The sequence below is a fragment of the Acetomicrobium sp. UBA5826 genome, from assembly GCF_002433005.1.
Classification (GTDB): domain Bacteria; phylum Synergistota; class Synergistia; order Synergistales; family Acetomicrobiaceae; genus Acetomicrobium.
Window position 1 is genome coordinate 1 of record NZ_DJHF01000016.1, and the last position, 54,674, is coordinate 54,674.

A 54,674-nucleotide genomic window follows, 5' to 3' on the forward strand; every position below is an offset into this window, starting at 1 on the left:
TGAAAGGGGGGATATGAATGGCTCAAAATATCAGGATTAAGTTGAAGGCCTTTGATCATAGGGTCCTGGATGCATCAGCGCTACAGATTGCCGAAACGGCGAAAAGGACGGGGGCTAAGGTTTCAGGCCCCATACCATTGCCCACGGCGATCAATAAGTACACGGTTTTGAAGTCGCCTCACAAGGATAAAGATGCACGAGAGCAGTTCGAGGTGCGCACTCATAAGAGGCTTATAGACATAGTCGATCCTACGCAGAAGACCATGGAAGCGCTGATGCAGCTGAACCTCCCTTCAGGAGTAGATATACAGATACAACTGTAGGGGAGCTCTGAGCTGAAAGGAGAGAAATTTGATGAGTCTAGGGATTTTAGGTGTTAAGGTTGGAATGACCCAGATTTTCGACGAAGAGGGTCAGGCTGTGCCCGTTACTGTCGTAGAGGCAGGTCCATGTAAGGTGGTTGCTTTAAGAAGGCCTGAAGTAGAGATGTATTCGGCCATAGTCTTGGGCTTTGGGAAGGTGAAAGCCCATAGATTGAACAAGCCCATGCTAGGCGTATACAAGAAAGCGGGGATCGAACCCAAACGATGGTTGCGGGAGTTCCGCCTCGATGACGTTACGGGTTATGAAGTTGGACAGACCATCGACGTAACTATCTTTGAAGTAGGCGAAGTCGTCGATGTTACGGGCACCAGCAAAGGCAAAGGTTTTGCCGGTGTCATGAAGAGACACGGTTTTGGAGGCGGCCCAGCAAGTCACGGTGCCTCTCTCTTTCACAGGCGAGCCGGTTCGTCGGGAGCCAGCAGCTTTCCGAGCCATGTCTTTAAGGGCAAGACGATGCCCGGTCGGATGGGTAACGAACGAGTGACCGTGAAAAACCTCAAAGTCGTTGCTGTCGATAAAGAAAATAATTTGCTATTGATTAAAGGAGCCATCCCAGGGCCGCGTAACGGCCTTGTTATGGTGCATAAAAAGGAGGGCTAGTTTATGCCTACTGTCGATGTTATTGGAATCGATGGACAAAAGGTGGGCGAAGTTGCCCTTGCCGATGATGTTTTTGCGGCGAGAATTCACGTTCCCGCTATGCATCAGGTCGTCGTAGCCTATTTGGCAGCACAAAGGCAAGGAACGCATTCGACGAAGACCAGAGGAGAGGTGCGCGGCGGCGGAAGGAAGCCCTGGAGACAAAAACACACCGGAAGGGCAAGGCATGGAAGCATACGCTCTCCTCTGTGGATAAAGGGTGGAGTTGTCCATGGTCCCAAACCGCGCTCGTACGATCAAAAGGTCAATAAAAAGGTGAAACAGTTGGCGATTAAGAGCGCTCTGAGCCTTAAGGTTAAGGAAAATAAGCTTATTTTGGTCGAGGGAATCGAAACAATGTCGCCCAAGACGAAGGATATGTGTGCCTTTTTGGCAAACGCTCAAGCCCAAGCCAAACCGTTGATCGTCATACACGAATCGTTGCCTTCAATCTATATGGCGGCGAGAAACATACCCGGAACGAGAGTGTTACATGTTGACAGCATTAACGTATACGAAATTTTAAATCATGAACACCTCATATTGACTAAGGGCGCGGCACAAAGGCTGGAGGAGGTGTACTCAGCGTGAAATTGACTTCCTATGATATAATTTTGCGGCCGGTAATAACCGAGAAGAGCAGCCGTCATATGATATACAACAAGTACACCTTTGAAGTGCATCCGAGCGCCAATAAGGTGGAAATTAAAAAGGCAATAGAGGAGATCTTCGACGTGAAGGTCGAAAAGGTCCATACGGTAAACGTCAAGCCAAAGCCGAAGCGCCTCGGGCGTTTTTTAGGACGCTCGAGAAGGTGGAAAAAAGCGATAGTAACATTAGCGCCAGGCGAACGCATTGAGTTCTTTGAAGGCGTACGGACGACTTAAAGGAGGAAGTCCAATGGGAATTAGAAAATACAAACCGACGACTCCCGGTAGACGCCAGATGGCCACATCGGACTTTTCGGAAATTACCAGAGATGAATTTGAAAAGAGCCTGGTAGTTTCGTTAAAAAAGAAGACGGCCGGAAGGAACAATAAGGGAAGGGTCACTGCGAACCATCGCGGCGGGGGCCACAAGAGGCTCTATAGAATCGTAGATTTCAAGAGAGATAAATTCGACGTTCCCGGAAAAGTAGCCGCGTTAGAGTACGATCCCAACAGATCGGCGAGGATAGCGCTCGTACATTATGCCGACGGTGAGAAGCGCTATATTCTGGCCCCTATGGGCTTGAGCGTGGGAGACGTGGTTATGTCCGGAGAAAAGGCTGACATTAAACCTGGCAACGCATTAAAGCTACGGGATATTCCCGTCGGCACCTTCGTCCATAACATTGAGCTGCAGCCGGGGCGAGGCGGTGTGATGGCCAGATCTGCCGGCGCACAGGTGCAGATAATGGCAAAGGAAGGAAAATACGTTTTGCTGCGCATGCCGAGCGGTGAAATAAGGTATGTTCTGCAGGAGTGTATGGCTACGGTTGGCCAGGTCGGTAACGTGGAACACGAAAACGAGGTGCATGGCAAGGCCGGCAGGAAGAGGTGGCTTGGCAGGAAGCCAAGGGTGCGTCCTATGGCCATGAACCCCGTCGATCACCCCCTAGGTGGCGGCGAGGGTAAAACGAAGTCGAATAAGCACCCCGTTTCGGCAACGGGCGTTCCGGCTAAGGGGTATAAAACCCGTAAGCCTAAAAAGGCATCGACCAAATACATCGTTCGTCGCAGGAACGTTCAGTAAGGGAGGGAACTGACTTATGCCCCGTTCGGTAAAAAAAGGTCCCTACGTGGATCAAAAATTGTTGAAACGAATAGAGGAAATGAACGCGTCCGGAAATAAGAGAGTGATCAAGACATGGTCAAGGAGATCTACAATAGTGCCAAGCATGATTGGCCATACTATCGCGGTTCACAACGGACGCACCCACATACCGATTTACATAAGCGAAAATATGGTAGGCCATAAGCTCGGAGAGTTTGCCCCGACTAGAAAATTTGGCGGGCATGCCGGGCAGGAACGCACCACCAGGGTAAGGTAGGGTGAGAGATGATGGAAGCGAAAGCTATATCCAAACAAATAAGGATTTCACCCTTTAAGGTGCGACAGGTGTTGTCCTTGATCAGAGGCAAGAAAGCCGGCGAAGCTCTTTTGATATTGCGCTATTGTCCCAAAAAGGCCGCGCGATATATTGAGAAGACTTTGACCAGCGCCATTGCAAACGCAGATCACAACCTGGGCATGAGCGTCGACGAACTTTATGTAGTTAAGGCCATCGCGGATGAAGGTCCTACTTTGAAGAGATGGAAACCTGTATCCATGGGAAGGGCCCATCCTTTCAATCATCGTACCTGTCATATCACTATAGTAGTCGGCGAAAGGCAAGGAGGTATTGACTAAGATGGGACAGAAAGTACATCCCGTTGGCTATCGTCTGGGAGTTATCCGTGATTGGGAGTCGAGATGGTATGCCGACAAGAAAAATTTTGCCAAGCAATTGCATGAAGACATCAAACTGCGTAAATGGATAAAGGACAGATGGGGACATGCCGGCATTGCTACGGTCGAAATAGAGCGGATCGGAAACGTAATCCGGTTCACGATTTGGACCGCCCGCCCCGGTGTCGTAATAGGAAAAGGCGGCAGCGAAATACAGGAAGTCAGGGATGAGCTTCAGAAGATGACGGGATCCAAGGTAATGATCAATGTCCAGGAGATAAAAAATCCCGACAAAAACGCCCAAATAGTCGCCGAGGGCATAGCATCGGCCTTGGAACGGAGGGTGTCCTTCCGAAGAGCGATGAAACAGGCCATATTCCGTGCCATGAAGGCAGGAGCTTTGGGCATCAAGACTCAGTGTTCCGGCAGGTTGGGCGGCGCCGAAATTGCCAGAAGAGAGTGGTATCTCGAAGGTCGCTTGCCTCTGTCCACGCTAAGGGCGGATATCGATTACGGTTTTGCCGAGGCCAAGACGATGTACGGCGTTATCGGAGTAAAGGTATGGATATACAACGGCGATGTATTACCCTCGCTCAAAGAGAAGCCTCACAACGAGGTTTCGAGCGAGAGGAGGTGAATGGATTATGTTGATGCCAAAAAGGGTGAAGTATAGAAAACCTTTTCGCAAGCCTCTGCGAGGCAGGACGAAGGGTGGCGCAACTGTAGCCTTTGGAGATTACGGGTTGCAGGCTCTTGAAAACGTGTGGCTCACTGCAAGGCAGATAGAGGCTGCCCGTATAGCCATCACGCGAAAAATGAAAAAGGGCGGAAAACTTTGGATAAGAGTCTTCCCCGACGTCGCATATACCAAAAAGCCTTTGGAGACCAGGATGGGCAAAGGTAAGGGCGCTCCTGAGTATTGGGTTGCTCCTGTTAAACGTGGCCGGGTTATCTTCGAAGTGGCCGGTGTTTCCAGAGAAGTGGTAGAAGAGGCCTTTCGCTCTGCCGCACATAAATTGCCCATCAAGGTTCGTGTTATCGAAAGGGAAGAAATGGGTGGTGAAGCATAATGAATCCTAAGGAGTTGCGCGACCTGACTGTCGAAGAACTGAAGGAAAAACACAGGGAATATAAAAAGGAACTATACAATCTTCGCTTCCAGCATGCCATTGGTCAGCTTTCCAATACGGCAAGGATAGCGGAAGTGAAGAGGACGATCGCCAGGATACTCACTATCATGCGCGAGAAAGAGACCGGGCGAGATCGCTCCTCGGTGTTGAATTAAAGGAGGGAGTTCTATGGAGGAGCGCAAGGCTCAAAAAAAGGTCAGAAGAGGCATTGTCGTAAGCAATAAAATGGACAAGACGGTAGTGGTCAGAGTAGACAGGATGGCGAAGCACGCGTTATACGACAAACCCGTTCTCAAGAGCAAGAAATTCATGGCTCACGACGAGGAAAATTCTTGCTCCATAGGAGACAAGGTTTTAATAGAGGAAACTCGACCTCTTTCGCGAAAGAAAAGATGGAAAGTCGTAAAGATCCTGGAGCGTGCTCCTCTCTTTGAATACACTGGACCAGTCGAGGAGGAATAAAGGCCATGATACAGTTACATACTATGCTTAATGTGGCCGATAATTCGGGAGCGAAAAAAATAAGGTGCATTCAGGTGACCGGGGGAAGTTACAGGCGATATGGGACAGTTGGCGACGTAATAGTGGCTTCCGTTAAGGAAGCCATACCGAACAGCAATATCAAAAAAGGCGATGTAGTCAAAGCCGTAATTGTGCGCGTTCGCAAAGAGGTAAGGCGTCGCGACGGTTCCTACGTTCGCTTCGACGACAACGCCGCCGTTATAATCGATAACCAGGGAAACCCTCGCGGTACGCGCATATTCGGCCCTGTAGCCAGGGAATTGAGGGACAAGGGTTATACGCGCATAGTATCGCTTGCTCCTGAGGTCGTATGAGGAGGCGTGTTTATATGTCCAAGATGCGAATAAAAAAGGGAGATATGGTCCGCGTTATTTCCGGTAGAGATAAAGGAAAGGAAGGAAAGGTCCTCCGGCGCATACCCACAAGGAACATGTTGCTGATAGAGGGAGTGAACGTCGTAACCAAGCATTCGCGTCCCTCTCAGAAAAATCCCCAGGGCGGGATCCTGCGCCAAGAGGCCCCTATCCATGCGGACAAGGTCATGCTGGTCTGTCCTGCCTGTGGTGAGGCGACGAGGGTATCTCGGGCCTTTTTGGAGGACGGACGCAAGGTTCGCCTATGTAAGAAATGCGGCGAAATAGTGGATAAGCTTTAGGTTGAGGAGGAACAGGCAAATGGTTCCGCGATTACTTGAAAAATACAGAAGCGAAGTAGTTCCGCGAATGATGAAGGCCTTTAATTACAAAAACGTCATGGAGGTTCCACGAATAGAAAAGGTCGTAGTAAATATCGGCGTAAGCGAAGCGAAACAGGATATAAAATATTTGGACGCTGCTATTAACGAGCTGGCCCTCATCACAGGGCAACGGCCGGTTTTGAAAAGAGCGAAGAAGTCCGTTGCAGGTTTCAAGGTGAGAAAGGGCATGCCCGTGGCGTGCACCGTTACGCTCAGAGGAGCTAAGATGTGGGAGTTTTTGGACAGGTTGATCTCTCTAGCTTTGCCCCGCATAAAGGACTTTCAGGGCGTTTCGAGGAAGGGCCTCGACGGACGCGGAAACTATAACTTGGGGTTGAGGGAACAGCTGATATTCCCTGAAATCGAATACGATGACATTATGCGTATCAGGGGTATGAACGTAAGCATTACGACTACGGCGAAAACCGATGAGGAAGCTTACGGACTGCTAAAAGAGCTGGGTATGCCCTTAAGGCAGTAGCGATGAGGAGGTTAAAATCCGATGTCTAGGAAAGCTCTTGAGATAAAGGCTCAAAGAGAACCGAAGTATAAGGTGAGAAAATATAACAGATGTCCGCTTTGCGGTCGCCCGAGGGCATTTATGAGGAAGTTTAACATGTGTAGGTGCTGCTTTAGAGATTTGGCGCGACAGGGCAAGATCCCTGGAGTCGTCAAGTCCAGCTGGTAGCCCTATGAAACAAAAGGAGGATCGGCGATGTATGTTACAGATCCGATTGCTGATATGTTGACGCGAATCCGCAATGCGAACATAGCTTACCACGAAGTGGTGGACATCCCCATGAGCAACATGAAGCATCGTATTGCGCGAGTACTGAAGGACGAAGGTTATATAAAAAACTATAAAGTGATAAACGACCCCGGCAAGCCCTATCAAATGCTGAGGATATATTTGCACTACGGGCCAAACAAGGAAAGGGTCATACAGGGTCTTCGTCGGGTCAGCAAGCCCGGCAGGCGAATATATGTTAATAGCAGAGACTTGCCGAAGGTCATGGGGGGCTTGGGGGTAGCGATAATATCGACTTCAAGCGGACTGATGACTGACGCGGAGGCCAGAAAAAAGGGCCTTGGCGGCGAAGTCCTTTGCTACGTGTGGTAAGGGGGGAAAGACGTTGTCGAGGATTGGTCGGAAACCGATTTCCATCCCTAAAGGGGTAAATGTGACGTTGAGCGGTCGCACCGTTAGGGTAAAAGGTCCAAAGGGAGAAATGAGTTTTGATTTGTTGCCCAACATAAACGTTGAGTTGGCCGATGAGCAGATAATGGTCACGAGGAATAGGGAAGACAAAAAAACGAAGGCCTTTCACGGCCTTGTAAGGGCTATGTTGAGCAATATCGTCACGGGCGTTACACAGGGGTTTGAAAAGGAGCTCGAGATAGTGGGAGTGGGGTACAGAGCTCAGATGCAAGGGCAGAAACTGGTCCTGAACCTCGGGTATTCAAATCCCGTTGAATACGTTCCGCCTAAAGGGATAACGATTACTACAGATAGCCCGACCAAGATAAAGGTCTCGGGCATAGATAAGCAAGAGGTCGGACAGGTCGCCGCTATAATAAGATCCTTCAGGGCCCCTGAACCTTACAAGGGCAAAGGGATCAGATATGTTGGCGAAGTTGTCAAGCGAAAGACCGGTAAAGCTAGTGCGAAATAGTGGAGGTGGACCATTTTGATTAAGCGTAAATCGCGTAACGATATGCGCCTTCTTCGGCATCGCAGGATCAGAAGAAGGCTATTGGGAACACAGGAAAAACCTAGGTTGAGCGTCTTTAGGAGCCTGAAACACATTTATGTCCAAGTCATTGATGATGAGCGTGGGCATACCCTGGTTTCCGCGTCCACCTTAGACAAGGAGCTCAGGCCTCTTCAGGTGAGCTCCGGCTCCATTGAGGCGGCCAAGGCAGTGGGGCAGCTTGTGGCGAGACGAGCACTAGAGCTTGGCATTGCTGAAGTCGTTTTTGACCGTGGCGGACACGCCTATCACGGAAAGGTCAAGGCGCTTGCCGATGCCGCTCGCGAAGCCGGCTTGAAGTTATAAAGGGGGAGTCTTTGCATGGTCAGGATAACGATACCGAAAGGCGTGGAGCTAACCGAGAGGGTTATCGCCATAAACAGGGTCAGCAAAGTCGTCAAAGGCGGCAAGAGATTTAAATTCAGCGTTCTGGTGGTAGTTGGAGACGGTGAACGATACATAGGAGTAGGCCTGGGTAAGGCGAGGGAAATACCTGAAGCGGTCCGTAAGGGCATTGAAAGGGCAAAGAAGAACCTTGTAGAGGTAAAAAAAGTAGGAAATACCATTCCCCACCCGGTAGTTGCGAACTTCGGTGCGGCCCAAGTGCTGCTCAGGCCTGCCGCTCCTGGAACGGGAGTTATTGCGGGGGCAGTTGTGCGCGCCATTATGGAGCTGGGCGGCGTAAAGGACGTGTTGACGAAGGTCATAGGCAGAACGTCCAATCCTATCAACGTTGCTTACGCTACTGTTGAGGCGGTCAAGGCTCTGAGAAGCCCCGACGAGATCATGAAATTACGCGGGAAAGACCAACAACAGGCTTAGCGGGGAGGAATGAGGTTATGTCCAAAATTAGAGTTACTTGGAAAAAAAGCATCATAGGACGCCCGGAAAGACAGAGAAAATCTATCCGAGCATTGGGCCTGAAGAGGCTGAACCATAGCGTAACCCATGACGATACGCCTCAAATCCGCGGAATGATAAGAGCCGTCGAGCATCTCATAGATTGGGAAATCGTCGAATAGCTGGGAGGGAATAGTATGCGAATTCATGACTTACGCGCCCCTATGGGGGCCAAAAAAAAGCCCAAAAGAGTTGGTCGGGGCAAGGGAAGCGGCCACGGCGGTACGGCTACGCGCGGGCATAAGGGTCAAAAAGCCCGTGCCGGTGGAAACATATCGCCTAGGTTCGAAGGCGGGCAGATGCCTCTGCTGAGGAGAATTCCGAAGAGAGGGTTTAATAATGCGAGATTCGCAAGAAAATATCAGTATGTCAATATTGTGACCCTCGACGATAAGTTCGGAGAAAATGCAACAGTCACGCCTGAGCAGATGTACGAGGCTGGCATCATAGAAGATCTCCAAACGCCTGTTAAGATATTAGCGAAAGGGGACATCGCGAAACCGCTTACGGTAAAGGCGCACAAATTCAGTGCCAACGCGAAAAGCAAGATCGAATCGGCTGGCGGCAAGGCAGAGGTGATTTAAGTGTTTAGCGCCTTGCGTGACATGTTTCGCCTTCCCGACCTTAAAAGCAGGATCTTGTTCGTCCTCGGGGTCCTGCTGGTGTTTCGCTTGGGGGCGCACATCCCAACTCCCGGAGTGGATGCGAAGGCAATGGCAAGCCTCTTTGAACAGGGCGGGGTATTGAGTCTCTTCGATCTCTTTGCGGGAGGTGCTTTGCGACGATTCAGCATATTTGCCCTTGGCGTAACGCCCTACATAAATGCTAGTATCGTCATGCAACTTCTGGCCGTTGTCGTGCCCGCCATAGAAAAGATGCAAAAAGAGGGCGAAGAGGGAAGGCGCAAGATCGTTCAGTACACAAGGGTGTCTACGATCCTTTTCGCAGGCATCCAGGCGGTAGGAATGGTTTTGTGGCTCAGGAGCATGGGCATCATTTATGTAGGCGGCATCTCTATAGTGGTGGCCATAGTAACTCTTATTGCAGGGTCGATAGCCGTTATGTGGATGGGTGAAATGATATCTGACCACGGCATAGGCAATGGAATATCGCTGCTCATATTCGCCGGAATAGTTGCTCGTATACCGGAGGCCATAATGCGAACCTTTACATTGCTTCGTACCGGCGAGATGAACTTCTTAACTCTGATAATTGCCATTGCAATAATGATCGTCGTAATTGCCGGATGCATACTCCTTCAGGAGGGCCAAAGGCGATTACCGGTTCAGTATGCGAAAAGAGTTGTCGGAACCAGGGTGTACGGAGGACAGTCGACCTTCATTCCCTTGAGGGTTAACAGCGCAGGGGTAATACCTATAATTTTTGCATCCTCTGTATTACTCTTTCCCACTACCGTGGCCAGGTTTTTTTCGGCTGGATTTGCCCAGACGATTGCAAGGATCTTTTCGCCGAGCAGTCCAATATATATGATCCTTTACGTATTGCTGATCATATTTTTCACCTACTTTTACACGGCTGTCGTCTTTAATCCCGTCGATGTGGCCAACAATTTAAAGAAATACGGGGGCTTTATACCCGGAATACGGCCGGGACGTCCTACGGCAGACTACATCGAAAGGGTGTTGTCACGAGTTACGTTGGGAGGAGCGGTTTTTTTGGCGGGCATAGCTCTGCTTCCCTCGCTTTTGACGCAAATGCTGGGCATAACTACTTTCTACTTTGGAGGCACTGCAGTTTTGATCGTCGTCGGCGTTGCCCTTGAGACGGTACAGCAGATTGAAGCCCAGCTCTTGATGCGCCATTATGAAGGGATTATGAAAAGAAGAAACAAAGCTGGCGGAATACTAAGACTATAGAACAGCTCTGGGACTAGTTAGGAGGAAGATAAGTTGCGCATGATATTTCTTGGGCCACCGGGAGCAGGAAAGGGAACGCAGGCGGTAAAATTGGCATCCAAATACGGAATAGCCCATATCTCAACGGGTGATATGTTGCGTTATCATGTTAAAAACGGCACCGATCTTGGCGAGAAGGCGAAGGCCTATATGGACTCGGGCCGGTTGGTGCCCGATGATTTGATTATAGAGATGGTCAAGGAGAGATTGGAAGAAGAGGACGCGAAGAGGGGCTTTATACTGGACGGGTTTCCCAGGACCGTGAATCAGGCGAAAGCTCTAGAAGAACTTCTAGAGTCCAAGGAAATTGCCCTCGATGCCGTTGTGTTGTTCGACGTTGACGAAGAGACCTTGGTGCGACGCCTCTCCGGAAGGCGCATCTGCTCAAACTGTAATGCGATTTACAACGTTCATAACAGCGATTATCCTGAGGACGGTCGTTGTAAAAAGTGCGGTAATGAACTTATACAGCGCGATGACGACCAACCTGAAGTGGTAAGGCGGCGCCTCAAGGTTTACGAGGAAGAGACCGCCCCCTTGTTTGATTATTACAGAAATAAGGGCAGCCTGATATCTGTCGATGCCTCTTCCGAAAGCGACGCCGTATTGCACACCATAGAGAGTTTGTGCGGAGGCAAAGATGATTCGAATTAAGAAAGATTGGGAAATAGAAAAGATGAGAAGGGCGGGACTCGTGGTCGCAGACGTCTTAAAGCTTATGAGGGATATGGCCAAACCAGGGGTGGACACCAAAAGCCTCGATGCAGAGGCCGAAAATATGATATTAAAGAGCGGAGGGATTCCGGCGTTCAAGGGATATTCCTTTCCCGGAGCACCCTTTCCCTTTCCCGGTAGTATATGCGTCTCCGTCAACGATGAGATAGTTCACGGCATTCCCGATGATAAGAGGGTTTTGGTCGAAGGTGATATTGTGAGCATCGACGTGGGAGTCTGCATCGACGGATATTATGGCGATGCTGCTTGTACCTTTCCCGTCGGACTCATAAGCGATAGCAGATCGAGGTTGCTTGAAGTTACGAAAAGGGCCCTCTATTTGGCAGTCGATGCAGCTAAAAGCGGCAATACCGTCGGAGACATAGGACATACCGTGGAACAGTATGTCATCTCGCAGGGTTACGGTCTGGTCCGCGACTATGCGGGCCACGGGATAGGGAAGCGCCTCCATGAGGCTCCCCAGGTTCCCAACTTCGGAAGACGGGGGGACGGCATAACCCTTAAAAAGGGGTTTACCCTCGCCATCGAACCAATGGTCATCGCCGGTAAAAACGAAGATGTGGCGGTATTGGAAAACGGATGGACGGTTGTAACGGCAGATCACTCGGATGCAGCTCACTTTGAACATACGGTGCTCATTTCCGACGAAAGAGGAATCATACTCACGCCTTGGGAGTGACGATATTGGACTTAGATGACTTTCAAACGGGAAGGGTCGTCATATCCCACAAGGGGAAGGATAAGGGCACTTTTTATGCGGTGATTGGCATGGATCGGTTGAAAAACAGGGTATACGTGGCAGACGGGAGGCGGCACTCGGTCTCTCGTCCCAAGCCCAAAAACCCGAAGCATCTTCAGATGACAAATTGGTCTTTGCCAAGATTGAAGGAACGTTTGAGGGACAGCTCGAAAAATAACGATGAGTGGCTACGTCAGCAACTGCTAAACCTGATTCGAGACGAAGGGGCTCAAATTAAGAGGGGGTAGGCCAGCGCGCATGGCGAGGGAAGATGTAATAGAGTTACGAGGTACGGTGCTTGAACCGTTGCCCAACGCGATGTTCAAAGTGCAGCTTGAAAACGGTCATATTTTGTTAGCCCATGTCTCGGGGAAGATGCGCATGCATTTCATTCGCATATTGCCCGGGGATAAGGTCTTGGTTCAAGTCTCACCTTACGACTTGACAAGAGGACGAATTGTATATAGATATAAATAGCTTTAAAGGGGGAAGTAAAACGATGAAAGTCAGACCTTCCGTTAAACCTATTTGCGAACATTGCCAGGTCATTCGGCGTCACGGCAAGGTATGGATAATTTGCAAAAGAGATCCTAAGCATAAACAAAGACAGGGAGCAAGGAGGTAGTCGAGCATGGCTCGAATCGCAGGTATTGATCTGCCCAGGGACAAAAGAGTCGAGATAGCGTTGACTTATATCTACGGCATAGGTCTTCCTTCGGCGAAGAAGATATTGGCATCTACGGGGATCAGCCCCGATACGCGGGTTAAGGACCTCACCGAAGACGAGATCAACAAGCTCCAAAGAGAGATTGAAAACAACTATAAGGTGGAAGGCGATTTGAGGCGCGAGGTCAACGCGAACATCAAGCGCCTGATAGACATAGGCTGTTATCGGGGCTTAAGACACAGGCTCGGCCTTCCCGTAAGGGGACAGAGGACGCGCACCAACGCAAGGACGCGCAAGGGTCCGAAGAGGACGATAGCTGGCAAGAAGAAAGCCACAATGAAAAAGTAAAGGGAGCCTATAAATTAAGGAGGGAAATTTAGTGGCCAAGAGCACCAAAAGACGGACAAAAAGGAAGGAAAAAAAGAATATAAATTATGCCGTTGCCCACATCCACTCTACATTTAATAATACGATCATAAGCATAACAGACAAGCAGGGCGGCGTTGTAGGTTGGGCATCGGGGGGGACAGTAGGTTTCAAGGGCACCCGTAAATCGACGCCCTATGCTGCTCAGATGGCAGCACAGACTGTGGCCAAACAGGCACAGGATCACGGCGTCACTGAAATAGACGTTGTCGTCAAGGGTCCCGGGCCGGGGAGGGAGTCGGCTATTAGAAGTTTGCAGGCCGCAGGACTGCAGATCAATATGATTAAGGACGCCACGCCGATTCCTCATAACGGATGCCGTCCTCCAAAAAGACGACGTGTATAAGCCCAACAGGGGAACATTGAAGGAGGGAAAGATCGCGATATGAGCAGATATACCGGACCTTCCTGCAGGCTGTGTCGCAGGGCAGGAGCAAAGTTATTTTTAAAGGGAGACAGATGCTACTCTGAGAAGTGCGCCATAGCAAGGAGGAACTCCTTGCCTGGCCAGCACTCGCAGAGGCGAGCGAAATTCAGCGAATATGGCTTGCGGTTGCACGAGAAGCAGAAGCTCAGAAGGTTTTACGGAATGACGGAACGGCAGTTTGAGAGGTTCTTCGAAAAGGCCAGCAGAATGGCCGGACAGAAAGGGCACAATTTTCTGCAGTTGTTGGAGAGGCGCGTTGACAGCGTGGTCTATCGCTTGGGCATTGCCTCGAGCAGAGCTCAAGCTAGACAGCTCGTGACCCACGGCCACATAACCGTCAACGGCAAAAAACTTGACATACCAAGCGCTTTGGTGAAAGTCGGCGATGTCATAGCCGTTGCTCCCAACAGCAGGGACATTCCTACTATAAGGGAAAACTTGGAAGTCGCTTCGGCCCGGGCCATACCGGAGTGGCTTGAACTCAATGCCGAGCGGATGGAGGGTAGAGTAGTATCTCTTCCGACGAGGGAGCAAATCGACGTTCCCGTCAACGAACAGCTCATCGTCGAATACTACGCTCGATAATTATTAAGGAGAGGATCAGTTTGGAACGTGTTGTGCCGGATATCCATATAGAAGAAAGCAGTTCGGGATATGGACGGATTAGAATAGAACCCCTGGACAGGGGGTACGGCGTAACGCTTGGGAATGCCATTAGGCGAGTCCTGCTGTCGTCCATCCCGGGAGCTGCCGTCTCCGCCATCAGGATCGATGGCGTATTGCATGAGTTCAGTACAGTGCCCGGCGTAATGGAGGACGTATTGGAGATAATATTGAACATAAAGAAGCTGGCCGTCGTGTCCCACAGCGATGACGTTCGCATGTTGAGGCTGGAGGCAGAGGGGCCCAAGGTCGTGACGGTCGCCGATATAATCCCCGACAGCGAGGTGGAGTTTTCCAACCCCGAGGCTTACATATGCACTTTGGAAGAAGGTCATAAATTGGGAATGGACCTTTACGTCGAGCGGGGCGTAGGCTATCTGACAATGGACAGGCCAAGACCTAACTATTTGCCCATAGACGTTTTACTAGTCGATGCCGTATTTTCTCCCGTCTTGCGCGTGAACTACAACGTCGGGGCTGCAAGGGTTGGCCAGCGAACCGACTACGAGAGCCTGCTCATCGAATTGTGGACAAACGAGACGGTCGAGCCCGCTAAAGCCTTTCTTGAGGCTGTCAAGATATTGAACCAATATTTCGGCCATATAGCTTCCCTGTTGCTGAAAGAGCCCGTCTCTTCCGTAGAGGCGGAGGTTACTGAAGCTGTTGTTGAGGCTGTAGCGGAGGAAGACCCCTTTCTCTCCAGGCCCATTCGGGATCTGGAACTTTCCATACGAAGCGAAAACTGCCTGCTTCGCGCAGGAGTGCGCAGCATAGGGGATTTGGTCCAATACACTAGGGACGATCTTTTGAAGATACGTAATCTTGGAAAGATTTCCCTGAAAGAGATAGAGGAAAAGTTGGATAACTTCGGCCTGTCTTTGAGCGCTCCCAAAGCAGGGTCGAAGATCGGAACAGATTCCCAGGAAAATGACGCCGAAGGTAACTTGGACGATGAAAACGAAGGCAAGGAGGAATAGAGGATGAGGCATAGGATGCGCTCTAGGACGCTTGGGCGATACGGAGCACATAGAAGTGCGATGCTCATAAACATGGCTGCAAGCCTTATAATTCACGAGAGCATAGAGACCACGGTTCCGCGGGCGAAAGAGCTTCGCAGGTATGTTGAAAAGCTCGTTACTCGCGCTAANNGGGGGGACTTTGCACGACAGAAGGATAGTTATATCGAGATTGCGCAACAAGGAAGCGACGATAAAGCTCTTCAACGAGCTTGCGCCCCGTTATGCCAATCGCCCGGGAGGCTATACTCGAATAGTGAAACTTGGATACCGCAAGGGAGACGCTGCCCCAACGGCCATAATTGAATTTGTTCAGTAATCCGATATGACTGCAAGGACAATTTTTTCTTTAAGGGATGTGACTTTTTGTTATCCCGGCTCGGACAAACCCGCCATATCGGGCATAACGATGGACGTAGAGGAAGGTCGGTGGGTTTCGGTCGTAGGAGACAACGGATCGGGCAAGTCTACCCTGGCAAAGCAATTGAACGCCCTGCTGGTGCCAACGCGGGGCGTTTGTTTTGTCATGGGCAAGGACACCAAAGACCCCTCCCTGCAATGGGAAATCAGAAAAGACGTCAGCATGGTCTTTCAAAACCCAGAAAATCAGATAGTCGCCTCTGTGGTCGAAGAAGAAGTCGCCTTCGGACCCGAAAATTTGGGACTAACGAGCGTGGAAATTGAGGAGCGGGTGAGGTGGGCCTTGAAGGTTACAGGCCTTTTTGAGTTTGCACATAGGCCAACCTATGCCCTTTCCGGCGGGCAAAAGCAGCGGCTTGCTCTTGCAGGAGCGCTTGCCATGAAGCCTAGATGTATTGTCCTCGATGAGGCGACCAGCATGTTGGACCCAGAAGGAAGAAAGGATTTGGTCGAAGTTTTAACCAGATTGCACCACGAAGGGATGACGGTGGTCATGATTACCCACAGATTGGAGGAGATACTGTTTTCCGATCTCACGGCCGTGCTTTCTCGGGGTAAATTGGCCTTCTACGGAGAGACGAAAGACCTTTTGGATAGCACGACCTTTGCCCGATTGGGTATCAAAGAGCCCTCCTTGTTTAAGTTGTGGCGCAACTTGAAGTCCAGGGGGTTGCTCGAAGAATCTACCTATCCCACTGTTCGGAATATGGTCGAAGACCTGGTGGAAAGGCTATGTCTATAAGGGTATGCAACGTAAGTTATGTATATCATAGGGATACTCCCCTGGAGACGGTTTCGCTTCGGGATGTCTCGTTCGATGTCGATCCTGGAGAATGGATAGCCGTTGTGGGGCATACGGGGAGCGGAAAGACCACTCTGGCCCAAATGCTCAATGGGTTGCTTTTCCCCACGTCGGGAGAAGTCGTCGTCGACGGGTTAAAGCTCTATCCCAAGGCTCCTCATCTAAAGTCCCTTCGAAGAAAGGTAGGTCTCGTATTTCAATACCCTGAGCATCAACTGTTTGCCGAAACCGTATTGGACGAGATGATGTATGCTCCCAAAAATTTCGGCATCCCCGAAGATGAAGCGAGGAGAAATATCGAAAAGGCTCTAGAGCTTTTCGATCTCGACGAAAATGTGCTTTCAAAAAATCCATTTGAGCTGTCAGGAGGACAGAGAAGAAAGGTCGCTCTTGCTTCGATAATGGTGGTAGAGCCTGACTATCTCGTTTTGGACGAACCGACGGCAGGGTTGGATTGGAAGGGGAGGGAAGCGCTGTTTTCAATACTTGAGGACTTCAGAAGTAAAGGGACCGCGATCGTGCAGATAACCCACGACATCGAGATGGTTTTGGATCACTGTGACAAGCTGTTGGTGCTCGAGAATGGGAGAAAAAAGTTGTGGGGAACGCCCGCAGAAGCGATAGAGGAGCTGGCCGAAAAGCCGGTAAAGGGCCTTGTCCTTCCCGATGTCTTGGAGTTTGCCCATTCACTGAGAAATGCTGGACTGAACGTTCCCTTGACGTGGGATGAGAAGTCCTTGCTTGAAGCCATAGAGAGGGAGGTTTCTTCGTGCATTTCCTAGAGCATCTTTCCTTGGGACAGTACGTCCCCGCTAAATCTTTCATCCACTCGTTGGACCCCAGGAGCAAAGTTCTGGCCGTCATGTTTTTGATCACCTCTGTTTTTCTGGCGAACACTACTCTGTGGCCTTACGTCATATGGTTTGTCTTGATCGTTATTATCAGCGCCTTGAGTAATATATCTTTTAAGACAGTCGTGACGTCGACGAGGCCCGTGCTAATATTGATCGTATTTACCCTGGCGATAAACCTGTTTTTCGCCGACGGCAGAGAGTTGTTCAGGATAGCCTTTATTTCAATTACCGAGGAAGGCCTCTTGACGGGAATTAAAATGGGCCTAAGGCTTTTTTACCTAGTATTGTTTGCCAATATAACGATGATGACTACAAGCCCGATAGAGCTTTCCGACGGCATTGAGTCTTTGCTCTCGCCTTTCAAGCGTTACGGGCTTCCCGCCCATGAATTTGCCATGATGATGACTATAGCCCTGCGGTTCATACCGACCCTCTTGGACGAAACGGACAGGATAATGAAGGCCCAGCTTGCCCGTGGAGCCGATCTGGACAGCGGCGGAATTATAAAGAGGTTTAAGGCTTTGATCCCTGTGCTGGTGCCTCTTTTTGTGATCGTATTCCAAAGGGCCGAAGAACTTGCCGTAGCAATGGAGGCCAGATGTTACAGGGGCGACTATGGCAGAAGCAGGATGAGGCCGCTTGTGTGGGGTGTCTGTGACAGCCTTTATTTGAGTTCCATTCTTTTTATCTCAGCAAGCGGGGTGATTTTGGATAGGTGGATACTATAGGTCGTTTCGCTGCGCTGCTATCCTATGATGGCTTTGCCTTTCACGGCTTCCAAAGGCAGAAAGACCTGCCCACCGTGGAATTGGCTCTGGAAGAAGCTTTGAACCTGCTTGATAAAAAGGGAAGAAGAGTGAAGGTGACAGGAGCCGGAAGAACCGACAGGGGAGTGCATGCCCTGGGGCAGGTAGTTCATTTTGACATCTCCTGGCCCCACGGCCCTGCTGCTTTGAGAAAAGCACTGGAGGCAAATTTGCCTACCTCCATAGGCATATATGAAGTAGTTCCTGTGGACTTTACCTTCCACGCCAGAAAGAGCGCCCTATGGAGAAGGTATGCCTATTTTATCTGGAAAGGCGATTGCAGACTTCCCCATTTAGACAGATATGTCTGGTGGAACCGAAGAGGCTGGGACATGGACTTGGCGAAGGAGTTTTTAACGAAGATAAAGGGTTTCCACGATTTTGGAGCCTTTTGCAGAAAGGCCGATCGTCCTTCCGATGCGAGGCGTACTATAATGGAAGCCGGAATCGAAGAAAAGGGTCCCCTTTTGAAGATTTCCGTAACGGGGAGGTCTTTCCTGACGAATATGGTAAGGATAATCGTTGGTACAATGGATGAGATAGCGACGGGGAGAAAAAGCTTGGAAGAGATCTGTCGTCTCTTGGATGGCGGCTCTCGCGGTGAAGCGGGTCCTACGGCTCCAGCGGAGGGCTTGTTTCTTTGGGAAGTTCGCTACGATCCCATGCCCTTCGGTTGCGAAGAATACAGCGCTGTAACAGCCAATTTTATTCTTTAAGGCAAAAGGAGGTTACCTCAAGTGTTGGGTTTAGATATAGGCATAGATTTAGGAACGGCGACAATATTGATCTATGTAAAGGGAAAGGGCGTGATTATGAGGGAGCCGTCGGTGGTGGCAATAGATCAGAACAACAACAAGATCTTGGCCGTTGGCTCGGAGGCCAAGAGAATGCTCGGTAGGACTCCGGGGAACGTCGTAGCCGTTCGACCGCTTCAAAGCGGGGTCATAGCCAACTATACCATGACAGAGGCCATGATAAGGCACTTCCTGAAAAAGACCATGTCGGGATTGAACAAATTTTTGCGCCATCGCGTGATGATAGGCGTTCCCTCGGGAGCTACAGACGTGGAAAGAAGGGCCGTTTTGGAGGCAGCCCTCGAAGTTGGCGCCAAGGAGGCCTACCTCATAGAAGAACCAATGGCTGCAGCTATTGGTGCAGGGCTGGCAGTAGAGGAACCGCGGGGCAACATGGTGGTGGACGTAGGAGGCGGGACTTCGGATATAGCCGTAATATCCCTGGGAGGGCTCGTAGTGGCCGAGTCGCTGCGCATGGGCGGAGATGCCATGGATGAGGCGATAATAAGGTACGTCAGAAAGAAATACAATTTGGAGATAGGGTCGCAAACGGCCGAGGCATTGAAGATAGCGATTGGCAACTGTTGCAATATCCCTGAGGAAGAAAAGAAGACGATGGCGGTCAAGGGCAGGGACGTAGTCCTCGGTCTCCCAAGGCAGGTAGAGTTGACTACAAACGATGTGAGGGAGGCAATAGAGGACATAGTTTCGTCGATAATCAGGAGCATAAGGCGCGTACTGGAGCTAACGCCGGCGGAACTTTCTGCCGATATTATTGACAGGGGAATAGTGCTTACCGGGGGAGGAGCCCTCCTTAAGGGGCTTCCCGAGCTCATACACGACCAGACGGGCATAAAGACCTACGTAGCCGACTCGCCCCTTGAATGCGTAGCCCTGGGAACAGGAAAGGCTTTGGACGAACTAAAGGCCCTCAAAGAGTCGGGCTCGGTGTATTCGGCAATAAAGAAAAGTTCAGTGCGTTAGTCTTAAAGATTGCATCTAACAATTAAAGAAGGTGGTTATTTCTATGTTTCGCGGACTTTATGGAGCCTCGTCGGCAATGCTTGTTCAGGAGAAGGTCATAGACGTCGCCTCCAATAACCTCGCAAACGTGGATACTGCAGGTTTCAAAAGGAGGATTAGTGTCAACAAATCCTTCCCCGAGGTAATGATTGAAAGAAGGGAGGCTGTCGGGCCCTTTGAAAGGCAGGTTTATTGGCCCATAGGTTCAGCAAGCCTCAACGTGGTCTTGTCCGAGACGACCGTGGATCCCTCCGAGGGCCAAGTGATATCCACCGGCAATCCGCTGGATGTAGCCATTTCCGGCAGGGGCTTCTTTTCCCTTAGGGATGGAGCGGGAAACGTCTTTTATTCGAGAGCGGGGAACTTTACTTTAGATGCCAACGGCTTTATTGTGAACCAGGAAGGCCTCACACTCCTTGTCGACGGCGGCGTTCCCATTAACGTGGGGGATGCTTCTTCTGTGGCAATTGATGATAGGGGCACCGTGGTGGCCGACGGCGAAATATTGGGTGCGGTTCAGCTTTTTGACTTCGCAAATCCAACCTACCAGGTGTCGAAAAACATCACCACTATGGGAAGAATACCGGGGGGAGCGATTGTAGAGCGTGACGTTGCCATGGAATATGCAAGCGACTCAAAGCTTTCACTCCTCCTTCGCCAGCCCGATTTCACCACGGCTCAACGAGGGTTATATCCATGCCTGCCACGGCAACGGTCACCGAGCTTGTAGATGCTTTAAATTCCATCGGAGCAACTCCCAGAGACGTCATAACCATACTCCAGTCTATCAACGAAGCAGGCGCCCTTCACGGCGAACTGGTGGTGATGTGATAATGTCCGTGGTCGAGGTTTCAAGTCTCCTGACGAGGGAATATCTGAAGGAACACCTCTACGTCAAGGCCTTGGATAAAGCCGAAGCCGGGGGGAGGCATTCGAAGGAGGAGTTGGAAAGCGCCTGCAAGTCCTTCGAGGGGTTGCTTCTTGCCGAGATCGTGAAATCCGAGATGGCTAACGCCAGAGCCCTTGGACCAAACACCAAAAGACCCTTTCGTCAAATGGAGGAGGTTGCCATCGAGATGGTTTGTGATGAGATCTCAAACAGCGGCGGCCTTGGCTTGTGGAAGTTTCTCTACGAGGAGATGTCAGGGCAGGAGGAACGATGAAGGAGTATAAAAATAAACGGTGGTGGATGGACGGTTTATATTTTTCCTGCCTTGGATGCGGGCGGTGTTGCGGGGGAGAGCCGGGTTACGTCTGGCTTGATACAAATGAGATTTTTGCTATCGCCAACTTCCTCGAAATGGACGTTGCCGATACCCTCCGTTCCTTTGCCCGAAGGGTATCGGGCCGCATCAGCCTCATGGAGCTTGAAAACGGAGACTGCGTGTTCCTGGCCGATGGAAGGTGTCGGATATACCCCGTGAGGCCGCTTCAGTGTCGGACCTATCCCTTTTGGCCTTCGGTGCTTCAAAGCCCACGCTCGTGGCGCCTCGAAGGACAAAGATGCCCTGGCATCGGGCAGGGAAGCTTTTACCCGCAAGAGACCATTGAGCGTCTTCTTTCCCATACTTCCGCTTCGGGACTTTGACGATAAGTTAACCGTGCCTAATTTACTTGTATATATTTGCCTTCCGAGCTAGAATGTAAAATGTAAACTGATGCAACATGTGAGTTAAAGATCATTATAAAACGGGAGGCGTTAGGCATGGCAAATGTCAAATGGTCGGTTACGCCGGAAGAAGTCTTTCCGACATTGGAAAGGTGGGTGTTGCGCGACGGATTCGACATAGTGGTCGATATGGAAAAGTCCCAGGGCAGCTGGATAGTCGATGCCCGAACGGGAGAGAAGTGGCTTGATTTTTACACCTTCTTTGCCTCTGCGCCCTTTGGGATGAATCATCCCAAGCTTGCCAACGACGAATTCAAGGAAAAGATCTTCAGGGCGGCCATAAACAAGGTGGCAAATTCCGACATATATACCGTGGAGATGGCCGAGTTCGTTAAGACCTTTTCCGAGGTGGCCCTGCCGAAAGGTTTTAATCACCTCTTCTTCATCGACTACGGAACTTTGGCCATAGAAAACGCCTTGAAAGTGGCGATGGACCGGAAGGTAAGAAAGCTCCTTGCCCAGGGCAAGATCACCAAGGGTGTGGCCATGGACGGCAAAAAGGGAACGAAGGTCATTCATTTTAGGGATGCCTTCCATGGAAGGAGCGGCTACACACTTTCATTGACCAATACCGCCGATCCCAACAAACATCAGTACTTCGCCAAATACGATTGGCCCAGGGTGTTAAACCCCAAAATAATTTGGCCACTCGAGGAACACATAGATGCCGTGAGATGGGAGGAGGAAGTCTCGGAAAGCCAAATATTAAAGCACCTCTGGGATGACCCCGACGCCTACTGCGCCATAATACTGGAGACCATCCAGGGCGAGGGGGGAGACAACCACTTCAGGACCGAATTCTTCAAGAAGCTCCGCAAGATTTGCGATGAATACGACCTCATGCTCATTTTGGACGAAGTCCAGTGCGGCATGGGCATAACGGGCAAGATGTGGGCCTTCGAGCATCACGACATCACCCCCGATATAGCAGCCTTCGGAAAGAAGTCCCAGGTCTGTGGCATCATGGTCGGTCCTAAGGTCGACGAGGTCCCGGAAAACTGTTTTACCGTCTCAAGCCGCATCAACTCCACCTGGGGCGGCAATGTCTGTGACATGGTAAGGTCCACCAGGTACCTGGAGATCTATCGCGACGACAACGTCTTGCACTACGTCGAAAACATAGCCGGACCTCAATTGTTTAACGGTCTGAAAGCGCTGGGCGAGGAATTTCCAAAGCTTCTGTCGAATATCAGGGGCAAGGGGCTCATGTGTGCCTTCGATCTGCCCTGCGCCGACATAAGGGCAAAGTTCTTAAAGAAGATGCAGGAAAAACACGTCCTGATCCTCCCCTGCGGCACTCGTTCTGTGAGGTTCCGCCCCGCGCTCAACATAACGCCTGAGGAGATAGACAGAGGCCTTTCCCTTGCAAAGGAAGCACTAGCAGAGCTCGACAGAGAAGTTTAGCCTTCCGAAAGGCCTTAGGTTTTTGAAATGCTAAAAAGAGGCGGATGTGCACATCTGCCTCTTTTTAGCATTTCGCACATTTCGCATATGGCAAATTCCTATCCTTCGTGGTATGTTTCAATGGGAGGTGGATAATTGAGATACGGCTTGAGCGAACTTAACTGGGAGTTGGTCTTTTCCCTCGTCATTGCTAGCGCGATAGTCGCTTACATCGGCGATATTTTGGGAATGAAGCTTGGCAAAAAGAGGATAAGCCTCTTCGGCATGAGGCCCAAATATACGTCTCGTTTTATAACAGTCGTGACGGGTGTTTCCATTGCCCTTGTCACGCTTTTCGTCATGGCCGTAGCATCCGACACGGTCAGGGTGGCTTTGTTTAACATGAAATACATCCAAAGGGAGATATCAAACCTCACCGCCGAGCTGAGCAAAAGCAGAAGCGAGCTCGAAAACCTTCAGATAGATTTATTCAAAAGCCAGGCGGAACTTTCCGAAAAGGAAAGGCAGTTGCAAAAAGTTGAAAAAGATCTCGCCGACAACCTGGACAAATTGCGTCAGGTGGAAGAAGAGGTTGCGAGGCTTAACGATAAAGCCAGGGAACTTGAGGCTGATAAAAGGAAACTGAGCGACGAGCTCGAGGAAATGAAAAAAGAACGGGACAACCTCGAAAGCCAGATAGCCGAACTTAAGGCCCAAGCTGCGGAGCTTAGAGAAAACCTGGAAAAGGTCAAGGAAGGAAGGATATTGGTCCTTGCGGGGGAATTGTTGACCCAGATGCCAATCGATCCCGCTTCGGCGAAGGATTTGGAAATAGGCGACGCTATAAGCAAGTTGAAGGAGAATGCCCGGCTGGTCTTATCACTGCGAACGGGGTTGCGACCCGAAGCCATAGACCTTCGCATAGACGAAGGCGAGCTTGAGGATGCCTTAAAGCAGATAAGAGAAAGCAAAGGAAGGAAGGTCATCAGGTTGGAAGTTGCCACTAATGCCGTGGTGGGTGAGAAGATCGATTGCGTCGTGAGCGTTCACGATAGCGTGAAAATTTACGCCTCCGGAGAGGTCCTGGTCAGCGAAGTTTTTCTGAAGCCCTTGAGCGAAGAAGAGGCCGAGATCGAGCTTTATAACCTGCTAAGGCAAGTTAACTTGAAGGCTCAAAGGGACGGCATACTTCCCGATCCCATTTCGGGAACGGTGGGCAACCTTGAGGCCACCGAGTTCTTCGATGCCGTGGAGAAGTTGAGCAACACGACGCCCCCCTTCAAGGTTAACGTCATCGCCGCCACCGACACCTACACAGAAGGTCCGGTTCGCGTTAAAATAGAGGTTGATTAAATGCAAATCATGCAAAGAGGAGGCGCTGGATCCATGCTCATAGTGGAATGTCAGGTTTGCGGGGAGGTCAAGGTTTTGGCCGGTGACCCCGATTACGATGGCATGGCCAGGGCGTCGTGGATATGCGCCAAGTGCGGAACGGGCCNNGGGCCAGCTGGTGCAGTTGCCCGTGAGCAGCGATGCCCGAGGTGTGGATTTGAGAAAAATTTTAAAGGGCATGACCCTTCACGCTTCGTCAGGTGAATACGTCTTTTTGGGCGACCGCGACTGAAATATGGATCTTAGCGAATACACTTTTTACGATAACAAACTCGCCGTTTCGCCGCAGGAGATAAAAGCCCTCTATAGGTACATATGGTGGGGAAAAAGTCGCACCGATGAAGGCATAGTTCGCATGCTCGAAGGCAGCAGTATGTGTTTTTCCGTGCGATACAGGGGTGAATTGGTGGGTTTTTGCCGTATTCTCACGGATTTCGTCTATAGAGCATCGCTGTGGGATATAATCATCCATCCCGACCATCAGGGACAGGGATTGGGCACTGCCCTAATGAATTACGTCCTCGAACATCCGGCTATAAAGGATATACCGCTGGTAATTACCTATACGAGCGACCTTTACCCCTTCCTGGAGAAGTGGGGCTTCAAGGAGATGCCCGGAGCGGTAATTTTGCTTCGAAGCCCTATAGAATATTCTTAAAATGCACTTGACAGAAAGGCCCGTTGCAGGTTATAAGAACTTGCACCCTTATTTTAATGCCCGTTTGGGCCCTGGTGCTTTATCGTGTCGGCATCGGGGTCCACTATTTTTGATAACCGGAGGTGGAATTGATGCCTAAAGAGCGGCTGTTGCTGACGTCGGAGTCCGTAACCGAGGGGCACCCCGACAAATTGGCAGATCAGATATCCGACGGCATTTTGGATGCCATACTCGCCCAAGACCCCATGGGAAGAGTTGCCTGCGAGACCTTGGTCACCACGGGGCTGGTCATGGTAGCCGGGGAGATAACTACCAGCTGTTACGTCGATATTCCCCGCCTTGTAAGAAGCATCGTCAAAGATATAGGCTACACCCGGGCAAAGTACGGATTCGACGGAGATACCTGCGCCGTCATAACGGCCATTGACGAGCAGTCTCCCGACATAGCCCAGGGAGTCAACAGGGCCCTCGAGGTGAGGGAAACCGATATGACGGATGACGAAATAAATTTGATAGGGGCTGGAGATCAGGGCATGATGATAGGCTATGCCTGCGATGAGACGGAAGAGCTTCTCCCCATGCCCGTAGCGTTGGCGCATAAACTGGCCAGACGCCTTGCCTACGTCAGAAAGGAAAAGATAATTCCCTATCTCCGTCCCGACGGCAAGACCCAGGTGACTCTTGAGTACGAGGACGGAAAGCCCGTAAGAGTGGACACGGTCATAGTCTCTGCCCAACATCACCCGTCGGTAGAGCAGGAGCAGATCAAAGCCGATATCGTGGAACACGTCATAGAGCCTGTTATGCCTCCCGATCTCATGGATGATTCCCCTAAAGTGCTCGTCAATCCCACTGGAAGGTTCGTCCTGGGAGGGCCCCTTGCAGATACGGGGCTGACGGGCAGAAAGATAATCGTCGATACCTACGGCGGTGTTGTGCCCCACGGCGGTGGCTGTTTCTCCGGCAAAGACCCGACGAAGGTCGATCGCTCCGGGGCTTACATGGCAAGGTACGCCGCCAAAAACGTGGTGGCCGCAGGCCTTGCCCGCAAGTGTCAGATTCAGGTTGCTTATGCCATAGGGGTTGCAAGACCTGTCTCCATCTCCGTAGAGACATACGGAACAGGCGTGATTTCCGACGAAAGGATTACGGATCTGGTGAGGGAGCATTTCGACTTCAGACCCGCGGCTATGATAAGAGATCTCGACCTGCGGAAGCCTCAATATATGCCCCTGGCTGCCTACGGCCATATGGGCAGGATCGATTTGAACCCCATTCCCGCCTGGGAGAGGACGGACAAGGCGGAAGCGATGAAAAAAGCAGCCCGATAGGCGGGAAACGGTCGTGTCGGGGATAGCGGACCTGTTCCTGCATTTGATCTTTCCCGTCACATGTCCCATCTGCGGAAAGATCGCGTCTTCCTGTTGCGTTAACTGCGCGGAAGGTTTGCTGTCCCCAAATTTACCTATATGCATTCAGTGTTTTGGACCCTATCCCTGCGATAAACACAGCGATTCCTTCCCCCACTATTACGGCGCCGCTCACGAAGGCCAGGCGAGAAAGCTCGTGCATCTTCTCAAATATGGTCACGATGGCGCCATAGGCTTTTCCTTGGGGGTCGCACTGTCTTTTTTTCTTGCCGAAACGAGGGCAGACGCTCTGGTTCCCATTCCGCTTCACATGGGAAGCCCTAGGCTTTTCAATCAATCCAAGAAAATAGTTAAGGGGTTGTCCTGTAAACTTAAAATACCGCTACAGGACTGCCTGTCCTGGAACGTCAGGGTGTCTCCCAGGGCGCCCAAGGCAGCTAAGGACCGAGACCCTCTCCCCGAAAATGCATTTAAGATGAAATATTTTCCCCGTGGCGTAAAAACCGCGATCCTATGCGATGACGTCTGCACAACAGGAGCTACTATCTTCAAAGCGGCGACGGCCCTTCGCGAGGGTGGAATACAAGTGGTGGCCTCCCTCAGTTTTACCCTTGGACGAAAAGGAACATATAATTAATTTGAATCAAGATTTCCCGCAAATGTGCCGATAAAATTAACAGAAAGGAAATAAACCCCAGGGTCGGATCTTTAATCTTGAATTTTAGTTTAATAGTTTAACGATGCTGCCATAAATGCTTAATTGTTTCTTTTGTATGTAAATGCCCAAGACATAATTTAGAGTAAAGATCAAGTTACCTGCGATTTTTTTGTGATATGATTAGCAAGTAACGCAATATATGCTTGCTTTTTCAGCAGGCTTATAAATGTTATTCTAAGCTACTAAATTATATTGCCCAATTTCTTTTAAAGGAGGTTCCCCTTGTGCCCAAAGACGACCTAACGCCCAAGGACCCCCACGACAGGCTTTTTAAAAGGGTAATGACAGAGGAAGCAAATGTAAGACAGTTTATAAAGAAGTATCTCCCAAAAGACATTTCAAACCAGATAGATTTAAAGGAAATGAAGCTAATCCCCACCGAAGATCAAAGGTTACAATGCAACGGATAGTAAAAGAACTTGGAGGTGAAGAGCTTATGCCGTCTCTGGCAGAAAAGCTGATAAAACAAGGTAAAAAAGAGGGGAAAATATAGGGCAAAATAGAAGGTAAAAAAGAGGGCAAGCAAGAGCTGCTTATAAAGTTCCTTCGCCGTAAATTTAACATAACACCCAAAGAAGAAAAGATGATCCGCTCCGTCGCCGACGAAGTTAAACTCGACACAGCAGCAGAAGCCGTCCTTGACGCCAAGTCCAAGGACGAAGTGCTTAAAATACTAGGGTAAATTTCGGGGTTCGCATCTTGAATATTAAGCTCTGCCCTCTATAAGAATGCAATAAGTCAGTATAAGAAATTTTAAAATTCTCGTTGACAAAAGCCCGGTCGATTCCCTATAATGGGCACTGTCCTGGGGCTGTGGCGCAGAGGGAGCGCGCTTCCTTGGCATGGAAGAGGTCAGGGGTTCGAATCCCCTCAGCTCCACCAGTGAAAATAAAACCTCCTTTTGCATATGTAAAAGGAGGTTTTTTGTTTATTCTCATGCGAAAAGGCTTTTTATATCCGCTCCTTTGTATTAAACTTAAAACCGATTCGTGAACAATAAACAAAGGGGGGTGTTTTGCATGAATCCGAGGGGACATCACTATATCGTTGAAGCCTCCGGCTGTGCGGAAGTTATTGGGGAAGTTGACAAAATGCAGGAAATCCTCGTCGAAGCGGCGCGCCGTGCGAACGCCCAGGTATGGGCCGTCTCCTTTCATCGCTTTCCACCGAACGGGGTAAGCGGCGTGGTGGTCATAAGCGAGTCCCATCTGTCCCTACACACATGGCCCGAGCTTGAATATATGGCCTTGGACATATACACCTGCGGAAGCGATACCCGACCCGACGTGGCAGTGGACTATGTATTGGAGAAAGTGAAGGCAAAACACACCCACGTTACGGAAATAACCCGAGGTCTTGATGACGGAGATCGGGAATTTTATCACTCCCTCATAACCTGGGAGGAACAACTTCGTCAAAACGACGATGGACAGAGAGACAAGAAGCCCAAGTCCTAGGATCGGGAAAATCTTTAGCCTTTACCAAAGGAGGTCATGTCGATGGATACTATGATTTGGGGCAACAGCGTGGGGGCATGGATAGTTGCCCTTGTTGCTGGTGTTGTTTCTTTTTTCACATTTTACTACTTGAAAAAGATAGCCGATAAATATATCTCTTTTCTGTTTTCTCGACGGCCAAGTACGGCCATTAGCCTGGTTTTGGACCTTGTAAGACAGATAAATGTATACTTTTTGGTCCTCCTTGCCATACTCGCGGGTTCTTCCTTTCTTTCCCTGCCGCTGAGGCTATCCAGGGCCATCTCCATGTTGGTGGTTCTTTTTTTGCTCTTACAGGTTGGGCTCTGGGGTAATAAGGCGATCAACTTTTGGCTGACGTCGAATATAAAAAGAAAGGTCGAAAAGGACCCTTCGGGGGCAACCATGCTTTCGGCCCTTGGCTTCATGGGAAGGCTCCTTTTTTGGGGGATAATAATTTTAATCGCTCTGCAGAATATGGGTATAGAAGTATCGGCTCTAGTTGCAGGCTTAGGGATAGGCGGTATCGCCGTAGCTTTGGCGGCCCAGAACATATTGGGCGACCTTTTCGCTTCCTGGTCCATAGTGTTGGACAAGCCCTTTTTGGTGGGTGACTTCATAGTCATAGACGGCTATTCGGGAACGGTGGAGCACATAGGCCTTAAGACGACGAGATTGCGCAGCCTGACCGGGGAACAGCTCATATTTTCCAACTCCGACTTGTTGAAGTGCAGGATACGAAACTACAAGCGCATGCAAGAGAGGCGCGTTGTCTTTTCCTTTGGAGTGCTCTACGAAACACCTCTCGAAAAGCTTAAAGAAATCCCCGACATAGTCAAAAATATAATCACTTCGATAGAAAACGCCCGCTTTGACAGGGCGCACTTTGCAAGCTACGGCAACTTTTCGCTGAACTTCGAGGTGGTTTACTACGTTCTCTCTTCCGATTACACTGTCTACATGGACATCCAGCAGAGGATAAACCTTGCCCTTTTCGAGGAGTTTAAAAAGAGGGATATAGTCTTTGCCTACCCGACTCAGACGATCTACGTCTCAGGAGCCGAGCCGATAAGCGTATCCCTGAAAGGTCAACCTGCTTCAAAAGGGTCGGAATAGGAGGAGCGACATGGAGGAAGTAATTCGCTCCATTGCAGAAATGATAAGACGTAAGTTTAACCCTCTTAAAATCATTCTTTACGGCTCCTACGCCAGGGGCACCCAAACATGGGACAGCGACGTCGATTTTCTCGTCGTAGTCGAAAAGGAAGTGAACAAGCGGGATGTGGCGGTGGCCATGCGCGCTGCCTTGAGCGATTATCCCTGCGGGAAAGATGTGGTAATCGCCACACCTGAAGAGTTGACTGTTAAAGGCAGCATTCCCGGAACCCTGCTTTATTCCATGTTAAAGGAGGGTAAGGTCCTGTATGAAGATATGACTCCTTATATCGAAGAGGCCCGCATCTGGCTGGAATGTGCCTCCGACGACTTAAGTGCCGCGGAAAAATTGCTGGACTTGGGCTTTTATCGCCACGCCTGCTGGCTGTCCGCCATGGGTGCCGAGAGGGCGTTAAAAGCCCTTTTAATTTCCAATGGCATCCCCTTTCCGCGAAGCCATGACTTAAACGCCCTCTACAGGCTTATTTCCGAACACATATCTGTCGAAAGCCTGAAGCTTGATTCCCTAGAGCTTGCGAAGTTTTCAGAATGGGCCGTCGAGGCTGGGCACCCCGGAGACTGGCCAGCCATTACTCCTCGGGAAGCCGAAAATGACGTTGCCTCCGCCGAGAGGATTGTCGAAGCCATTACCAAGGCCTTCGGATAGTTTTAGAATTTTTAAATGCATTTTAAAATAATCGTAATCATGTTAAGCTATGGGGCGGCGTTAGTGCGATAAGGGTTGAAGGATCGTTAGTCCAAAGAAGAGGGGGATGGAAATGTCCAAATACGATTTTGATGAGGTCTTGGACCGCAGGGGAACCTGTAGCGAAAAGTGGGACGGGTTGCTCGATAACTTTGGGGCAGAAGATCTGCTTCCCATGTGGGTGGCTGACATGGACTTCAAATCTCCTCCTAAAGTAGTGGAGTTTTTTATCGAGAGATCGAAGCATGGCGTGTTCGGCTATCCTGCCAAAGGCAAGTCTTACCATGACGTGATAGTCGATTGGGTTTCAAAGCGCCACGGTTGGGAAATAAAAAGGGAGTGGATAGTTGACGTTCCCAGTGTCATGCCCGGCATCGCCGCAAGCCTGCTTGCCCTTACCTCCAAAGGCGACGGAGTCGTCGTGCAGCCTCCCGTATATCCTCCCTTCTTTGAGGTGACGGAATCCCTTGACAGGAAGGTCTTGCTCAATTTCCTGGTTGAGGACGAAGGTTGGCATATGAACCTTAAAAACCTCGAAAAAATTCTTCCTTCGGCCGAAGCGCTGCTCCTTTGCAACCCCCACAACCCGGTGGGCAGGGTCTGGACCGAGGATGAGCTTTCTGCCCTTTCGCACCTTTGCGCAAAGGCCGGAATTCCTATCATTTCCGACGACATACATTGCGATTTCGTCTACCCCGGAAGGAAGTACATACCCATCGCCTCGCTGAACAGCGAGGCCATGATGAACAGCGTCACATTTATGTCGGCCAGCAAGACCTTCAACATCGCGGGATTTAAAAACGCCTACGCCATAGTTCCAAATCCCGATATGAGAGAAAAGCTTACCAAGGTGCTAAGAGGCCTTCATTTCGGTTCGGGAGACCTTTTTGGTATACTGGGCCTTGAGACGGCTTACAAATACGGGAGGGATTGGCTCGATGAGCTGATACTTTATCTGGAGAAAAATCGCGATTTTGCCCTCCCGATCCTGCGAAAGGCGGGCATTGATGTCGTAAAGCCCGAGGGAACGTACCTGCTTTGGCTTGATTTCAAGAAATTTGCCTTGAAGCAGGGGGAGTTAATGGACTTTCTCGTCAGGAAGGCGAAGTTGGCCTTAAACGACGGCTCGGCTTTCGGGTCAAACGGCGTCGGTTTTGCCAGGATGAACATAGGCTGTCCGAGAAATACGCTTTCGGAAGGCCTAAAAAGGCTGACGGAAGCATTGTCCGAAATATGTTGAATCCCATTGGGGCGAGGAGGAAGGATGAAGTTGGATCTTTTGATACTCGACGGTTCTGTTGTGGATCCGGAAAAGCTCGAGATATACAAGGCAAATATAGGCGTTGAAGGCGGTAGCATAGTTTACGTCGGAAGCGATGCTCCCCCGGATGCAAAGGTTACGATCGACGCGAAGGGGCTTTACGTCTCGCCGGGTTTTATAGATACTCACGTTCACGACGAAAAGCTCGATGAAGACGACGTCGAAAGGGCTCTGCTTCTTCAGGGCGTTACTACGGCTGTGGCAGGAAACTGCGGATTGGGCCCCATTTTAAGCGATGAGCTTTTGTCGAAACCTCGCTATATTAGAATCGGTTTTTTTACGGGCCATCAGACCTTGAGGCAAGAAGTGGGGCTAAATGACGTATACATGCCTGCCGATTCCAAGTCCATAAAAGAGATGGTCGAGATCTTAAAGCAGGAGTTGTCCAAGGGCAGCTTTGGCCTTTCTCTCGGACTTGAATACGTTCCCGGGGCAAGTTACAGCGAGATAAGCGAGCTTGCCAAGGTGGTGGCGCAATACGACAAGAAGTGGGTCTCGATACACATAAGATACGACGGCGAAAGATCGCTTGAAGGCGTTAAGGAAGCAATATCCCTCGCAAGCGAGTGCGGCGTCAGGGTGCAGATATCCCATCTGGCCAGCATGGCTTCCTTCGGATGTCTCGACAAGGCCCTTGAGATGATAGAGGAGGCTAAGCCTCATGCCGACATTACCTTCGATTCCTATCCCTACAGGGCATTTTGCACTCGCATCGGATCTGCTGTCTTCGATCCTGGATTTGAGAAGCGGTGGAAAAAGGGTTTTTCCTCGCTCCAGGTTGCATCGGGGAAAAATAGGGGCAAAAGGCTGACGCAGGAACTTTACGTCAAGCTTAGAAAAGAAGAGCCCGACACCCTGATCATAGCCCACGTCATGAACGAGGAGGAAGTAAAGGTCGCTTTGAAGCACCCCGATTGTATGATAGCTTCCGACGCACTCATGGAAAATGGCCAGGGTCATCCCCGCGCCTGCGGCACCTTCCCTAGGGCCTTCAGGATCCTTTTAAAGGAAGGGCTTCCCTGGCCCGAGATCGTGCGCAAGGCGACCTATCTTCCTGCCAAGGCGTCTTGGCTTGAGGACAGAGGGGTAATCAAGCAGGGCTGCAAGGCCGATCTAGTCGTTTTTCATCCGAAAAAGATAGAAGATTGTGCCACCTTCAAAGAGCCTAACCTTCCGCCAAAGGGGATAGAATACGTGGTCTTAGGCGGTAAAATTGCAGTACAAAAGGAGACGCTTTTTGAACCCCAGGGAGAAGTGATGTTGCGGAGGTGATCAATCTCCGTTCATCAGAATCCAGGGCCCCTCTTCGTCCTTCTCTCGGGAGGGGTCGTATATCCAGAGCTTACCGGAAGAAGAGTCGAACTTCATCATTCCGTCATCGTTTATAATGAGTTTATATCTGTCGGGGTGGGCAAATAAAGCGTTTCCCAAGTTTACGGAAAACCCCACGACGATACCTATGGTGAAACTTATTATGATGATTATCGTTATAATACCTAGAGAGAGGTAGTTTTTGGCCATCTTTGAAATGCCCCTAAAGAAAAATGGTAGCCCCAAGGGGATTCGAACCCCTGTTGCCGGACTGAGAACCCGGAGTCCTAGACCTCTAGACGATGGGGCCACTTTGAATTTGGCTGGGGGAGGTGGACTCGAACCACCACTACATGATCCAGAGTCATGCGTCCTGCCAATTAGACGATCCCCCAACTTCTCTTTAGCGAAAGCTATGTTATCATGACTTCAGCTGCAGTGCAAGGGGCTTGTTGAAAATCATTAAGGACGGATTTTGTTTTGCGTGTTACAATTTATTCGCTCCTAATTTCAGAGAGGGCGAAAAGTAAAGCAGGAGGTGTATCAATTGAAGACGGAAAGCCTGTCTTACAAAGAATTGCTCAAGAAAAGACCGTTAAATGTGCAGGCCATATATGGAGACGAACCGGTAGCGCTGGTAAGCGGAAGGGATATCATCGAGGCGGCGAGAAAAAAAGGAGCCGTCATATTGGCTGCCAACGCGAGAAACCCCCTGACAGTAAAAGGAGTATTGCAAGCTGCTAAGAAACTTAATTCTGCCGTTTTGATCGAGCTTGCCAAGTCGGAATCCACCTATTGCGGGTGCACTTATGACAACGTGCCCGATTACGCGGTAAAGTATTCGAAGGAGTTGGGGCATGGAGTGGTATTCGGTCTCCATGTGGATCATTACGCCATTAAATCCATTTCCGACGTATATAAGGCCATAGCCCATTTGAGGCAGATCGTAGAGCGAGGCTGGACATCCGTCGCCGTTGATGCCTCTCACAATCCCGACTGGGAAAACCTGACTTTCACCCGTGACGTGGCTCAGCATATACCGGCCTACCTCGGGTTGGAAGTCGAGGTAGGAGAGATAAAAGGAGCGGGAGAACTGACGACTGTGGAAGAGGCCTTGTTTTTCGTGGGCGGTCTAAACTCATGGTGTATATTCCCCGACCTGCTTGCCATTTCAAATGGAAGCATGCATGGCACATACGACAAGACTGCCGGACAGATAGAGGGGATAGATTTGAATCGCACGAAGGAGATAGCCGATGCCGTCGCTCGTTACGGCGTTTCAATAGCCCAGCATGGCATATCGGGAACGCCTTTCGACAAGGCTTCGATGTTCTCGAAATACGGCATAAACAAGGGAAATGTAGCGACACTGTGGCAAAATATCGTTTTCGGGCTGGAGATGGAGCCCGAGACGGGCAACGCCGTCATAAAAGACGGCTCCTACGTCAAGGATCCCAACAGAGGCATTCCAGTGGAGCTCTGGAATAAAATAGTTGCCTGGGCCGACGAACAGGGCTTCAACAGGAAATCCGGAGACTACAAGAAGGCGAATAAGCCCTTCCACGACCAAATAATGACCCTGTCGGAAGAGATACAGGAGCGGATTGTGGCCGAGACAGAGGAGTGGGCGACCAAGTTTATAAAGGCCTTTGGAAGCGAAGGCACGGCGGAGTTGGTCTTGGAGGTAGCGTCTTCCAGGAGGGATTACAATTCTACGCCCGAGCGAAAGATCTTCCATACGAGGAGCGAATTTGCTCCCGAGAAGGCTCCCGATGCAAACAGAGAGAAGAAGAAAGAGGATAAAGATTATTCAGATTAAAAACGACAAGAAAGAGCTTACGGACTGCGTAGGCTATGGAGGGAGACTTTGTCGCCCTCCATTTTGACGTGGAGGTGAAATATTTGGTGCAAAAAAATGCGACAAAGCGCAGAAGGCGTTCGCCGGACGAGCGCAAAGGCGCTTCTTTGAAGTTTATTCCCCTGGGAGGTGTCGGGGGAATAGGAAAGAATATTAGTGTCCTGGAATACGGCGACGATATCCTGGTAATCGATTGCGGGCTTATGTTTCCCGACGAGGAGATGTTGGGTGTCGATTTTGTGATACCCGACCCGGCCTACCTTTTGGCCAATAAGGAAAGGATAAGGGGGATGGTAATCACNNCACCCACGGACATGACGACCACATAGGGGCTTTACCCTACATCCTCCCGGAGCTGGACTGCCCTATCTACGCTACCAGGCTCACCCTGGGGCTCATAAGAAGCAGGATGGAAGAGAGGGCTCCAAAATACGAGCTTAAGGCTAAAGAAATCCAGGCGGGAGACGTGATCGATCTCGGCTGTTTCAAGGTTCAGCCCTTCAGCATATGCCACTCCATTCCTGACGGCGTAGGCTACGCTATACACACTCCCTTGGGCGTGGTGCTTCATACAGGGGATTTCAAGCTCGACCCAACCCCAATAGACGGAAGGGCGACGGATTATGCCCTGCTTACATCCCTGGGTACGAAGGGCGTGCTTTTAATGCTGTCGGATTCTACAAACGTGGAGCGCGACGGTTTTACCCCTTCGGAGCGAATGGTGGGAAAAACGATGGAGCAGACTTTCAGGCTTTACAGGAACAAGCGAATCATCATCTCTTCCTTTGCCAGCAATCTCCACAGGGTTCAGCAGGTCATAGAGACGGCGGTTAGGTTCAACCGAAAGGTGGCCCTAATAGGAAGGAGCATGATAGCGAACGTCGCCAGGGCGAGGGAATTGGGATATATGGATGTCGATGATGACGTGTTTATCCAGCCCTCGGAGATCGAAGGCTTTCCCAGCAACAGGTTGGTGGTCATAACGACGGGAAGCCAGGGAGAGCCCTTTTCGGGGCTGGTGCTCATGAGCCGCGGAGACCACAGGTTCATCAAGCTCGGACCGAAGGACCTGGTGGTCATAAGCGCTCTCCCCATTCCGGGAAACGAGAGGCTCGTCCACCGAACGATAAACGACCTCTTCAAACAAGGATGCGAGGTTATATACGAGGCGGAACAGAATATACACGTCTCGGGGCATGCCTCTCGGGAAGAGCTTAAGATGATGCTGAGCCTTATAAAGCCCACCTATTTCGTTCCCCTTCATGGCGAATACAGGCATCTCGTGAAGCACAAGCAACTTGCCGAGGAGATGGGGGTGCCCGCCAAAAATGCCTTCGTCATGGAGGAAGGCGATGTATTAAGCATCACAAAAAGGCAGGCTAAGATCTCGGGCAAAGTCCCGGCTGGGGCCTACATTGTGGACGGTCGCACCTACGGAGATATGAAGGGGGGGCTCCTTGGCGAGAGAAAGGACTTGGCCGAAGAGGGAGTCTTCTGTATATCGGTGGTGCTGGATTCGTCGGGCAACGTAATCGCCCCACTTTCAATTGAAAGTAGGGGTTTTCTGCATCGTGTCGATGCTGACGAACTTTACCGCCAGATAGAAGATGCCGTGGAAAAGGCCGTGAAAGCTTTCGCTCGCGAAAAATGCGAAAGAAAGGATGAGGACCTGGCCTCTCGCATCAGAAGCGCGATAAAGGGCGTGTTGAAAAGATATTCCCTTTCTTCTCCCGTGATATTAGTCTTAGTCAACGAAGTGAAGGAAAAAGCAATTTTGTCAGGGCTTGCCGGAAGGGAGTTTGCTAAATGAGCGCCCTTCATTCAATAGTCCTCGCTGTGCTTCAGGGCGTCACGGAGTTTTTGCCCGTCAGCAGCTCGGGACATCTGGCCCTGGCGCAGCACCTGTTCGGTCTTGAGGAACTACCTATCGTCTTTGATGTCTATCTTCATTTTGCTACTATGATGGCAACGATTGTCTATTTCTTTTTTGACATAGTCGGTCTTTTGAAAGAATGGGCCCTGGGCTTGTTTTTCAGGGAACGAAGAAAAAGCGAGGGCTGGATATACGGTTGGGCAGTAATACTGGGAAGTTTCCTGACGGCCGTCATTGCTTTCGCCTTGGAAGATGTGGCCACGAAGGCCTTTGGCCTTCCCTTGGCGGTGTCCTGCGGGTTGGTTGTGACGGCCTCTCTTTTGAGGTGGGCCGGCCGCATTCCGGCGGGAAACAGAGAGGTAAGCCTCTGGACGGGGCTTGCGGCGGGGCTTGCCCAGGGGCTGGCCGTGATGCCTGGGATTTCGCGGTCGGGAAGCACCATAGTGGCTTCTTTAATGACGGGCGCCAAAAGAGAGGAAGCCTTCAGGTTTTCCTTTTTGCTGTCTCTTCCGGCCATAATGGGGGCCACTCTCCTTGAAGGAATGAAGGCGTCGAAAATGGGAACTTCTTTGCCCGACGGGTGGGTTTTAGCCTGCATTGTGGCCTTTTTTTGCGGACTTTTGTCGCTTCATTTCATGAAAAAAGTCGTGATATTCGGAAGGTGGAAATATTTTGCTCTCTACTGTCTTTTCGTTGCGGCTTTAGGGTTTGCGATCGGCATTATTTAGCCTAATCACCTTTGTCGGAAGGAGCGAAAACATGGATCGATCGGTGCCGATAGTGTTGTCTTCGAACAGCCCAAGAAGAAGGAGCTTGCTGAGCGATCTTTTAGGCTGGAATGTTTTGTTCGTATCTCCAGACGTGGAGGAGAATGTCGGTGATTTTAATTCTCCATCTCAGGCCGTGGAGCTTTTGGCCGAAAAGAAGGCCCTCTTTGGAGCAAATCTTTATCCGGAGCATTACGTCATAGGCGCCGATACCCTGGTCTATATGGACGGACGTATCCTGGGCAAACCCTCCTCCAAAGAAGAGGCCCTGGACATGCTTTCCCTCCTCAACGGCTCTACGCACGAGGTCTATACGGGAGTGGCCGTAGCAAAAGCCGGCAGGATAATTTCCGATCATGAGGTCACAAAGGTTACCTTCAGAAGGATGGACATAAAAGCCATTTTGGCCTATCTCGACACCCAGGAAGGCATGGATAAAGCTGGCGCTTACGGAATTCAGGGCAAGGGTGCATTACTGGTGGAAAGGATCGAAGGATGTTATTTTAACGTGGTAGGCCTGCCGCTCGCTACTCTGTCTAAGGCTTTTGAGCGCATGGGTTGGCCCCTCGAGGCCCAGTGGAGGTGTGTCAAGTGAGTTCTTTTTTAAGGAAGCTTTCTTTCGTCCTGCTTTTGTGCGCTGTTGTCTCGGGAATATTGGGCTTGCAATACAGATTCAGGGAAGAAATGGCAAAAAAAGACGTCGCCCTTCTCATGGAATACTCCGATGTGGAGATTATGGCCCGGCAGACAGGTCTTGGCTTTGAGGATATGCTGGATCGACTGCTCGAAAAGGGAATTTCGGCCATATCCTTTAAAGATTTGACGGGAGCGGACCTGCGGGACGGCGATTCGCCCTTTTTGTGGGGCACGTTAAGAGATATTTTGCCCCAAGAGAGGTTCAACGGCCTATCGGGAAAGGCGGCCCTTTTCGTCCCCCTGGAATACGACGATTGGTTTTTCAGAAAGTATTTGCACGCTCGCTTTCCCGGCTGCAAAGTTTATGATGCACCGGGGGGGAGAGTTTATGTCCTCCCTGGGGAGCCAAAGGAGTTTTTGGAAGTGGGCATAGTGCCGGACCCGGAGGCAATGAAGCGTCTCGCCCGACTGGACGTCCCCCTTGTTTACAGGCCCTCTCCCACCTTCGGCATAGCTTCGGAAAATGTGGCCTCGTCCCTTGACCTGCTTTTTGCCTCCCTTTGGAGGCTAAGGGGGGTCTTGCCCCAGGGAACGGTGGTCTTCGGATATCCCGATACGCCTGCCGTCGTAGAAGTCATGAGACGATACGATGCCCTATTGTTGCAGCCGGAGTTCGTCCGTCAAATTGGGGACAACACCTTAAGTTGGCAGTCCTTTCCCAACATACTTCCCCTTCACAGCGTAACTACGCAGGAGGTTATAACAAGAAACCTCTCCCGTCCCGTCCTGGTGGAACGCTTTGCCAGGGCCGCAAGGGAGCGTTCCGTGAGGGTTTTGCTGCTCAGGCCCTACGATATCGCCTCCGCCCCCTGGATCGACAGTTTCGAGGAAGATCTGCTCTCTCTGAAAGGTTTGCTCCAGAGGGACGGCTTTGAGATAAAACTTGGGGAGCCTTACGGGAGCTGGCAGCGAAACATATGGTCTGTGATCGCTTTTTTGGCTGCCAACCTGCTCGTCTTCGCCCTTTTGGTATCCATGGCCGAAGAGCGCTTTAAATCGAAGGGAGTCTTTTTGAAAGCGGCCGCCGTCATAGCAGCGCTTGCCCTTGGAGCAAATTACGCGAGCTTTATTGCCAGGATAATGGGCGCCATGCTCGCTGCCTTTGGCGCTTCCGTCGCAACCGTAGCGGCTCTCGAGGACAAAAAGCCCTTTTACGGGTTGCTTAAGGGTATGGCGCTTGTCCTTGCCGTAGGCCTTGCCCTTTCGTCATTTTTCGGGACACCTCATTATATGCTTCGCCTGCTGACTTTTTCGGGAGTCAAGGCGACGCTTGTCCTCCCGCCGATTTTTGTTTTGCTTTACGATATGACCAAGCGGCGCTATCCGGAAAGCCCGATAGATGTATTGAAACGGCCGCCCCTATGGGGGGAGCTTTTGCTGCTTCTTTTTCTTCTTGCCGCAGCTGCTGTATTATTAATAAGAAGCGGAAACGTCTCCTTCGTGCCAAAGTGGGAGGTGGCCTTGAGGGATGCCTTCGAACGTTACCTGGTGGCTCGGCCGAGAAACAAGGAGATATTCGTCGGCTATCCGGCACTTTGGCTGGCCCTGCTTATTGGTATCATGAAGTCGAAGTATACCCTTACGAGGTTTGGACATCAGATTCACCTCTTGCTTAGGATGTCTTCTTCCCTTGCTTTTGCATCGGCCGTAAACAGCTTTTGCCACTTTCACACGAGGATATATTTCATCTGTTGGAGGGTGTTCAACGGCCTTTGGGTGGGGTCCCTTTTCGGGCTTGTTGTCATAGGAGTCTTTCTTTTGGCCCTAAGGGCTAAAGCCTTTAGGAGGTTATTTTTTGGTGGCGAAGGTATATGATGTAGTGCTTAGTGGATACTACGGTTTCGGTAATCTGGGCGATGAACTCATTTGCCGAGCATTGATAGAAATGGCCCTCAAGGCGGGAATTGGCAAGTCCCGCCTCTGCGTGCTCTCCGCAAATCCTAAGGAGACGTCCGAGCAATTTGGTGTTGCCGCCGTTGATAGATGGAACCTCTTTGAGGTGTTTCGTGCCTTAAGGCAGAGCAGGAGCCTGCTTCTTGGGGGAGGCGGGCTCTTTCAGGATTCTACGAGCCTTAGGTCCTCTTTTTACTACTGGGGTGTGGTCTTTCTTGCCCGAATGGCCGGAGCCCGTCCCTGGGCTTTCGGTCAGTCCCTAGGGCCCTTTCGTTCTAAATTGGCGGCAAAACTCGCTAGAAACGCCTTAAAGCATTGCAGTCCCAGGTACGTCAGGGACGATAATTCGGCAGCGCTCCTTTCATCCTGGGGGCTTGAGTTTTTTTTGGCGCCCGATGCCGTATTCGCACTTTCTTTCAAAGAAGCCGCAAAAACCTCGGCCGGGGACGTTTTAGTTTTCAACGTGAGGCCCTTGCCTCAAAGAGAGGAAGGGGTAAAATTGCTGGTGCGGGAAGCGGAGCGATTTGCTAAAATGCAAGGATATAAGCTTAGGGCGGTGTGCATGGCCGAGGAAGATCTGGAGGAGTTGAAGGCTTCAGGCGTTAGCCCCGATTGCGAGGTTTTTTTGCTGAAAAAGGCCGGTGACGTAGAGCCTGCCTTTGAGGGAGCGGCAAAGGCAGTAGGGATGAGGTTGCATTTTTGCCTTCTTGCCCTGCTGAAAGGCATTCCCCTGGTCGCTTTTCCCTACGATCCGAAGGTAAGGTCCTTTGCCCTGACCTGGAATATTCCCCTTTGGGAGAGAGGCGAAAGATTTGACTCCCTATTTTTGGAGGCACGGTCGGCCGAAGGGCAAAAGGTTGCCGAGGCGGAAGAAGCGTTGCGGAAAAGTTTCGATTCGGCTTTAAAGATTGCGTTGGGAGATGAGGAGCATTGGAACGTGAACAGGAGCTGAAGCTGCGCCGTATAGCCCTGGATATAAGAAAGGACGTATTGCGCATGATATCCATGGCCGACTCGGGCCATTTGGGATCGGCCTTTTCCTGCGTGGACATTTTGGTTTATCTGTATTTTTATCTTATGAATATAAATCCTGATGAGCCTGGATGGCGGGAGAGGGACAGGTTCGTCTTGAGCAAGGGGCATGCCTGTCCCAGCCTTTATGCCGTCTTGGCCAGAAGGGGGTATTTCGAGAGACAGGAGCTTTGGAACTACAGGAGATTGGGATCGTTGCTGCAGGGCCACCCCGCATACATGACTGCCCTTGGAATAGACGCGCCGTCGGGATCTTTGGGCATGGGGATCGGGATATCCTGCGGAATGGCCCTTGCTTTGAGAAAAACTTCGCCCCAAAGCAGGATTTACTGCCTGGTGGGAGACGGCGAGCTTCAGGAGGGCTCCTGTTGGGAGGCTTTGATGACGGCTTCCCATTGGAATCTCGATAACCTTTATGTGATCGTTGATCGAAACGGCCTTCAAATGGAAGGAAGGACGGAAGAGATAAAGGCCCTGGAACCTCTTATAGAGAAGTTCCAGGCCTTCGGATTTTTCAGCAGCGAGACCTGCGGCCATGATTATCCTTCCATCGATAGGGCCTTCGCCGAGGCATCGGACAGCAGGGGAATGCCTAAAGCCATAATCGCCCGTACCAAGTGGGGAAGGGGCGTTACTTTGGCAGAAAGAGGGGATATTCCCGTAAAGGCCAGCCTCACCAGAAACGACGTAACCTTGTTGCTCGACGAGCTCAACAAGGAGTTGGTCTCTTTGGACGGGGAGGAGCGATCATAATGGAGAGAAAAAGCACACGCGAAGCGCTTAAAGATGCCTTGCCTGAGCTTGCCGGGCTCGACGAAGGCGTTGTGGTGATTGATGCCGATGTCGCTTCCTCCACTTACACCAAGACCTTTGCGGAGGAATTTCCCGACCGATATTACAACGTGGGCATAGCGGAACAAAACATGGTGGAAGTCGCAAGCGGCATGGCTCTGGCGGGAATGAAGCCCTACGCCGTCGCCTTCTCTTCTTTTTTGGCCGGGAGGGCCTATGATCAGATAAGGTGCTGCGTCGCCATGCCCGATTTGAACGTAAAACTCATAGCCACCCATGCTGGCATCACCGTGGGGGAGGACGGCGGGACCCATCAGATGCTCGAGGATTTGGCTTTGATGAGAGCCCTTCCCAACATGACGGTAATGGTACCGGCCGATTACTGGTCGGCTCGCGATTTGATAGTCTCTTCCTTCAAATACGATAAACCCCTCTACATCAGGCTGGGGCGCATGGACGTTCCTCTTTTTTATTCGCCCAAGGAGGAATTTAAGCCGGGCGGGGGAAAGATCGTCAGGGAAGGCAGGGACGTCACCGTCATCGCCTGTGGTATTATGTTGTTTGAGGCCTTGAAGGCAGCCGAGATACTTGCCCGTCAGGGCATAGAGGCCGAGGTGATAGATTGTTATAGCGTTAAACCTTTGCCGGAAGACCTCATACAGTCCTCGGTAAGAAGGACGGGGTGTTGTGTTGTTGCCGAGGAGCATAATCAGGTAGGAGGCCTTTACGGCGCTGTAGCGGAAAGCCTCGGAATAAATTATCCTGTTCCCCTGAGGTTCGTCGCCATAAGGGATCGCTTTGGAGAAAGCGGGGCGCCTGCGGAACTTCAGGAGTACTATTCCCTAACCCATAGGGAGATAGTCGGGGCTGTCGCTCAAGTCTGGGCAACCAGAAGGCGGTGATAGAATGGACATAAGGATGGCCGGTGTGACGAAGATCTTTCACCCCGACATAGTAGCTTTGGAGGACGTGTATCTCAACGTAAAAAGGGGCGAATTCGTCTATTTCGTCGGGCACACCGGTTCGGGAAAGACCACGCTTCTGCGTATGTTAAACAGGGAGCTTTCTCCTTCGTCGGGGCAAATCATTGTCGGAAAGTACAACTTGAGGAAGATGAGATTGGGACAGCTTCCCTTTTACAGGAGGCAGGTCGGTGTGGTCTTTCAGGATTTCAAGCTTTTGCCCCATCTCAACGCAGCTGAAAACGTCGCCTTTGTCTTGGAGGCCATAGGCATGCCCGGAAGGCAGGTCGCAGAGAGGGTCAAGGCCATATTGACCAGGCTGGACCTTTGGAAGAGGCGTTTTTTGTATCCCGAGCAGATGTCGGGAGGAGAACAGCAGAGGTTGGCAATAGCCAGGGCTGTGGTGAACATGCCCTCGCTTTTGATAGCCGACGAGCCCACGGGAAATCTCGATATGGAGACGGCCGAGTCGATAATGGACATCCTTTTTTCGATAAACGCCTCGGGGACGACCGTACTGATGGCAACCCACAATCAATATGTTGTCGACGCCTTCAGGGCGAGGGTGGTCAGGTTAAGCAGGGGGCGAATCGTAAGCGACGAGCCGAGAGGAGAGGTGGAGCTCTATGGCGACCTTTAAGTATATAATAAGAGACACGATGAGGTTGCTGACACGCCATTTTGGCGTCGTTCTACTGACGCTCGTTACGGTGGTGGCGGTCTTTTTAGCCGTGGGGATGAGCATCCTGCTTTCCGTAAATGTAGCGTCCCTCGCCTCCCAGATCGAAAGCGACCTCACCGTAGAGGCATATCTCAAGGATCAGGAAGCGAGGTCGGCGGTCCTTGAAAAACTGAAAAACATGCCTGAAATCAAAGAGGTGCGCTACATATCTCCCGAAGAGGCCTTGAAGCGCCTGGACGCCAAGATCGGCCAGGGAGAACAGATAATATCTCTTTTAGGTGACAACCCCCTTCCGCCGAGCGTCATCGCAACGGTGGACAGGGCAGAGAACCTGTCCCCCATTGCGCGAGAGATAGAGGCCTTTCCGGAGGTGGAAGACGTAATATATGCAGGAGAGGTAGCGGAGCGGCTGGCTTCACTGGCTTATTTTTTAAACAGGTTCGCCATGGCCGTGTTCTTCGTGGCGCTGCTTACGAGCCTCGTTATTATGATGAACACCATCAGGATTGCTCTCTACTCCAGGCGAGAGGAGATAGCCGTCATGCTTTTGGTGGGTGCCACTCCAAGCTACGTATCACTTCCTTTTCTCCTGCAGGGCGTCATATTGGGGGGAGTTGGAGCGTTGATAGCCCTTTTTTTACTGCTCAGGGCCTACAGATGGTTAATAGATGTTTTGTCAAGGGTATTGCCCTTTTTTACCATGCTCGATTCGCCCGATATATCTCTTTGGCTTTTTTGTCTCCTTGTAGGCGGCGGGGTGGCGCTTGGGTGGCTGTGCAGTTGGACGGCTGTGTATAAATATGTCCGCAGGGCTTTAAAACCAAGATGAAAAAATTGAGAGGTGAGGGCGGTGAATTTTGAGAGAAAGAAGCTCCCTGTTTGTTTCGTCTTTATTTTCGCCCTTTTTTTGGGCATCCTGGCTTTGACCGGTCCCTCTTTCGCCGATGATCTCGATGCCCGAATAAATCAGGAACAGCAAAAGCTCGAATACATACAGAAAAAGATCGAACAACACAAAAAGGAAGCAGCTTCCTACGCGAAAAAGGAAAAAAGCCTCCTCGCGGAGCTTGAGGAGATAAACCAAAAGGAGGAGGTCGCCAGGCAGAAGATAAAGGTCTTGGAGCTGAAGGAAAGAAAGCTCAACGAAAGAATAAAGGAATTAAGCAAAAAGATCGAGGAAGAAGAGGCGCTTCTGGCCAGGGCGAAAAAGGCTTTGAGCAGTCGCGTGGTTAGCCTTTATAAGTTCGGTTCGGTGAGCCAGTATAAGCTGCTTTTCTCGGCAAGAAACGTGCAGGAAGCCATGAGCATGAGCTATCTTCTTGGAAGGGTCGCCAAGGCCGACAGCGAACTTATAGGTGAAGTCAGGGAAAGGAAACGCTCCCTCGAGGAATCCAAGGCTGAACTTCAAAGGCAAAAACAGGACCTTTTGGCCAACAAGAAGGACCTTGAGTCGGAGAGAAAAAAACTGCTTCAGGCGCAAAGCCAACAGAAAAAACTTATTTCGGACATAAGGCAGCAAAAGAGCCTTCACGAGAAGGCCACTGCCGAGCTTGCAGCTTCCCAAAGGGAGCTTCAGGAAAAGATAAAATCCCTCATCGCTGAAAAAAGGCGAAGGGCAGCTGCTTCGAGCGGCCGAACTACACTGGTCGCGCCGAAGGGCAAACTGCTCTGGCCGGTAAGGGGGAGCATAAACGACAGATACGGGACGCGGGTCCATCCTGTTTTCAAGACGAAGACGGTGCATACGGGGATTGACATCGGCGCTGCTCACGGCACGCCCGTGAAGGCAGCGGCGAGGGGGGAAGTCCTCTTTACGGGTTGGCTTAAAGGTTACGGACAGGTTATAATACTTGATCACGGCGGCGATATGACTACCGTTTACGCCCATCTTTCCGCCATAAACGTGAGGGAGGGGCAGGTCGTAAACCAGGGCGCCGTCATAGGAAGGGTGGGAAATACCGGCGTAGCCACCGGCCCGCATCTTCACTTCGAGGTTCGCATAAACGCCAATGCAGTTGATCCTCTTAGATATTTGCCATGATGCAAATGAAGGCGAGGGATGGGAGTGAAAAAGTTCATTAGCAAGAAAAAGGGATTCCTATTAGGGCTGCTGCTCCTGATTCTTTTCGGCAGCTTAGGCCTTCTCGTAACTGGGGCTAGGGGTGAGTTTCAGTTCAAGGACATACTTCCCTTTGAGGCCCAATACGTATGGATGATGAAGCAGACCAGGTCGATCCTTGAGACCTATCATGTGAATGACCAGAATAAAAAAAGCGATGAAGAGCTTTTCTACGGCGCCATGAAGGGGATGGTGTCAGCTTGGGGAGATCCCTACAGTAGATTTGTCGATCCCGACGAGTTAAAACAGGAAGAGATAGATATCGAGGGAGAATATGGTGGCCTGGGCATATACATAGGAAGCAAGGACGGCAAAATCCTCGTAATAAGCCCTATAGAGGGCACCCCTGCCCACAGGGTTGGCTTAGAGCCCATGGACGAGATAGTCAAGGTCGATGACGATATCGTATTGGGCTGGAACATAAACGATGTGGTCAAGATGTTGCGCGGAGAGCCTGACACTAAAGTCACCATTTGGGTCAGGCGCGAAGGGCACGACGAGCTTTTAAAATTTGAGATGACCAGGGAGCTTATAAAGATAGATTCCGTGAGCCAGAAAAGGCTGACGGGCGACGTTGCCTATATCAGGATTTCCCATTTCACGCAAAAGACACCTGAAGAGATGAAAAGCGCTTTAAAGGTAGCCCGGGATACCCAGGCGAAGGGGCTTGTTTTGGATTTGAGAAACAATCCCGGCGGCTTGCTCGACGCCTGTGTGGCCGTGGCGGATTATTTCCTCGATGGCGGCGAAGTGGTGAGCATACGAGGGAGGGTCGATAGGGCCAACGAGGTCTTTAATGCCAACCCCGGTGCGCTCTTTAAAGGTCCCGTTGCCGTCTTGATAAACGAAGGAAGCGCCAGCGCCTCAGAGATAGTTGCAGGGGCATTTAAAGACAGGGACAGAGCTGTCCTCGTCGGCGAAAAGAGCTTCGGCAAGGGGTCAGTTCAGACCCTTTTTAAACTTCCCGACGGTTCGGGCCTTTTCGTCACAATTGCCAGGTACTACACCCCTTCGGGCGTCGTGATAGACGGGGTGGGCATCGAGCCCCACGTTAAGATAGAAGGAAAGTATACGGGAAAGCTCGAAGACGACGAACAGCTCAAGGAAGCGCTGAAAGAAGTCGAAGCTTTTTTAGTTAAAGCCAAAGAGGCCAAGCGGTAGGAGATGAACTTTTCGAAAAAACACCTTTGGACGATCTTGCTTTTCGTCATGGCGACTGGGCTAGGATTGATCTTTGCGGCCACAAGAGAAGATGTGTCATCGAAGGACCATCCGACAGCGACTGTCAGGGCGGAAGTAAGTGACAGCTTATCTTCTGCTAGCGGCGAAAAAGTCACCGTAGATCCAAATACAGCAGAGGATGGACATCTCCCAGAAAGGGGAGAGGAAAAACAGGCCTTGACTGAGGAACCCCCAAAGGCAAAATCTTTGAAGGGTGCCTATCTTGCTATAGTCGTCGATGATTTGGGTTTTTCCTATGCCAGGGCCGAGGAGCTTGCCGGGCTGAAGATTCCCCTGACCTGGGCAATAATACCCTTCCAGAGGAGCAGCAAAGCTACGGCAGAGTTGGCGAGAAAAAAGGGCATCCCCTTTCTCGTACACGTCCCTATGCAGGCTTTCGGGGACAAGGAAAGTCAAAAGCATCTCGTAGCCCTTTCCATGGATGACGAAAAGATAAGAAGAAACGTAAGGGAGGCCTTAAAGTCTCTTCCGGGCGCCATCGGCGTGAACAACCACAGGGGCTCTGCGGCGACTTCCGACATGAGGGCGATGAGAGCTCTCATGGAAGAGCTGAGACAGGATAACATGATATTTTTGGACAGCAGGACGGCGGCTTCTTCCGTAGCAGCCATAGAGGCGAGAAAGGCGGGCATTTTTGCCTTGGAAAACGGAGCCTTCATCGATCATCTGGAGGACATTAAGTTCATGTGGTCCCAGCTTGAGCGTGCGGCGAGTCAGGCGCAGAGGCGGGGTTACGCCGTCGCCATATGCCACGCCCGCCCCGTCACATTGACTTTTTTAAATCAACTGGACTCGAATCCCGACATAGGTGTAAAATTAGTGACCGTCGACGAACTCGTTCGTATTTTATCCAAATCTCACGGCAATTAATCGCGTTTTTAATCCCACCAAATTCAAGGAAGGGATGTGTAAAAATGAAGGGCAAGGCAGAAGTAATCCTAGGAATGCAATGGGGCGACGAAGGAAAGGGCAGGGTCGTCGACGCCATAATGTCTAAATGCGATGTGGTGGTTCGTTATCAGGGAGGAGCTAACGCAGGGCATACCGTCATAGTAGAGGGCAAGAAATACGTCTTTCACATCCTCCCTTCGGGGATGCTCTATTCCGGAAAGACCTGTGTTGTGGGAAACGGCGTGGTTATAGACCCCGACAGGCTTTTTGAGGAGCTTGACGAGCTTTCCTCTCAAGGCATGGACAGGGCAAGGCTGATCGTCAGCGGTTCCGCTCACGTCGTGATGCCCTATCACAAAATATTAGATCAGCTGGAAGAGAAGAGCCGAAGGGACGAAAAACGCATTGGAACGACGGGGCAGGGCATAGGCCCCTGCTACGTGGACAAGTTCAACAGGACGGGCATCAGGGTTTACGACCTGATGCATCCCGAGACACTTCGTGAAAAGCTGGATTACATCCTCGGCTTGAAAAACCAGATAATCACAAGGATATACGATGAAAAGCCCATATCCTTCGATTCCGTTTTCGAAAGGGCCATGGAGTGGAAGGAGCGCCTCTCCCTTTACGTCGGAGACAGCTCGCTGGTCGTGGCCAATGCCCTGGAGGAAGGAAAAAGGGTGCTTTTCGAGGGCGCCCAGGGCACCATGCTGGACATAGATCACGGAACCTACCCCTACGTGACGAGCTCCAATCCCAGCTGTGGAGGGGTTTTTACGGGTACGGGTGTGGGGCCGAAAGGCGTGGACAGAATTATAGGAGTGGCCAAAGCCTATTGCACCAGGGTCGGCGAGGGGCCCTTCCCGTCGGAGGATTTTGAAGATAAGGGCAACTTCCTTAGAGAAAAGGGCAAAGAGTTCGGCGCCACGACGGGACGGCCCAGGAGGTGCGGCTGGCTCGACATGGTGGCCTTGAAGTACGCCATCAGGGTCAACGGCGCTACCCATTTGGCATTAACTAAGCTTGACGTTCTGTCAGGCCTCGAGGAGATAAAGGTTTGCGTCGCCTACGAACAGGAGGGCAGACGGTTCGAGGAATATCCCGCCGATACGGAGATTTTAAATTCAGTAAAGCCTGTTTATAAGGCCTTCAAGGGCTTCAGCGAAGACACTAGCAAGGCTAAAACCATGGAAGACCTTCCATTGGCAGCACGAGACTACGTTAAATTTATAGAAGAGGAGACGGGCCTTCCCGTCATAATCCTCGGCGTCGGTCCTGACAGAAGGGAAACCATATACAACGAGTAGAATGAAGGTCATGTAGACATGTCCCGAGGCAAAAGATTGAAAGCGGTGTTCGTAATAAGCGACGGCATTCGCGGGCACGTCAACCAAAGCCGCGGCGTCGCTCATTTTCTGTCCCTTATTACCGGGTGCGAGGTGCGGGAACTGGAGGCAAGACCTGCGGGATTTCTTGTAAAAATTAAGGCCAAAAGGGCAATCGATAAAGAGGGTAACGGAAAAGCGCTTGTGCGTTGGCTTAAGGGGACAGGAGGGGTGTCTTTCCAGGAAGCCGTAAAAGAAACCTTACGCTCCCTCAACGCGGCGGGCGAAGAGGTGCTTTTTCTTTCCGCAGGAAGCGGAGTTGCGCCCCTTTGTCTCTCTTTGGGACGGCTTTTTAAGGGCGGGTGCGCTACTATAATGACTCCCGCCGTGCTGGGGACGAGGCCCTTTGATTTTGCCGTCGTCCCGGAACACGACTTCCCGAAGTCTTCTAAAAACGTCCTGGTCACCCTGGGAGCCCCAAACTTCGTCACCGAAGAAAAGATAAGACAGGAAGCCGAAAGGCTAAAAGAGCTTTTTCCTCCCCGTTTTGAAAAAAGGATAGGGCTTCTTTTGGGGGGAGACGACGGAAACTACCGCATCACGCCCCGCTGGATCGAAGGAGTCGTAAAGCCTGTATTCGAGTATGCCGATAAAAACGGAGCCGACCTTTACGTTACGACCTCCAGGCGCACCTCCGAAGAAAGCGAAAAGGCCCTGGAAGGCCTGGCGCAAAAACATCCCTGCGTCAGGTATCTCTGTCTGGCCTCCCGCGATCCCTACAACCCTCTTTACGGCATCTTCGGCCTTGCCACCCACCTTTTGGCCACCGAGGACTCCGTATCCATGGTATCCGAGGCAGCGACTGCTGGCTTTCGGGTGGGCGTCCTTTTGGCGGAACGCAAAAAAAGCGTAAAAAGACTTGCCGAAGGCTTTTGCAAACATCTTGTCGACTGGAAAATTCTGTCGGCCGGGTGCCTCTTCGGCGTGCCGAAATTCGTCCTGGCCATAGAGAGGTTTTGCGAGCGAGGTCTCGCCTGCTTTATAAAAGACTTTGCCGACTTCGAAAGTTTCGTCGAAGGAAGTTTTTCGGGCAAACACGGCGTGCAGTTTTGCGAGGCTAAAAGGGCGGCAGAATGGATTGCCTCAGCTTGGGAAGAAGGGGAGTCGACAAGGTGAAAAGGGAGTTGCTTAAGGTAATTCAGATGCTTCCGGAATTGCACGAAGGCGGTGTGGAACGCCACGTGTTGTGGCTTTCGGGTGCGCTGGCAAAGCAGGGTCATGAGGTCATGGTCGTAAGCAAGGGGGGAAAGCTCGAAAAGTTCCTCGACGAAGCGGTAAAGGTATGGCACCTTCCCGTTCACGCCAAAAACCCCTTTACCGCTCTTTGGTGTGCTTTGCTCGTCGCCCGAAGGGCAAGAAAGGAAGGCTGGCAGATAATTCACGCCCACTCGCGCGTTCCCTTTTGGATCGCTCGGTGGGCAAGCTCTTTTAGCGGCGTTCCCTGGGTCGCGACCACTCACGACACCTTTAAACATTCCTTTGTTTTGCATCCTTTAAAAAAAGCCTGTGCGGCTATAAGTGTGAGCCATTCGGTTAAAGAGCATTTGAGTTCATACCTTCCCGAAAGGACTTATGTAATATACAATGGACTGCTGCCTACGGAGAAAAGTTGGCAGGGAAGTTTGAAAGACGATCCATTTAAGTTTCTCTTTATTGGTCGTCTTACGTCCAGAAAGGGTTTGCAAGTTGCTTTAAAGGCTTTGGCAGGTGTAGAGGAGAAGTGGGTTTTAGATGTTGTGGGCGATGGACCTAAACGGGAGGAACTTGAAAGGCTAAGCGTTGATCTGGGGATTGAGGATAAAGTCCGCTTTTGGGGCTTTCGAGAAGATACTGATGAATGGCATGCCAGATGTTCCTGCTTCTTATTCCCCTCTCTTGAGGAAGGAATGGGCATGACCTTAATGCGTGCCATCCAGATGGGCGTTCCCGTTTTGGCGTCGGATCTTCCTCCAGTGAGGGAGTTATGCCTTAATCCTGATACTTTATTAAGGCCTGGAGACGAACAAGCTTGGAGAGAAGCACTTAAGCTTTTATTATCAGAAAGGAAATCTGTTCAAGATTTTGACCGGAATAAAATACGCTCAGTTGCAGAGATGGCCGAGCTTGTCTTTGAAGTATATCGAAAATGTACATTTAAAAGTTCTGTAATTTAATTTCTTTTAATTTAGAATGAAAGACTTAAATACAAAGCTTAGGGGAGTTATGTGCGCACATGTTGATGACAGTAAAAGAATGGCCTACGTCAGTATCTGGACATGATTTTACGATACGTTTATTTAAGATTGAACCGAACGATTATCCTGAAGAGCTTTATAGTCCATGGTATGAGGACCCCCTATACAAGACTTTGGATGTAAAGAGGATATTAGTATACGTGGGAGGTGGTGGAATTGGCGACATAGTGATGATAAACCCCTTCTTCAACACTTTAAGGCAGGCATGGCCCGAAAGCCATATCACCTGGATAGGAGGTTTTACCAACTTCGTTAAGTGTTTGTTGCAGGATAACGGACTTATAGACGACGTGCTTTATAGTGTAGTAAGAAAACACAGGCCTTCTGCTTTTCCCGAGTACACCAAGTGGTGGCGCGAGGGAAGGCGAATTGGCGAGGTGGATTTATTTATAGACACCCAACGTCAGTTCGTACCGTCTTTGCTTTTTTCTTTGTGCTTTAAATATAGACATCGCATAGGCTACTCGAGCAAATGTTTCTTCAGCGACTGGAAGTTCGAGGAGCCCGACAGGCACATGGTGCATGACAGCTTTCAAACTTTGATCCTGGCAAGAAGGCTTGGCATCAAACCCCCCGATCCGCTGCACCGCATTGTCATACCCGGAAACTTTGAGCAGATTGCCGGTGATCTGTGGGAAAGATATGGCTTTGGCGAGGCCGTTGCCATGTTTCCCTACAGCGCCAGGCCAGTAAAGGATTGGGACAGCGAATATTTCGTTTTCCTGGGCCGCATGCTGCTTAAAGAGGGCTTCAGGGTGCTTTTGTTCGGCGGTCCCAGGGAATTTGAAAAATTAAGGAACCTGGCCGATCTCATGGGCAAAGGAGCTTATGTCCCTTACCTTCTAACGGATCTTTCGATAGACCAGGAAATGTATCTTTCCATGGCTTTGCTTAAAAGGGCAGCTTTAACCCTATCGGTGGATTCGGGCGGGGCCCATTTGTCCGCCGCCTTGGGCACGAAGACATTGGTGATCAGTTTGCTATCGCGCGTCAATAAGTTTATGCCTGTGGGGAGGCAGGTTTGGAGCATTTATCCCGGGATCGAGTGTTCGCCCTGTCCCGACAGAAACATGAAGGCCTGCGGGGGAAAGCGTTGGTGCGCAAAAGGGATTACGCCGCAGATTTTATACGAGGCTGTAGCAATGTTGCTTGCAGGCGAGGAGGTGGAGCAATGAAAAAGATCCTTCAAGCCATTGACGCGGGAGGCTGGGGTGGTGCCGAAAAGGTAGTTGTTATGATATCAAACGGGCTCGCAGGTATGGGCTATGACGTGGAAGTCTGGGTCAGAAGGGGCTCCCTCTTGGTAGAGCATTTGTCTTCCGAGGTCAAAGTCAGGGTTGTGCCTTTTTTTAACGATTACGAGCCAATCACACCATGGCTCTTCGCTAGAGCGCTTAAAACGCATGATATAGTTAATGTGCATTTAGGACGTGCAGCTAAGTTGAGCGGATATATTATGCCTTTTCTTTCTGCGGAATTCAAAAAGAGATTATTTTGTCATATGCATTCGTATCACAAACCGAAGCACTACAAGGGACATAAGCAGATTATATGCGTGTCTAAAGCGGTAGAAGATTATGTCAAAAAGGCTATGCCCTGGGTAGAGCGGACTTGGGTAGTTTATAACGGGATTGACATAAAAGACGCAAAAAATGTAACCCCTTTGTTTTCTAAGGATGATCATGTATTACGAATAGGACTTTTGGCTACTTTTAAGGCTCAAAAAGGACATTCCGACTTGTTAAAAGCCTTTGCAAAAATTTGTGATTGTTTCTCAGTTGAACTGATGCTTGGCGGTGACGGTCCATTGTTGCAAGAAATGAAAAACCTTGCGGGTAGTCTTGGCATATCGGAAAAAGTCAAATTTATAGGCCATATCCCTCCTGATGAAGTATTCAACTTTTGGAGGTCTTTGGATGTAGCATGTGTTCCCTCAAATGTTGAAGGATTTCCTTTATCTTTGCTTGAAGCAATGGCCTGTGGATTGCCAATTGTTGGGTACGAAGAACCTGGTATTAAAGAAGCTATAGGCGATATGGGTATATTGCTTCCCGTGGGAGACATTGACGGATTAGCTAAGGCTCTTAAGAAAGTCATTGAAGATGAAATGTTGAGGGTTAAATTGAGCGATATGAGTTTAAAGCGCAGTAAACAATTTACAAAAGAAAACATGATTAAACAGATAATTAAAGTCTACGAAGATGCTCTAAATAATAAGGTGTAGTATATAGTACTGGAGGATTTTCAATGAATATGAACAACATAAAAAACAAATGGCCTATGCACGTTTTTTTTATAAGCCAAGGTATTACTTTGTTCGGAGTGGGTTATGCGACTTTACCGTTGTTGATTTTACTCTTTTGGCTTATTTATAGTGTCAGGAAAAGCAAGAATATTATTATAAGGGATTTGACAAAGAACAATACAATTCAATGGATTGTTTTTTATTATTTGCTGTTTGTAGTAGCAGTTATTGTTTCTGATATTGTGATGAACGGTAATTTTACGGATCTTGATGGTCCTTTGTATAAAATGGCCATTGGGATATATATGCTGCTCGGATATTTAATAGCCAGATCTTTCTCTTCGGAAGAAATTCAGAGCACGGCTCATTATTGGGTTGTATTTTGGTTATTAGTATTACTCGCTTTTATAATAATCTATTATAAAGGAATATACAGATACCACCATGGAATATTTGCTTCTCCACATATTCTATTCAGTGGTTTGATAATGATAAGTTTAATAAATATGGCTCATATAATTGAAAATATTAACATCAAAAATAATATATATTTATTTTCATGTATTTTAGTTTTATTCTCTTTTATTTTATCCTATAGATATTCTACTTCAGACGTTTTAGCTCATTTATATCTAACATGTGCATTTATTATGTTGATATTATCTACAAAAAAAATGGCGATGTATTTAGTTAGCTTTTTAGTATTTGCTTTAATAATATTTTTTGCATTCAACCCTGATGTTTTCGCGCAATTTAAATCTGTTGATGTAACTCATCCGAACTGGTGGATGGAAATCCTTAATGAACGGGAATATGTATGGAGTGCAACTATAAGAATGATAGGCCAACATCCCATTTGGGGTGTAGGGTCAGGAAACTTCAGAACTGTATGTGGGGCAATTTTGGAGGAGATTAATAATACAACTCCCTATACGACATTTGCGCATGCTCACAATTTATTTCTTCAAAATTTTGCTGTTCATGGAGTAATCGCTGGAACAACTTTCGTCGTCTTTCTCCTGGCTATTTTTAGGGCAATATTTAATTCCCCTGCTAATACAACAA

General features: G+C 50.2%; 72 protein-coding genes, 3 tRNA genes and 1 pseudogene (1 of these 76 running past the window's edge). 73 read left to right on the forward strand and 3 right to left on the reverse strand.

Annotated features, from left to right (window positions below):
• Positions 1–17: 17 nt before the first annotated feature.
• The 54 genes and pseudogenes from rpsJ (at position 18) to B3N34_RS04265 (ending at position 32,899) form a co-directional block, all read left to right on the forward strand.
• A complete protein-coding gene (gene rpsJ / locus B3N34_RS04000; RefSeq protein WP_009201488.1) occupies positions 18–323 on the forward strand; it encodes a 30S ribosomal protein S10 in 306 nt (101 codons plus the stop codon).
• Positions 324–354: 31 nt separating this feature from the next.
• Positions 355–984, forward strand: coding sequence for a 50S ribosomal protein L3 (gene rplC / locus B3N34_RS04005; protein ID WP_009201487.1), 630 nt, complete (start codon positions 355–357; stop codon positions 982–984).
• Between the two features lie 3 nt (positions 985–987).
• Positions 988–1,614: a 50S ribosomal protein L4 gene (gene rplD, locus B3N34_RS04010; RefSeq protein ID WP_009201486.1), complete on the forward strand. Its 627-nt coding sequence runs from the start codon at positions 988–990 to the stop codon at positions 1,612–1,614.
• A complete protein-coding gene (rplW, locus tag B3N34_RS04015; RefSeq protein WP_040348167.1) occupies positions 1,611–1,910 on the forward strand; it encodes a 50S ribosomal protein L23 in 300 nt (99 codons plus the stop codon). The genes rplD and rplW overlap by 4 nt, the downstream gene beginning before the upstream one ends.
• A gap of 13 nt (positions 1,911–1,923) precedes the next feature.
• Positions 1,924–2,757, forward strand: coding sequence for a 50S ribosomal protein L2 (gene rplB, locus B3N34_RS04020; RefSeq protein ID WP_286975173.1), 834 nt, complete (start codon positions 1,924–1,926; stop codon positions 2,755–2,757).
• A 16-nt stretch (positions 2,758–2,773) separates the two neighbouring features.
• Positions 2,774–3,055: a 30S ribosomal protein S19 gene (rpsS, locus tag B3N34_RS04025; RefSeq protein ID WP_286975175.1), complete on the forward strand. Its 282-nt coding sequence runs from the start codon at positions 2,774–2,776 to the stop codon at positions 3,053–3,055.
• Positions 3,056–3,066: 11 nt separating this feature from the next.
• Positions 3,067–3,414 carry a 50S ribosomal protein L22 gene (gene rplV / locus B3N34_RS04030; protein WP_040348165.1) on the forward strand — a complete coding sequence of 116 codons (348 nt, stop codon included), beginning with the start codon at positions 3,067–3,069 and terminating at the stop codon, positions 3,412–3,414.
• A gap of 1 nt (position 3,415) precedes the next feature.
• Complete coding sequence (gene rpsC / locus B3N34_RS04035) at positions 3,416–4,090, forward strand: 30S ribosomal protein S3 (protein ID WP_286975177.1); 675 nt, start codon at positions 3,416–3,418, stop codon at positions 4,088–4,090.
• A gap of 7 nt (positions 4,091–4,097) precedes the next feature.
• Positions 4,098–4,523, forward strand: a complete 426-nt coding sequence (gene rplP / locus B3N34_RS04040; protein ID WP_009201480.1) for a 50S ribosomal protein L16 — start codon at positions 4,098–4,100, stop codon at positions 4,521–4,523.
• On the forward strand, positions 4,523–4,738 hold the full coding sequence (gene rpmC / locus B3N34_RS04045; protein ID WP_286975178.1) for a 50S ribosomal protein L29: 216 nt from the start codon (positions 4,523–4,525) through the stop codon (positions 4,736–4,738). The genes rplP and rpmC overlap by 1 nt, the downstream gene beginning before the upstream one ends.
• A gap of 13 nt (positions 4,739–4,751) precedes the next feature.
• The gene (rpsQ, locus tag B3N34_RS04050; RefSeq protein ID WP_009201478.1) at positions 4,752–5,045 is read left to right on the forward strand and encodes a 30S ribosomal protein S17; all 294 of its coding nucleotides are present in this window, start codon (positions 4,752–4,754) and stop codon (positions 5,043–5,045) included.
• A 5-nt stretch (positions 5,046–5,050) separates the two neighbouring features.
• Positions 5,051–5,419, forward strand: coding sequence for a 50S ribosomal protein L14 (gene rplN, locus B3N34_RS04055; RefSeq protein ID WP_009201477.1), 369 nt, complete (start codon positions 5,051–5,053; stop codon positions 5,417–5,419).
• A gap of 14 nt (positions 5,420–5,433) precedes the next feature.
• Entirely contained in the window at positions 5,434–5,760 is a 327-nt protein-coding gene (gene rplX / locus B3N34_RS04060; protein ID WP_286975180.1) for a 50S ribosomal protein L24, read from the forward strand.
• Between the two features lie 19 nt (positions 5,761–5,779).
• On the forward strand, positions 5,780–6,322 hold the full coding sequence (gene rplE / locus B3N34_RS04065) for a 50S ribosomal protein L5 (RefSeq protein ID WP_286975182.1): 543 nt from the start codon (positions 5,780–5,782) through the stop codon (positions 6,320–6,322).
• 21 nt (positions 6,323–6,343) lie between these two features.
• Positions 6,344–6,529 (forward strand): type Z 30S ribosomal protein S14, encoded by a 186-nt coding sequence (locus tag B3N34_RS04070; protein ID WP_009201474.1) that lies wholly within the window; start codon positions 6,344–6,346, stop codon positions 6,527–6,529.
• 27 nt (positions 6,530–6,556) lie between these two features.
• Positions 6,557–6,961: a 30S ribosomal protein S8 gene (gene rpsH, locus B3N34_RS04075; RefSeq protein WP_009201473.1), complete on the forward strand. Its 405-nt coding sequence runs from the start codon at positions 6,557–6,559 to the stop codon at positions 6,959–6,961.
• Between the two features lie 13 nt (positions 6,962–6,974).
• On the forward strand, positions 6,975–7,514 hold the full coding sequence (gene rplF / locus B3N34_RS04080; protein WP_213698498.1) for a 50S ribosomal protein L6: 540 nt from the start codon (positions 6,975–6,977) through the stop codon (positions 7,512–7,514).
• Between the two features lie 15 nt (positions 7,515–7,529).
• Positions 7,530–7,898, forward strand: coding sequence for a 50S ribosomal protein L18 (rplR, locus tag B3N34_RS04085; RefSeq protein WP_286975185.1), 369 nt, complete (start codon positions 7,530–7,532; stop codon positions 7,896–7,898).
• Between the two features lie 15 nt (positions 7,899–7,913).
• Positions 7,914–8,414 (forward strand): 30S ribosomal protein S5, encoded by a 501-nt coding sequence (gene rpsE, locus B3N34_RS04090; RefSeq protein WP_286975187.1) that lies wholly within the window; start codon positions 7,914–7,916, stop codon positions 8,412–8,414.
• A 17-nt stretch (positions 8,415–8,431) separates the two neighbouring features.
• On the forward strand, positions 8,432–8,614 hold the full coding sequence (gene rpmD, locus B3N34_RS04095; protein ID WP_273001901.1) for a 50S ribosomal protein L30: 183 nt from the start codon (positions 8,432–8,434) through the stop codon (positions 8,612–8,614).
• Between the two features lie 15 nt (positions 8,615–8,629).
• The gene (gene rplO, locus B3N34_RS04100; protein WP_286975191.1) at positions 8,630–9,076 is read left to right on the forward strand and encodes a 50S ribosomal protein L15; all 447 of its coding nucleotides are present in this window, start codon (positions 8,630–8,632) and stop codon (positions 9,074–9,076) included.
• The gene (secY, locus tag B3N34_RS04105) at positions 9,077–10,369 is read left to right on the forward strand and encodes a preprotein translocase subunit SecY (RefSeq protein ID WP_286975193.1); all 1,293 of its coding nucleotides are present in this window, start codon (positions 9,077–9,079) and stop codon (positions 10,367–10,369) included.
• 33 nt (positions 10,370–10,402) lie between these two features.
• Positions 10,403–11,062, forward strand: coding sequence for an adenylate kinase (locus tag B3N34_RS04110; protein ID WP_286975195.1), 660 nt, complete (start codon positions 10,403–10,405; stop codon positions 11,060–11,062).
• Entirely contained in the window at positions 11,049–11,822 is a 774-nt protein-coding gene (gene map / locus B3N34_RS04115) for a type I methionyl aminopeptidase (RefSeq protein WP_286975197.1), read from the forward strand. The genes B3N34_RS04110 and map overlap by 14 nt, the downstream gene beginning before the upstream one ends.
• Positions 11,819–12,130, forward strand: coding sequence for a KOW domain-containing RNA-binding protein (locus B3N34_RS04120; protein WP_286975276.1), 312 nt, complete (start codon positions 11,819–11,821; stop codon positions 12,128–12,130). The genes map and B3N34_RS04120 overlap by 4 nt, the downstream gene beginning before the upstream one ends.
• Positions 12,131–12,140: 10 nt before the next feature.
• Positions 12,141–12,359, forward strand: a complete 219-nt coding sequence (infA, locus tag B3N34_RS04125; RefSeq protein ID WP_009201463.1) for a translation initiation factor IF-1 — start codon at positions 12,141–12,143, stop codon at positions 12,357–12,359.
• Positions 12,360–12,381: 22 nt separating this feature from the next.
• Positions 12,382–12,507 (forward strand): 50S ribosomal protein L36, encoded by a 126-nt coding sequence (rpmJ, locus tag B3N34_RS04130; protein ID WP_009201462.1) that lies wholly within the window; start codon positions 12,382–12,384, stop codon positions 12,505–12,507.
• A 6-nt stretch (positions 12,508–12,513) separates the two neighbouring features.
• Entirely contained in the window at positions 12,514–12,897 is a 384-nt protein-coding gene (rpsM, locus tag B3N34_RS04135; protein WP_213698505.1) for a 30S ribosomal protein S13, read from the forward strand.
• A 31-nt stretch (positions 12,898–12,928) separates the two neighbouring features.
• A complete protein-coding gene (rpsK, locus tag B3N34_RS04140) occupies positions 12,929–13,321 on the forward strand; it encodes a 30S ribosomal protein S11 (protein ID WP_286975200.1) in 393 nt (130 codons plus the stop codon).
• A gap of 39 nt (positions 13,322–13,360) precedes the next feature.
• On the forward strand, positions 13,361–13,987 hold the full coding sequence (gene rpsD / locus B3N34_RS04145; RefSeq protein WP_213698507.1) for a 30S ribosomal protein S4: 627 nt from the start codon (positions 13,361–13,363) through the stop codon (positions 13,985–13,987).
• A 20-nt stretch (positions 13,988–14,007) separates the two neighbouring features.
• A complete protein-coding gene (locus B3N34_RS04150) occupies positions 14,008–15,042 on the forward strand; it encodes a DNA-directed RNA polymerase subunit alpha (protein ID WP_286975203.1) in 1,035 nt (344 codons plus the stop codon).
• 15 nt (positions 15,043–15,057) lie between these two features.
• Positions 15,058–15,400 (forward strand): annotated as a pseudogene (gene rplQ / locus B3N34_RS04155) (50S ribosomal protein L17).
• Between the two features lie 6 nt (positions 15,401–15,406).
• Complete coding sequence (locus B3N34_RS04160) at positions 15,407–16,243, forward strand: ATP-binding cassette domain-containing protein (protein ID WP_286975204.1); 837 nt, start codon at positions 15,407–15,409, stop codon at positions 16,241–16,243.
• Positions 16,234–17,085 carry an ATP-binding cassette domain-containing protein gene (locus B3N34_RS04165; protein WP_286975206.1) on the forward strand — a complete coding sequence of 284 codons (852 nt, stop codon included), beginning with the start codon at positions 16,234–16,236 and terminating at the stop codon, positions 17,083–17,085. The genes B3N34_RS04160 and B3N34_RS04165 overlap by 10 nt, the downstream gene beginning before the upstream one ends.
• The gene (locus tag B3N34_RS04170) at positions 17,073–17,885 is read left to right on the forward strand and encodes an energy-coupling factor transporter transmembrane component T family protein (RefSeq protein WP_286975208.1); all 813 of its coding nucleotides are present in this window, start codon (positions 17,073–17,075) and stop codon (positions 17,883–17,885) included. Before B3N34_RS04165 ends, B3N34_RS04170 begins: the two co-directional genes overlap by 13 nt.
• The gene (gene truA, locus B3N34_RS04175; RefSeq protein ID WP_286975210.1) at positions 17,873–18,679 is read left to right on the forward strand and encodes a tRNA pseudouridine(38-40) synthase TruA; all 807 of its coding nucleotides are present in this window, start codon (positions 17,873–17,875) and stop codon (positions 18,677–18,679) included. Before B3N34_RS04170 ends, truA begins: the two co-directional genes overlap by 13 nt.
• Positions 18,680–18,700: 21 nt before the next feature.
• Positions 18,701–19,741: a rod shape-determining protein gene (locus tag B3N34_RS04180; RefSeq protein WP_213698513.1), complete on the forward strand. Its 1,041-nt coding sequence runs from the start codon at positions 18,701–18,703 to the stop codon at positions 19,739–19,741.
• Positions 19,742–19,784: 43 nt separating this feature from the next.
• Entirely contained in the window at positions 19,785–20,510 is a 726-nt protein-coding gene (locus B3N34_RS04185; protein WP_286975213.1) for a flagellar hook-basal body complex protein, read from the forward strand.
• On the forward strand, positions 20,477–20,611 hold the full coding sequence (locus B3N34_RS04190; RefSeq protein WP_286975215.1) for a flagellar basal body P-ring protein FlgI: 135 nt from the start codon (positions 20,477–20,479) through the stop codon (positions 20,609–20,611). The genes B3N34_RS04185 and B3N34_RS04190 overlap by 34 nt, the downstream gene beginning before the upstream one ends.
• Positions 20,612–20,613: 2 nt before the next feature.
• Positions 20,614–20,943, forward strand: a complete 330-nt coding sequence (locus B3N34_RS04195; protein ID WP_286975217.1) for a hypothetical protein — start codon at positions 20,614–20,616, stop codon at positions 20,941–20,943.
• On the forward strand, positions 20,940–21,368 hold the full coding sequence (locus tag B3N34_RS04200; protein ID WP_286975219.1) for a YkgJ family cysteine cluster protein: 429 nt from the start codon (positions 20,940–20,942) through the stop codon (positions 21,366–21,368). Before B3N34_RS04195 ends, B3N34_RS04200 begins: the two co-directional genes overlap by 4 nt.
• A 117-nt stretch (positions 21,369–21,485) precedes the next feature.
• On the forward strand, positions 21,486–22,853 hold the full coding sequence (gene lat, locus B3N34_RS04205) for an L-lysine 6-transaminase (protein WP_286975220.1): 1,368 nt from the start codon (positions 21,486–21,488) through the stop codon (positions 22,851–22,853).
• Positions 22,854–22,988: 135 nt separating this feature from the next.
• Positions 22,989–24,185, forward strand: a complete 1,197-nt coding sequence (locus tag B3N34_RS04210; protein ID WP_286975221.1) for a DUF3084 domain-containing protein — start codon at positions 22,989–22,991, stop codon at positions 24,183–24,185.
• Between the two features lie 274 nt (positions 24,186–24,459).
• The gene (locus B3N34_RS04215; RefSeq protein WP_009201441.1) at positions 24,460–24,882 is read left to right on the forward strand and encodes a GNAT family N-acetyltransferase; all 423 of its coding nucleotides are present in this window, start codon (positions 24,460–24,462) and stop codon (positions 24,880–24,882) included.
• A 131-nt stretch (positions 24,883–25,013) separates the two neighbouring features.
• Positions 25,014–26,213, forward strand: a complete 1,200-nt coding sequence (metK, locus tag B3N34_RS04220) for a methionine adenosyltransferase (protein WP_286975223.1) — start codon at positions 25,014–25,016, stop codon at positions 26,211–26,213.
• A gap of 13 nt (positions 26,214–26,226) precedes the next feature.
• Positions 26,227–26,889, forward strand: a complete 663-nt coding sequence (locus tag B3N34_RS04225) for a ComF family protein (RefSeq protein ID WP_286975224.1) — start codon at positions 26,227–26,229, stop codon at positions 26,887–26,889.
• Between the two features lie 305 nt (positions 26,890–27,194).
• Positions 27,195–27,380: an Rpn family recombination-promoting nuclease/putative transposase gene (locus B3N34_RS04230; RefSeq protein WP_286975226.1), complete on the forward strand. Its 186-nt coding sequence runs from the start codon at positions 27,195–27,197 to the stop codon at positions 27,378–27,380.
• Positions 27,381–27,532: 152 nt separating this feature from the next.
• Positions 27,533–27,652, forward strand: a complete 120-nt coding sequence (locus tag B3N34_RS04235; RefSeq protein ID WP_286975278.1) for a hypothetical protein — start codon at positions 27,533–27,535, stop codon at positions 27,650–27,652.
• Between the two features lie 125 nt (positions 27,653–27,777).
• Positions 27,778–27,852: transfer RNA gene (locus tag B3N34_RS04240), tRNA-Ala, on the forward strand.
• Positions 27,853–27,989: 137 nt separating this feature from the next.
• The gene (speD, locus tag B3N34_RS04245; RefSeq protein WP_286975227.1) at positions 27,990–28,427 is read left to right on the forward strand and encodes an adenosylmethionine decarboxylase; all 438 of its coding nucleotides are present in this window, start codon (positions 27,990–27,992) and stop codon (positions 28,425–28,427) included.
• 42 nt (positions 28,428–28,469) lie between these two features.
• Positions 28,470–29,561 carry a mechanosensitive ion channel family protein gene (locus tag B3N34_RS04250; protein ID WP_286975229.1) on the forward strand — a complete coding sequence of 364 codons (1,092 nt, stop codon included), beginning with the start codon at positions 28,470–28,472 and terminating at the stop codon, positions 29,559–29,561.
• Positions 29,562–29,571: 10 nt separating this feature from the next.
• Positions 29,572–30,267, forward strand: a complete 696-nt coding sequence (locus B3N34_RS04255; RefSeq protein ID WP_286975231.1) for a HEPN domain-containing protein — start codon at positions 29,572–29,574, stop codon at positions 30,265–30,267.
• Positions 30,268–30,379: 112 nt separating this feature from the next.
• Entirely contained in the window at positions 30,380–31,546 is a 1,167-nt protein-coding gene (locus B3N34_RS04260) for a MalY/PatB family protein (protein ID WP_286975232.1), read from the forward strand.
• A gap of 24 nt (positions 31,547–31,570) precedes the next feature.
• Positions 31,571–32,899, forward strand: coding sequence for an N-acyl-D-amino-acid deacylase family protein (locus B3N34_RS04265; RefSeq protein ID WP_286975234.1), 1,329 nt, complete (start codon positions 31,571–31,573; stop codon positions 32,897–32,899).
• On the opposite strand, the gene B3N34_RS04270 is transcribed toward B3N34_RS04265, so the two are convergent.
• The 3 genes from B3N34_RS04270 to B3N34_RS04280 all read right to left on the reverse strand — a co-directional run bounded on the left by B3N34_RS04270 (position 32,900) and on the right by B3N34_RS04280 (position 33,333).
• On the reverse strand, positions 32,900–33,148 hold the full coding sequence (locus B3N34_RS04270; RefSeq protein WP_286975236.1) for a hypothetical protein: 249 nt from the start codon (positions 33,146–33,148) through the stop codon (positions 32,900–32,902). It abuts the gene before it with no gap.
• 24 nt (positions 33,149–33,172) lie between these two features.
• Positions 33,173–33,248, reverse strand: a tRNA-Glu gene (locus B3N34_RS04275).
• Positions 33,249–33,258: 10 nt separating this feature from the next.
• Positions 33,259–33,333 (reverse strand) — tRNA-Gln (locus B3N34_RS04280).
• Between the two features lie 152 nt (positions 33,334–33,485).
• Between B3N34_RS04280 and B3N34_RS04285 the strand changes: the two genes are divergently transcribed.
• The 19 genes from B3N34_RS04285 to B3N34_RS04375 all read left to right on the forward strand — a co-directional run.
• Positions 33,486–34,757 (forward strand): class II fructose-bisphosphate aldolase, encoded by a 1,272-nt coding sequence (locus tag B3N34_RS04285; RefSeq protein ID WP_286975237.1) that lies wholly within the window; start codon positions 33,486–33,488, stop codon positions 34,755–34,757.
• 394 nt (positions 34,758–35,151) lie between these two features.
• Complete coding sequence (locus B3N34_RS04290; protein ID WP_286975280.1) at positions 35,152–36,606, forward strand: ribonuclease J; 1,455 nt, start codon at positions 35,152–35,154, stop codon at positions 36,604–36,606.
• Positions 36,603–37,397: an undecaprenyl-diphosphate phosphatase gene (locus B3N34_RS04295; RefSeq protein ID WP_286975239.1), complete on the forward strand. Its 795-nt coding sequence runs from the start codon at positions 36,603–36,605 to the stop codon at positions 37,395–37,397. The genes B3N34_RS04290 and B3N34_RS04295 overlap by 4 nt, the downstream gene beginning before the upstream one ends.
• A gap of 31 nt (positions 37,398–37,428) precedes the next feature.
• Positions 37,429–38,031 carry a Maf family protein gene (locus tag B3N34_RS04300; RefSeq protein ID WP_286975241.1) on the forward strand — a complete coding sequence of 201 codons (603 nt, stop codon included), beginning with the start codon at positions 37,429–37,431 and terminating at the stop codon, positions 38,029–38,031.
• Positions 38,028–39,947, forward strand: coding sequence for a DUF5693 family protein (locus B3N34_RS04305; RefSeq protein WP_286975243.1), 1,920 nt, complete (start codon positions 38,028–38,030; stop codon positions 39,945–39,947). The genes B3N34_RS04300 and B3N34_RS04305 overlap by 4 nt, the downstream gene beginning before the upstream one ends.
• Positions 39,931–40,977 (forward strand): polysaccharide pyruvyl transferase CsaB, encoded by a 1,047-nt coding sequence (gene csaB, locus B3N34_RS04310; RefSeq protein WP_286975245.1) that lies wholly within the window; start codon positions 39,931–39,933, stop codon positions 40,975–40,977. Before B3N34_RS04305 ends, csaB begins: the two co-directional genes overlap by 17 nt.
• Positions 40,956–41,810, forward strand: a complete 855-nt coding sequence (locus B3N34_RS04315) for a transketolase (protein WP_286975247.1) — start codon at positions 40,956–40,958, stop codon at positions 41,808–41,810. Before csaB ends, B3N34_RS04315 begins: the two co-directional genes overlap by 22 nt.
• Positions 41,810–42,751 (forward strand): transketolase family protein, encoded by a 942-nt coding sequence (locus tag B3N34_RS04320; RefSeq protein ID WP_286975249.1) that lies wholly within the window; start codon positions 41,810–41,812, stop codon positions 42,749–42,751. Before B3N34_RS04315 ends, B3N34_RS04320 begins: the two co-directional genes overlap by 1 nt.
• Before the next feature lie 4 nt (positions 42,752–42,755).
• Positions 42,756–43,451, forward strand: coding sequence for a cell division ATP-binding protein FtsE (locus B3N34_RS04325; protein ID WP_286975251.1), 696 nt, complete (start codon positions 42,756–42,758; stop codon positions 43,449–43,451).
• Positions 43,438–44,322, forward strand: a complete 885-nt coding sequence (locus tag B3N34_RS04330) for a cell division protein FtsX (protein WP_286975253.1) — start codon at positions 43,438–43,440, stop codon at positions 44,320–44,322. The genes B3N34_RS04325 and B3N34_RS04330 overlap by 14 nt, the downstream gene beginning before the upstream one ends.
• 21 nt (positions 44,323–44,343) lie before the next feature.
• Complete coding sequence (locus B3N34_RS04335) at positions 44,344–45,534, forward strand: murein hydrolase activator EnvC family protein (RefSeq protein WP_286975255.1); 1,191 nt, start codon at positions 44,344–44,346, stop codon at positions 45,532–45,534.
• Positions 45,535–45,552: 18 nt separating this feature from the next.
• A complete protein-coding gene (locus B3N34_RS04340) occupies positions 45,553–46,773 on the forward strand; it encodes a S41 family peptidase (RefSeq protein WP_286975256.1) in 1,221 nt (406 codons plus the stop codon).
• A 3-nt stretch (positions 46,774–46,776) separates the two neighbouring features.
• Positions 46,777–47,724 carry a divergent polysaccharide deacetylase family protein gene (locus tag B3N34_RS04345; RefSeq protein ID WP_286975258.1) on the forward strand — a complete coding sequence of 316 codons (948 nt, stop codon included), beginning with the start codon at positions 46,777–46,779 and terminating at the stop codon, positions 47,722–47,724.
• A gap of 44 nt (positions 47,725–47,768) precedes the next feature.
• Positions 47,769–49,052: an adenylosuccinate synthase gene (locus tag B3N34_RS04350; RefSeq protein WP_091459850.1), complete on the forward strand. Its 1,284-nt coding sequence runs from the start codon at positions 47,769–47,771 to the stop codon at positions 49,050–49,052.
• Positions 49,053–49,097: 45 nt separating this feature from the next.
• On the forward strand, positions 49,098–50,246 hold the full coding sequence (locus tag B3N34_RS04355) for a mitochondrial fission ELM1 family protein (protein ID WP_286975281.1): 1,149 nt from the start codon (positions 49,098–49,100) through the stop codon (positions 50,244–50,246).
• Entirely contained in the window at positions 50,243–51,283 is a 1,041-nt protein-coding gene (locus B3N34_RS04360; protein ID WP_286975261.1) for a glycosyltransferase family 4 protein, read from the forward strand. The genes B3N34_RS04355 and B3N34_RS04360 overlap by 4 nt, the downstream gene beginning before the upstream one ends.
• 59 nt (positions 51,284–51,342) lie before the next feature.
• Positions 51,343–52,539, forward strand: a complete 1,197-nt coding sequence (locus tag B3N34_RS04365; RefSeq protein WP_286975263.1) for a glycosyltransferase family 9 protein — start codon at positions 51,343–51,345, stop codon at positions 52,537–52,539.
• Positions 52,536–53,588, forward strand: a complete 1,053-nt coding sequence (locus tag B3N34_RS04370) for a glycosyltransferase (protein WP_286975264.1) — start codon at positions 52,536–52,538, stop codon at positions 53,586–53,588. The genes B3N34_RS04365 and B3N34_RS04370 overlap by 4 nt, the downstream gene beginning before the upstream one ends.
• A 23-nt stretch (positions 53,589–53,611) precedes the next feature.
• Positions 53,612–54,674, forward strand: the 5' portion of a protein-coding gene (locus tag B3N34_RS04375; protein ID WP_286975266.1) for an O-antigen ligase family protein. Its footprint extends 158 nt past the window's final position; only the first 1,063 of its 1,221 coding nucleotides appear in the window; its start codon is at positions 53,612–53,614; its stop codon lies beyond the right edge, outside the window.

Bases quoted from the DNA above. Each gene is read 5' to 3' on its own strand.
- rpsJ (WP_009201488.1), top strand. From the start codon at position 18: ATGGCTCAAAATATCAGGATTAAGTTGAAGGCCTTTGATCATAGGGTC.
- rplC (WP_009201487.1), top strand. From the start codon at position 355: ATGAGTCTAGGGATTTTAGGTGTTAAGGTTGGAATGACCCAGATTTTC.
- rplD (WP_009201486.1), top strand. From the start codon at position 988: ATGCCTACTGTCGATGTTATTGGAATCGATGGACAAAAGGTGGGCGAA.
- rplB (WP_286975173.1), top strand. From the start codon at position 1,924: ATGGGAATTAGAAAATACAAACCGACGACTCCCGGTAGACGCCAGATG.
- rpsS (WP_286975175.1), top strand. From the start codon at position 2,774: ATGCCCCGTTCGGTAAAAAAAGGTCCCTACGTGGATCAAAAATTGTTG.
- rplV (WP_040348165.1), top strand. From the start codon at position 3,067: ATGGAAGCGAAAGCTATATCCAAACAAATAAGGATTTCACCCTTTAAG.
- rpsC (WP_286975177.1), top strand. From the start codon at position 3,416: ATGGGACAGAAAGTACATCCCGTTGGCTATCGTCTGGGAGTTATCCGT.
- rplP (WP_009201480.1), top strand. From the start codon at position 4,098: ATGTTGATGCCAAAAAGGGTGAAGTATAGAAAACCTTTTCGCAAGCCT.
- rpmC (WP_286975178.1), top strand. From the start codon at position 4,523: ATGAATCCTAAGGAGTTGCGCGACCTGACTGTCGAAGAACTGAAGGAA.
- rpsQ (WP_009201478.1), top strand. From the start codon at position 4,752: ATGGAGGAGCGCAAGGCTCAAAAAAAGGTCAGAAGAGGCATTGTCGTA.
- rplN (WP_009201477.1), top strand. From the start codon at position 5,051: ATGATACAGTTACATACTATGCTTAATGTGGCCGATAATTCGGGAGCG.
- rplX (WP_286975180.1), top strand. From the start codon at position 5,434: ATGTCCAAGATGCGAATAAAAAAGGGAGATATGGTCCGCGTTATTTCC.
- rplE (WP_286975182.1), top strand. From the start codon at position 5,780: ATGGTTCCGCGATTACTTGAAAAATACAGAAGCGAAGTAGTTCCGCGA.
- B3N34_RS04070 (WP_009201474.1), top strand. From the start codon at position 6,344: ATGTCTAGGAAAGCTCTTGAGATAAAGGCTCAAAGAGAACCGAAGTAT.
- rpsH (WP_009201473.1), top strand. From the start codon at position 6,557: ATGTATGTTACAGATCCGATTGCTGATATGTTGACGCGAATCCGCAAT.
- rpsE (WP_286975187.1), top strand. From the start codon at position 7,914: ATGGTCAGGATAACGATACCGAAAGGCGTGGAGCTAACCGAGAGGGTT.
- rpmD (WP_273001901.1), top strand. From the start codon at position 8,432: ATGTCCAAAATTAGAGTTACTTGGAAAAAAAGCATCATAGGACGCCCG.
- rplO (WP_286975191.1), top strand. From the start codon at position 8,630: ATGCGAATTCATGACTTACGCGCCCCTATGGGGGCCAAAAAAAAGCCC.
- map (WP_286975197.1), top strand. From the start codon at position 11,049: ATGATTCGAATTAAGAAAGATTGGGAAATAGAAAAGATGAGAAGGGCG.
- infA (WP_009201463.1), top strand. From the start codon at position 12,141: ATGGCGAGGGAAGATGTAATAGAGTTACGAGGTACGGTGCTTGAACCG.
- rpmJ (WP_009201462.1), top strand. From the start codon at position 12,382: ATGAAAGTCAGACCTTCCGTTAAACCTATTTGCGAACATTGCCAGGTC.
- rpsM (WP_213698505.1), top strand. From the start codon at position 12,514: ATGGCTCGAATCGCAGGTATTGATCTGCCCAGGGACAAAAGAGTCGAG.
- rpsD (WP_213698507.1), top strand. From the start codon at position 13,361: ATGAGCAGATATACCGGACCTTCCTGCAGGCTGTGTCGCAGGGCAGGA.
- B3N34_RS04160 (WP_286975204.1), top strand. From the start codon at position 15,407: ATGACTGCAAGGACAATTTTTTCTTTAAGGGATGTGACTTTTTGTTAT.
- B3N34_RS04165 (WP_286975206.1), top strand. From the start codon at position 16,234: ATGTCTATAAGGGTATGCAACGTAAGTTATGTATATCATAGGGATACT.
- B3N34_RS04185 (WP_286975213.1), top strand. From the start codon at position 19,785: ATGTTTCGCGGACTTTATGGAGCCTCGTCGGCAATGCTTGTTCAGGAG.
- B3N34_RS04190 (WP_286975215.1), top strand. From the start codon at position 20,477: ATGCCTGCCACGGCAACGGTCACCGAGCTTGTAGATGCTTTAAATTCC.
- B3N34_RS04195 (WP_286975217.1), top strand. From the start codon at position 20,614: ATGTCCGTGGTCGAGGTTTCAAGTCTCCTGACGAGGGAATATCTGAAG.
- B3N34_RS04200 (WP_286975219.1), top strand. From the start codon at position 20,940: ATGAAGGAGTATAAAAATAAACGGTGGTGGATGGACGGTTTATATTTT.
- lat (WP_286975220.1), top strand. From the start codon at position 21,486: ATGGCAAATGTCAAATGGTCGGTTACGCCGGAAGAAGTCTTTCCGACA.
- B3N34_RS04215 (WP_009201441.1), top strand. From the start codon at position 24,460: ATGGATCTTAGCGAATACACTTTTTACGATAACAAACTCGCCGTTTCG.
- metK (WP_286975223.1), top strand. From the start codon at position 25,014: ATGCCTAAAGAGCGGCTGTTGCTGACGTCGGAGTCCGTAACCGAGGGG.
- speD (WP_286975227.1), top strand. From the start codon at position 27,990: ATGAATCCGAGGGGACATCACTATATCGTTGAAGCCTCCGGCTGTGCG.
- B3N34_RS04250 (WP_286975229.1), top strand. From the start codon at position 28,470: ATGGATACTATGATTTGGGGCAACAGCGTGGGGGCATGGATAGTTGCC.
- B3N34_RS04255 (WP_286975231.1), top strand. From the start codon at position 29,572: ATGGAGGAAGTAATTCGCTCCATTGCAGAAATGATAAGACGTAAGTTT.
- B3N34_RS04260 (WP_286975232.1), top strand. From the start codon at position 30,380: ATGTCCAAATACGATTTTGATGAGGTCTTGGACCGCAGGGGAACCTGT.
- B3N34_RS04265 (WP_286975234.1), top strand. From the start codon at position 31,571: ATGAAGTTGGATCTTTTGATACTCGACGGTTCTGTTGTGGATCCGGAA.
- B3N34_RS04270 (WP_286975236.1), bottom strand. From the start codon at position 33,148: ATGGCCAAAAACTACCTCTCTCTAGGTATTATAACGATAATCATCATA.
- B3N34_RS04295 (WP_286975239.1), top strand. From the start codon at position 36,603: ATGAGCGCCCTTCATTCAATAGTCCTCGCTGTGCTTCAGGGCGTCACG.
- B3N34_RS04300 (WP_286975241.1), top strand. From the start codon at position 37,429: ATGGATCGATCGGTGCCGATAGTGTTGTCTTCGAACAGCCCAAGAAGA.
- B3N34_RS04320 (WP_286975249.1), top strand. From the start codon at position 41,810: ATGGAGAGAAAAAGCACACGCGAAGCGCTTAAAGATGCCTTGCCTGAG.
- B3N34_RS04325 (WP_286975251.1), top strand. From the start codon at position 42,756: ATGGACATAAGGATGGCCGGTGTGACGAAGATCTTTCACCCCGACATA.
- B3N34_RS04330 (WP_286975253.1), top strand. From the start codon at position 43,438: ATGGCGACCTTTAAGTATATAATAAGAGACACGATGAGGTTGCTGACA.
- B3N34_RS04340 (WP_286975256.1), top strand. From the start codon at position 45,553: ATGGGAGTGAAAAAGTTCATTAGCAAGAAAAAGGGATTCCTATTAGGG.
- B3N34_RS04345 (WP_286975258.1), top strand. From the start codon at position 46,777: ATGAACTTTTCGAAAAAACACCTTTGGACGATCTTGCTTTTCGTCATG.
- B3N34_RS04350 (WP_091459850.1), top strand. From the start codon at position 47,769: ATGAAGGGCAAGGCAGAAGTAATCCTAGGAATGCAATGGGGCGACGAA.
- B3N34_RS04365 (WP_286975263.1), top strand. From the start codon at position 51,343: ATGTTGATGACAGTAAAAGAATGGCCTACGTCAGTATCTGGACATGAT.
- B3N34_RS04370 (WP_286975264.1), top strand. From the start codon at position 52,536: ATGAAAAAGATCCTTCAAGCCATTGACGCGGGAGGCTGGGGTGGTGCC.